This is a genomic window from Streptomyces sp. ISL-43 (genome assembly GCF_018614195.1).
Classification (GTDB): domain Bacteria; phylum Actinomycetota; class Actinomycetes; order Streptomycetales; family Streptomycetaceae; genus Streptomyces.
In genome coordinates this window covers 170,030-213,194 of sequence record NZ_JAGGOT010000028.1, presented here as the reverse complement: position 1 = coordinate 213,194, position 43,165 = coordinate 170,030, and the positions used below count along the sequence as shown (strand labels likewise).

Sequence of the window (43,165 nt, the reverse complement as noted above, 5' to 3'; positions counted from 1 at the left end):
CCCGAATTAACCAACAGCGTCACTTCGGTCTCCGGGGCCTTCCCGCGTTCAGGTGTCCCTGTCCGGGCTCCTACAGGTCCAGGACCAGCCGCTCCGACGCCGCGCGGGACACGCACAGGAGCATCGAGTCCTCGCGTTCGCCGTCCGTGAGCAGGGTGTCGCGGTGGTCGATCTCCCCCGAGACGACCCGGTGCTGGCAGGTTCCGCAGAAGCCCTGCTCACACGAGTACGGGGTGTTGGGCAGCTCCCGGCGCACCGCGGCCAGGGTGGATTCCGTGGCCGCGACCTCGACGACCCGGCCCGAGCGGTGGAGTTCCACCGTGAAGGGCTTCGCGTCACCCGTCCCGGCCGCCGGGGAGAACCTCTCCAGGTGGACCGGGACACCCTCCGGGGCCGCGGCCTGGACCGCCGCCATCAGCGGCGCCGGGCCGCAGCAGTAGATCAGGGTGCCCGGGCGGCTCCCGGAGAGCGGGGCCAGGTCGGGGAGGCCCGCCTCGTCCTCCGGGAGGATCGTGACCCGGTCCCCGTACGCCGCGAGCTCCGCCAGGAACGGCATCGAGGCGCGCGAGCGGCCGCCGTACAGCAGGGTCCAGTCCGCGCCCGCGGCGGTGGCCGCCCGCAGCATCGGCAGGATCGGCGTGATCCCGATGCCGCCCGCGACGAAGGCGTAGGACGGGGACGGCTGGAGGGGGAAGCGGTTGCGCGGAGGGCGGACCGTGAGCTCCGCGCCCTCCACCAGCTGCGCGTGCGCCTCGCGCGAGCCGCCGCGGCCGTCCTCGACGAGCCGGACCGCGATCGCGTAGCGGCCCTCGGCGGCCGGATCGCCGCACAGCGAGTACTGGCGTACCAGGCCCGAGGGGAGCGTCACGTCCACGTGGGCGCCGGGGGTCCAGGCGGGAAGCTCCGGGGATTCCAGCACCAGGGACAGCACGCCCTGCGCCGGCTCCGTACGGGAGGCGATCAGCGCGGGGATCCACCGGCGCGGCGAGTAGCCCGACACCGGGGTCTCCAGTGCGGGCAGCGGCCACAGGGGTGATCCGCCGTCGATGCGGCTGCCGATCGCCCGCTTCGCGAGCCACGCCGTGCCCGCCAGCGCCGCCACCGTCACCGCAGTGGTGCGCCTCATGCCCGGGCACCTCCGTTGGCGCCGGGGGAGGAGGCCAGGTAGGCGACGGCCTGGGCCGTCGAGCCCTCCTGTGAGGGGTGGTACGTACGGGAGAGGTACGTCGGGATCGACTTCAGCATCGCGCCCGTGGAGGGCAGGGTGCCCTTGCGTCCCGCGCGGTAGAACTGGCCGAGCGAGGCCTTGGATCCGGGCCGCTCGGGATCGTGCTCCATGAAGTAGCGCGATCCGCGCTGCCACAGGAAGACCAGTGCTGTGAATGCCGTGGCCCAAGTCCTGGCCCGGCGGCGGTAGTTGCCGTCCAGGTGCATGAAGAGGTCGAAGGCCACCGAGCGGTGCTCGACCTCCTCCGCGCCGTGCCAGCGCAGCAGGTCCAGCATCATCGGATCGGCGCCCCGCCGGTCCAGCTCGTCCGCGTTGAGGACCCAGTTGCCCAGGAACGCCGTGTAGTGCTCGATCGCCGCGATCATCGCCACCCGCTCCATCAGCCACCACTTGCGCGCCTTGCCCGGCGGCAGCGTCCGGTCGCCGAGCAGCTTCTCGAAGAGCCAGTCGACCTGCGCGGTGTAGGGGGTCGGGTCCAGGCCCAGCCGCTTGAGGTGGGGGAGTACGTCGTCGTGCGCCGTGGCGTGCATGGCCTCCTGGCCGATGAACCCGACGACGTCCGCCCGCAGTGCCTCGTCCGTGATGTACGGGAGCACCTGCTTGTAGACGTGCACGAACCAGCGCTCGCCCGCCGGGAGCAGGAGGTGCAGCACGTTGATGGTGTGGTTGGCGAAGGGGTCGCCGGGCAGCCAGTGGAGCGGGGTGTCCTCCCAGGAGAAGGACACGTTCCGGGCCTTGAGGTCTATGTGTTCCGACGCCACGAAGGCGGGCGCGGGCGGCGTATTAGACATGGCGTCAATGTACTGATGGGTACAAGGGAGGGAAACCCCTCTGCCGCCACTTCCTGCCGCCGCTCGCCGCCGCCCCGCCCGGCCAGGGCTACCGCAGTACCCCCGCCTTCGAGCCGTCCGTGAGCTTGCCCGACAGCTCGACCTGCGCGCCCGCCGGAGCCTTCACCGCCAGCCGGTTGCCGACCGCGACCCCGCTCACCTGGCCACCGCCCACCGTCAGCGAGGCGAACTGCGCGCTGCCCGCCGCCAGCACGTACCACTGGCCGGCCTTCGACTTCCACAGCACCCCGGCCAGCACCCGCGGTTCCCGCGGCCCGCACGCCGCAGTGCCCTCCGCCTTCGCCGCCTGCGCGGCCAGCGGCGCCCCCGGGGCCAGGAACTGCGCCTGCACCCGGTCGGCCGTGCCCTGCCAGGTCTCCGCCCGCGTGCACAGCCAGGTCGCCGTACCGTCGCCCTCGGGCAGCGGCTGCTTCGCGTACGTCCACGCGTTGACCGTCCGCACCCCGTGCGAGCGCACCGACGGCAGCAGGCAGGCGATCCGCGACCACTCGCCGAGCTCCGCGCCGTCCGTCACGTTCCGCTCGGCGCCCGGCGCGCCCGACGTCAGCCGCGCCGGGGTCAGCTCGCCCAGGTCGGTGATCAGCCGGGTCGCGCCGTCGCCGGCCAGGACCAGCGCGTTCCAACCGGCGCAGGTGCCGTCCGGGGCGGGGCTCGGCACCGGCGGGGTCATCCCCTCCGGCGTCAGCTTCAGATCCGCCGGGGCCTCGCCGGGCTTCAGCAGGTCCCGCACCGCCGCGCCCGTCACCCACGGAGCCGTCAGGTAGCGGACGTTGCCGTCGACCCGGCTGAGCACCAGGGCCATCGCCGTGTCCGCCGACGCGCCGTCGGTCCGGGCGAAGTCGAGGGCCGCGACCTCGGTGCCGGAGCGCGGTTCGGCGTACCGCGCCACGCGCAGGCCGTCGTAGAGCAGGACCACGACGGCCTGGTCGACTGTCCCGGCGAACAGCAGCTGCGGCGGCCCCATCGGCGGCCCGGACGGGGTGCCGGGGGTGGCCGAGACGACCACCGAGCGGCCGGGCCGGGCCCAGACGGCCAGCGCCCGCCGCAGCAGGGCGGTGTCGTCGACCCGGTCCCCGCGGGCGGGCCAGCCGGAGTAGTCGGTACGCGAGGACGTGCGCCAGACCGTGGGCGCGACCCGGACCAGCTGCCCGGGGTCCAGGGCCTGCTCGGCCGCCGCGTTCTTCGCGTACAGGGGGGCCGCCGCCCCGTCGGCTCCCCAGCCGCCACCGGGCAGTGCGAGGAGCGCCCCGCACACGGCGAGGGCGGCGCCGCCGGCGATCGCGGCCCGCGTCAGCCGGCGTCGGCGCAGCAGGTCGGTGGGCCGCGCCTGGAGCACGCACGGGTCGAACTCGGGGGAGTTGAAGAGCTCGTCGGTCGACGGATCCCCGGATTCCGCGACGGCCGCGGTCGGATTCACGACTCCGGCCTCGGTCAGCACCCGCAGCACCTCGGGCTCGGGCAGCCGCTCCAGCGCCCGCAGTACGCACGCGGCCCGGCCCGGCCCGTCGAGGGTGGCCAGCCATTGGTCGAGCGCCAGCTCCTCGGCGCCGCCGGAGCGCGGGAACAGTCGCAGCCCCCACACCTGGGGGAGCAGCGGCGGCAGTTGGGCCCGCCGGGGCAGGGCGCGGAAGCTCAGCGGGATCCCGGCTTCCAGGGCGGAGCGCAGCACGCGCAGGCGTACGTACGCGTAACCGGACTCGGCACCCGCCCCGCCCCGCTGGCCCGGGACCCCGCCCTGCGCTCCGGCCGCCTCCCGCCGGCCGCGCGGCAGGGCGCGCTGGGCCAGCGAATGGGCGGTGAGGACCCGCCGGTTGCGGCCGAGGGAGGGCGGCAGCACCAGGTAGGCGAGCCGCACCAGCCGCGGATAGTGCTCGACGATGGCGGCCTCGGCCTGCTCGACGTCGGGCGAGAGGAGGCGGGTGGCGGTATCCGGCGCAGTCACATTCAGCAGAACGAGCGAATGGTCGAATGGTCACCCGTGCGCGGTGCACACTCCCCGGCTACCGCCGGGAGGTACCCCCCGGGTCAACTACCCGTCGGCCGAGCGGCGTTCGTTTGCTCGGGTGTTCGGGTGTTCGGACCCCGGGGTACCGGGACGCGTGCGCGCTCAGGCGACGAGGCGGGCGCGCAGCGCCTCGACCGTCTCGTCGGGGACGCCGAGACCTTCGCGCACGTACTTCTCCATCGAGCCGTAGCGCGTGTTCACCTCGTCCAGCGCGGCCTCCAGGTACGAGGGGAAGACGCCGATCAGTGCCAGTGCGAGTTCCGGGTCCCCGCCGGCCGCCGTGAAGCCCTCGATCATCGACGCGAAGGCGATCCGCACCGCCGGGTTCACCGACAGGTACTCGCTCATCAGCGTCTCGTCGTCCGCGCCCAGCAGCGACAGGATCACGGTGGCTCCCCAGCCCGTGCGGTCCTTGCCCGCCGTGCAGTGGAAGAGCAGCGGACCCGCCTGCGGATCGGCGAGCTCCGTCAGCAGCAGCCGGTACGAGGACTGCGCGGAGCCGGAGCTCACCAGCGAGCGGTAGACGCTGGCGAACAAGGCCTGCGCCTTGCCGCCGCCCAAGTGCTGCTCGGCCACCACCGGGTCGGACAGCAGGTCCTTGAGCTGGGCGGCGGGTATCTTCCCGGGCCCCTCGCCGTCGCCGCTGTCCGCGTTCACCTTGTCGGCCAGGACGTCGGCTATGAGCAGCCGGGCGCCGTCCGGCATCCGGTCGGGGTGCTGGGCGCGCTCGACGTCGGTCCGGAAGTCGATGACCGTACGGAACCCCAGCGCGGCCACCGCCCGGTCGACGTCGAGGTCGAGCCGGTCGAGCTGGCCGGAGCGGAAGACCAGCCCGGAGCGGACCGTGCGGCCGCCGGAGAGAGGGGTGTCGCCGAGGTCGCGGAGGTTGGCGACGGTCGTGGCGGAAGTGACGGTCATCGTGGCGGCTCCAGCGGTGGCGGTGGCATGGGCGGTGACTTCGGCGGTGACATTCGACATTCGAATGATCGAAGAACCGAATGATCGAAGGACTAAGCGGCCAGGGGTGACATGCGCTGGGTTACGCGTGTCATCCCTATGATTTTCCGAGATTTCGCCCCGGAAAGGTAATCGGCGGCCAGCGAGACCCCCAGGCCCAGGCCCAGTGCGACCAGGTGCCCGGCATCCGTGAAGGTCCGCTCCCGCCGCAGCACGGGCCGTACGGCCAGGGCCAGCAGCCCCACCCGGGCGGCGGTGCGCACCGGCCCGCGCGGCAGCGCCGAGGTCAGGGCGCCGAGCACGGTGTTGAACCCGTAGCTGGCGCCGACGTCCACCGCCCGCCGGGTCCGCGTGTCGGCTGTGCGGCGCAGGACCCCGTACACCAGCAGGGTCGCCGCGGTGTGCCCGAACAGGAAGGACGCGGCCGTCCACCAGGCCCCGTACGCGTACTCCGCGTATCCGAGGACGGCCGTCAGCAGCAGGGCGTACGGCAGCGACATCGGCTCCTCGACGAGGAACGCGCTGACCGGCAGGGTCTCCCAGCGGCCGGCGTCGAGGTTGTCGGCATTGGTCGAGCACCTGCGCAGCAGGTGCTCCCGCGCCGCAGGATCCAGCCGCTCCAGGGCGTAGGCCCCCAGCTGGACCCCGCCCGCGTACACCGCGCTCAACGGCACTGTCAACGGCAGTGGGTTCATCGGAACATGATCGGCCACGGGGCGGCGTTGAGCGAGGCGGGGTCCCGTGGCAGCATGCCCAGGTCATGTCACACAGCCCCGCGCCGTTGCGCGCCACGCGGGCCGCGGTATTCGCGGCGGTGGCTGTCGCACTGGGTGCGGCGGGGCATTCGTACATGTCCGGTACGGACATTCCCGCGCTGGGGCTTCTGTCCGCTTTCGGGCTGACCGGAGGGCTCGCCTGGCTCGCCGCCGGGCGGCGGCGCGGCCCGCTTTCCATCACCGCGGCGGTGCTCGGCGTACAAGCGGCCCTGCACCTCGTCTTCTCGGCCTCCGCCGGCAGCCACCACGCGGCCGGCGCGGACATGGGGGCGGACGCCGCCCACACGGCCGGCCCCGGGTCGCCGTCCATGGCGGGTATGGCAGACATGGCAGACATGGCGGGCATGGCGGGCATGGCCGCGACGGCCGGCACGGACGCCATGAGCGGTATGGCGGGTATGGGCGCGGGCATGGGCGGCATGGCAGCCGGCCACGCCCACGACGGCCTCGGCATGATCGCCGCGCACGTCCTCGCCGGGCTGCTCTGCGCGCTCTGGCTGACCGGGGGCGAGGCCGCCGTCTTCCGGCTCGCCGCCGCTCTCGCGGCCGGGGTGCTGCTCGCCGCCCGGCCGCTCTCCCGCGTCCTCGCACTGCTGTGGACGCGCGGGACTCCCGTGGCACCGGCGCCGGCGGGGCGCCCCGCCGCCCACGAGCGGCCGCGCACCCTGCGCGGGGCCGTGCACGCGCACACCGCCGAGCGGCGCGGGCCGCCCGCGCGCGGACGGATCCGCATCACGGCCCCCGGCCGTCGCGCCCGCGCCTGACCGAACGGCGCACTCCTCGGTGAGGAGGCGGGACCTGGGGCCGGTCACCCATGTCTTCGCCAACACCTAGGAACACCCATGTCTCTCGACGACGTCCGGGAAGCCCGCCCAGCGGACCCCGAAGCACCGGAAACCGAAGCCGGAACCGAAGCCGCAACCGAAAACGAAGCCGCAACCGAAACCGAAGCCGGAACCGACGCGGGCTCCGCGGCGACCCCCGCCCGAAGCGGCGGCACCTGGGCCGCCGTACGCCCGCTGCTCCTGCGCCTGCACTTCTACGCCGGGGTGCTGATAGCCCCGCTGCTGTTCGTCGCCGCCACCACCGGGCTGCTCTACGCCGGCTCCTGGCAGGCCGAGAAGATCCTCTACTCCGACGAGCTGACGGTCGACCGCGTCGGCGCGAGCGCGCTGCCGCTCAGTGCCCAGGTGGACGCGGCCAAGAACGCCGCGCCCCAGGGCGAGGTGTCGTCCGTGTGGCCCGCGCCCGAGGCGGACGCCACCACTCGGGTGATCATGGAGAGCCCGGGACTCGCCGAGGGCGAAACCCTCACCGTGTTCGTCGATCCGTATACGGCCGAGGTCCGCGGGAAGCTCACCACCGTCGGTGACGCGCTGCCGCTGCGGGCGTGGCTGAGCGAGTTCCACTCCAGCCTCCAGCTGGGGGAGTCCGGCCGGAACTACAGCGAGCTCGCCGCGAGCTGGCTGTGGGTGGTCGTACTCGGCGGGCTCGCGCTGTGGATCGGCCGCCGGCGCACCCGCAGGGCCGCGCTCGTCGTACCCGACCGCAAGGCCTCCGGCCGGCGGGGGACCCTGTCCTGGCACGGCTCCGTCGGCGTCTGGATCGCCATCGGCCTCGTCGGCCTCTCCGCCACCGGCCTGACCTGGTCGAAGTACGCCGGCGAGAACATCGGGGAACTCAAGGACGGCCTCGGCGGTGCCACCCCGGCCGTCTCCGCCAAGGTCGGCGGCGCCCCGGCCGCCGACGCGGGCGGGGAGCACGCCGGGCACGGCGCGGCCGACGGTGCGCAGGCGGCGCCGCCCACCCCGGCCGACGCCATCGGCATCGACGGCGCGGTGGCGGCGGCGCGCGCCGCCGGGGTCACCGAGTACCTCCGGATCACCCTGCCCGCCAAGGGCAAGGGGTACGTGGTCAAGGAGCAGGACAAGCAGGTGCCGGTGCATCTGGACGCGGTCTCCGTCGACCCCGCCGACGGCCGGGTCATGGACGAACTCCGCTTCGCCGACCACCCGCTCCCCGCCAAGCTGACCCGCTACGGCATCGACCTGCACATGGGCCTGACCTTCGGGCTCGCCAACCAGCTGGCGCTGGCCGCGCTGGCGGTCCTGGTGATGTTCATGGTCGTCTGGGGCTACCGCATGTGGTGGCTGCGCCGCCCGACCAAGGACCGCCGGCTCTCGGTCGGCCGCCCCCAGCCGCGCGGGGCGTGGCGCAAGCTCCCGGTGACGGTGCTGCTCCCGCCGGCCGCCGTGACGGCCGTCGTGGGCTGGTTCCTGCCGCTGCTCGGGATCAGCCTGCTGGTGTTCCTGGCGGCGGACCTGGCGCTGGGCTTCGCCGCGTCGCGCCGCTCCAGGTCGCTCTAGGTCGGCCCGGGCCCGCCAGGTCACGTGAGAACGGGCCCGTACTCCCCCTCGTGAGTACGGGCCCGCCGTCATGTCATCACGTGTGCCGATCCGTCATAAGTGCGCTCAGGGGGCGTACTTGTACCCCACCCGGCGCACGGTCTGGATCGCACCGCGGTGGGAGGCGCCCAGCTTGCGGCGCAGCCGCGCGACGTGGACGTCGACGGTCCGGCCGTCGCCGACGTGCCCGTAGCCCCAGACCGTGGTCACCAGCTGGTCCCGGCTGTGCACCCGGTGCGGGTGTGCGACCAGGTGGGCCAGCAGCTCGAACTCCAGGTACGTCAGGTCCAGGACCTGCCCGTCCACCTCGGCGGTGCGCCGGGCGGGGTCGATGCGGACCAGGGAGTCACCGGTGAGGGCCGCCGCCTCGGGGGCCGGGGCGGCGGGAACGGACTGCGGGGAGAAGGCGATCGGCGGCTGCTGGTCGGCCGGTACGAGCACCAGGTAGCCGACCATCGGCGGCTGCCCGGGCAGGGTGGGCAGGGTGTGCGCGGGGGCGGGCAGCCAGGTGGCGCCGGGCGGGAGGAAGTCCACGACACGGGCCGCCTCGTCCCGGTCCACGGACCGCAGGCGGTGGCGCGGACTGGGCGGGAAGGTCGGGTAGGTCAGGGGAGCGGTCGCAGCGGAGGCGGAAACGAAGGAACGGGTGTTCGGCATGAGTGGTCAGCTCTTTCACGCGGAGTGGTCGGCAGGAGACGTACGTACAGGCGTCGTCTTGTGTCGTACCGCGCAGACCGAAGGCCTCGGGGAAGGTCGTTCGGGAGGTCCCGGAGGCTTTAGAGGGCCGGCGCGTTCTTCGCGCGGCAACACGCCCGGTCGAAATCGTGGTCCTGACGGGAAGGCCAGAACGGCTCGAGGTCGCTGCGACCTGTCGAGGTGTGCGAGTAGCCGGCCATGGCCCCATTCAAGCAGATGCGCGGGCGCCCGGGCAGACTCCGTCTCAGTCCATGGAGCGGAATCTCATATTCCGTGATCATGCCATGAACGGACCGTTGCAATCCCGACAAACCGTCACCCCGCCGGCCGCCTCCGCCCGTCCGGGCCGGCCACCCGTATCGCATCCTGGTCGGATCCGTCCCAAAGCCGCTCCAGCCCCACCGCCGGCGGCCCTTGCCGGGTGACGCGGCGACGCCCGCCGGGCCACGGGGGCTCGGCGGGCGTCGGGGCGTACTGGGGAGCGGCTGGTCTCAGACCAGGCCGTCCTTCTCCAGGGCGGCGCAGCAGGTGTCCGTGATCAGACGGGTCACCACGTACGGGTCCACGTTCGCGTTCGGGCGGCGGTCCTCGATGTAGCCCTTGCCGTCCTTCTCCACCTGCCACGGGATGCGGACGGAAGCGCCGCGGTCCGAGACGCCGTAGCTGAACTCGTTCCACGGGGCGGTCTCGTGCAGACCCGTCAGACGCTCGTCGATGCCCGCGCCGTAGTTCTTGACGTGGTCCAGCGGCTTGCTGCCCTCGCCCAGCGACTCGCACGCGGAGATGATCGCGCGGTAGTCCTCGCGCATCGCCTTCGTGGAGAAGTTGGTGTGCGCGCCCGCGCCGTTCCAGTCGCCCTTGACCGGCTTCGGGTTCAGCGTCGCGGAGACGTTGAAGTCCTCGGCGGTGCGGTAGAGCAGCCAGCGCGCGATCCACAGCTGGTCGGAGACCTCCAGGGGGCCGACCGGGCCGACCTGGAACTCCCACTGGCCGGGCATGACCTCGGCGTTGATGCCGGAGATCGCCAGGCCCGCCGTGAGGCAGTGGTCCAGGTGCTTCTCGACGATCTCGCGGCCGAAGATCTCGTCCGAGCCGACGCCGCAGTAGTAGCCGCCCTGCGCGGCCGGGAAGCCGTTGACCGGGAAGCCGAGCGGGCGGGTGCCGTCGAAGAAGGTGTACTCCTGCTCGATGCCGAAGATGGGGGCCTGCGCCCCGAACTTCTCGGCGATCGGACGCAGCAGTGCGCGGGTGTTCGACTCGTGCGGGGTCATGTCGATGTTCAGGACCTCGCACATGACGAGGACGTTGTCGCCGCCGCGGATCGGGTCCGGGCAGGAGAACACCGGCTGGAGCACGCGGTCGGAGGCGTGGCCCTCGGCCTGGTTGGTGCTCGATCCGTCGAAGCCCCAGATCGGCAGCGCGTCGCCGTCCGCCAGGATCCTCGTCTTGGAGCGCAGCTTCGCCGTCGGCTCGGTTCCGTCGATCCAGATGTACTCAGCCTTGTAGCTCACGGGCCCCATCCTTCGGTGCGTCGCTCCGGCGCAGACTCTGCGGGTGCTGCGGTCACGTGCTGCGCATTCGTTCTGCGGTGTAGACCGCAGCGTGCCCGCTCGCGATTTCTCTTCCGTTGCCCGTGTGTGAACCCCGTGTTACCGAGGTTTACGCCGCAGGTGGGAGCGGCTGTGCGGGTTGGCGTCCGGACACCCGTCCGGGTGGGGCAGACTGGGCAGGTGAGCATTTCGTACGATGTGAAGTCCGCCGGAGATGCCGCCGAAGAGGCCGCTCCCGGGCCCCGCCCCCGCGTCGGACTGCTGGGTACCGGCCCCTGGGCCCACCGCACCCACGCCCCCGCGCTCGCCGCGCACCCCGGCTCCGAATTCGCCGGCGTCTGGGGCCGGCGGCCCGATGCCGCGGCCGAGCTCGCCCGCGAGTACGGCGTGAAGGTGTACGAAGACCCCGACGCGCTGTTCGCCGACTGTGACGTCGTGGCCTTCGCCCTGCCGCCCGACGTGCAGGCCCCGCTCGCCGTGCGCGCGGCCGCCGCCGGATGCCATCTGCTGCTCGACAAGCCCGTCGCCACGACCCCCGCCGCCGCCCGCGCCATCGCCGACGCCGTCGTCGCGCACGAGGTCGCCTCCGTCGTCTTCCTCACCCTCCGCTTCGCCGAGCCGACCGCCGGCTGGGTCGCGGAGCAGGCGGAGCGCTCGGGCTGGTTCACCGCCGCCGCGCACTGGCTCGGCGCCGTCTTCCCGCCCGACGGAGAACCCAGCGCCTACGCGGACTCGCCCTGGCGCAAGGCCAAGGGCGGGCTGTGGGACGTCGGCCCGCACGCCCTGTCCGTACTCATCCCGGTCCTCGGCGACGTCACCTCGGTCAGCGCCACCCGCGGCCCGTCCGACATGGTCCAACTGGCCCTGCGTCACACCTCCGGTGCGGCCAGCACCGCCGTCCTCAGTCTGAGCTCCCCGCGTGCGGCCGCCGGAGTGGGCCTGGAGCTGCGCGGCGCCGCGGGCGTCTTCGGCCTGCCGGAGTGGAGCAACGTCCCGGCCGCCTACGGCCGCGCGCTGGACGCGCTGCTCACCGCGGCGCGTACGGGGGTCCCGGACGACCGGGGGGCGGAGTTCGGGGCCCGGCTGACGGAGATCCTGGCGGAGGCGGAGGGACAGCTCCCGGGCTGACGTGCGTTCGGGCCGGTGACCGCTGTGATCACGGCTACTTGATCAGGGCATTGGCCACGATGATCGCCAGCCCGATGGTGGCGTCCGCGACGCCGATCAGGACCGCGGAGCGGACCTTGTAGCCGACCCGGAGCGCCACGAAGGAGCCCCAGGCGAACAGCAGCGCGGTGTTCAGGCCGAGCCCGATGGCGGTGACTCCGTGCGAGTCCCAGTGGGCGAGCCCGGCGACGAGCAGCAGCAGGACGGTGGGAAGGGTGGCCGCGATCATCGGCCACTCGTTCCACAGCGCCCGCGCGAGCAGCCGCCACCGATGGCGGGCGGAGCCGTCGTGGTGGGTGCTCATGTGGTGGGAGTACCCGTGAGCGAGCCCGGCGGTGGCGGCGGTGACGAGCACCCAGCTGGCGTCGTAGAAGGGCGTGTACTCGCCGCCCTTCTGGTCGAGCGCGGCAAGCAGGCCGCTGGCAAGGACCGTCCCGTAGACGCCGCCGAACATCCAGTCGGCCCCCCGCCTGGGCGGGGGGAGCGGAGAGGCGGGCTGCGGGGGCTGTGGTGAGGCCTGCGGCGGCTGTTCGGTCACGGAGGCTGGTCCTTGGAGCTGGTTTGTACCCATTTGGGATGGCTCTGGCCAGCGTAGGGGGTGCGACGTGGGGTCCGGGTGAGCGGGCGGTGTCCGGAACGCCGCCCCCAGGCCCCCCGCACGCCAGGCCCCCCGCACCCCAGGCCCCCCGCACCCCCCGGCCCCTACCCCTTCCGCGACAGGGCGTCCCGCACCGCCTCCTCCGTGCGGGCCACGACCGCCGTGCCGTCCTGGGCCGTGATGATCGGGCGCTGGATCAGCTTCGGGTGGGCCGCCAGGTGGCTGATCCAGCGGTCGCGGGCCTCGTCGGTCTCCTCGCGCGGGAGGTCCCGTACACCGGTCTCCTTGGCGAGCGGGTCCGAGGTGCGGGTGATGTCCCACGGCGCCAGGCCCAGGCGGGCCAGGACCTCGCGGATCTCGGTCTCGGAAGGGACGTCCTCCAGGTAGCGGCGGACGGTGTACTCGGCACCCTCCGCGTCCAGCAGGGTCAGTGCGCCGCGGCACTTCGAGCAGGCGGGGTTGATCCAGATCTCCATGCCCGAAAGCCTAGCGAGGCGGCGCCTGGCCAGGTCCTTTGTCAGTGGTCGCCGGTAAAATCGAGGGAGAACGACAGGAAGCCAACTACCGTTTGGGAGGCTGTAGATGGCCACTGCCATGGCCCTTCACGCCGTCGAGCCCGTCAAGAAGAAGCCGCTGCCGGCGGGGCTGCCCCGCGAGTGGTACGAGAGCCACAACCGGCACCTGAAGGCGATGCGGCTCGCGATATCGCTGCTGGACTCGGGCACGTATGACGCTCAGCGCGCCACCAACCGCAAGATCCGCACGATGGCCGTCCGGACGGGGATCCGCCGGCCGTCCAACGTCACGTGCAAGCTCGTCCGTTCCTTCATCCGCGACGCCGAGTAGCCGGCCGCGGCCGGCCGCGGCCGGTCACGCCTCGGGAGCTTCGGGAAGCCGTAGCCGTAGCCGTGGCCCTGTTCCTCGGGCCGCGGCCGCGGCTTTCCGAAGCCCTTCCGAACCTTTCCGAAGCCTTCCGAGGGCCGAATGGGTGGCCGGCGTCCTCATCGTGCGCCGCCACCGTCCGGCTCCTCGTCCAGGGACAGGATCAGCAGCGCCACGTCGTCGCGCGGCCCGCCCCCGCTGAAGGACGCCAAGTCCCGCCACACCGCCCGGGCCAGCCCCGCCGGGTCCGTCGCCAGTACGGGCACCCGTGCGGCCAGCGGGTAGAAGTGCCCCGTCGCGTCGCGCGCCTCCGTCACCCCGTCCGTGTACAGCAGCACCCGGTCCCCGGGCCGCACCTGGAGCTCGGTCGGGGCCGCCGGGGGCGGGCCGGCCAGGCCCAGGCCGAGAGGGGGGCCCGGCTCCACGTCGAGTTCCGAGACCGCGAAGTCCCGTAGCAGCAGCGCCGGCGGGTGCCCGCACGACACGATCCGTACGAGGTCCAGCCCGGGCGGGAACTCCAGGAGCACCGCCGTCGCGAACAGCTCCGCGTGCGCCACCGACTCGGCCGCCGAGTCCGCCAGCAGCCGCCGGTCCAGCCGGGCCGCCACCGCCGTGAGCTCGGCGTCGTCCAGGACGCCCTCGCGGAAGGCGCCGAGCAGCGAGGCCACGGTGCCCACGGCGGCGAGGCCGTGGCCCTGGACGTCGCCGACCACCGCGCGCACGCCGAAGGGCCCGACCCGTACGTCGTACAGGTCGCCGCCGACCAGGGTGCCGCGCTGGGCCGCCCGGTACAGGCCTTCGCAGCGGACGTCCCCCACCAGCTCGGGGACGGGCGGCAGGACGGCGAGCTGCGCGGCCTCCGCGACGGTGCGGACGCTGACGAGCTGCGCGTCCCGGTGTTTTCGGACCCAGGCGACGACCACGCTGAGCAGGCAGATCGCCGCGACGGTGGCCAGGTCGGAGCCGCGGGCGTGCGCGATGCCGATCTCGGGGAGGCCGAGGAGGAGCAGGACCAAGCCGGCGAAGACGGCCGTCCCGGCGGCGCCGTACGCGAAGGCGGCCACCGGGGGGAGTCCGGCCAGGAAGTAGCCGAGCTCGACGTCGCCCGGGGTGGCGCGCTGCGCGCAGACCAGCACGACCAGGGCCACCGCGGGCGCGAACCGGGCCCAGCGCGGTGGCGGCGCCCCGCCCAGCCAGCCCGGGTCCTCGCGTCGGCGTCTCACCCCTCCACCCTGGTACCGGCGCCGGGGGTGCGCACGCCGGGTGGCCCCTCATGGCCCGGACCGCGACAGTGGGGGCGTGACGGAAGCGGAGAGCGGCACGCAGAGCGCGGCGATCAGCACACGGCTGAACTGGCTGCGCGCGGGCGTGCTCGGCGCGAACGACGGGATCATCTCGACGGCAGGCCTGGTCGTCGGTGTAGCCGGGGCGACGACCTCGCGCTCCTCGATCCTGGCGGCGGGCGTCGCCGGGCTGCTGGCGGGCGCGCTGTCGATGGCGGCGGGGGAGTACGTGTCGGTGAGCTCCCAGCGGGATTCCGAGAAAGCGGCGCTGGACATGGAGCGGCGGGAGCTGGCGGAGTCGCCGGTGGAGGAGCTGGAAGAGCTGACGGGGCTGCTCGTGCAGCGCGGGCTGAGTACGGACGTGGCCCGGGAGGCGGCGGAGCAGCTGACGGAGCGGGACGCCCTGCGGGCGCACGCACGGGTGGAGCTGGGGATCAACCCCGACGAGCTGGCGAATCCCTGGCACGCGGCGCTGGCGAGCCTGGTCGCCTTCACGGTGGGGGCGCTGCTGCCGCTGCTGGCGATCGTCCTGCCGGGGGCCTCGGGGCGGGTGCCGGTGACGGTGGTCGCGGTGCTGGTGGCCCTGACGCTGTGCGGGGTGCTCAGCGCGCGGCTGGGCGGGGCACCGGCGGGGCGGGCCGTGCTGCGCAATGTCGCCGGGGGCGCGCTGGCGATGGCCGTGACGTACGCGGTGGGTACGTGGCTGGGCGCGTCCTGACCTGACCGGTCGCGAGTGCGTTCCGCCCGCGGCTGCGAGGATGACGGCATGCGTATCGCAGTCACCGGCGCGACCGGGCTCATCGGCAGTGCCCTCGGGCGGTCCCTGAGGGCCGACGGACACGAGGTCGTCCGCTTCGTGCGGCGGGAGCCGGCCGCCGCCGACGAGGCGTCGTGGGATCCCGAGCGGGGGTACGTCGATCCGGCCGGGCTCGCCGGCTGCGACGCCGTCGTGCACCTCGCCGGGGCCGGGGTCGGAGACCACCGGTGGACGGCCGAGTACAAGCGGAAGATCCGCGACAGCCGGGTCAAGGGCACGGCCGCCATGGCGCGTGCCGTCGCCGCCATGGCCGAGCCGCCCGCGGCCTTCGTCTGTGGAACCGCCATCGGGTACTACGGCGACACGGGCGACCGCGCGGTGGACGAGGACGCCCCGGCGGGCGAGGGGTTCCTCCCCGAGGTGTGCGTCGACTGGGAGGCCGCCGCCGCACCCGCCCAGGAGGCCGGGGTCCGGACCGTGTTCGCCCGTACCGGGCTGGTGGTCGCGGCCGAGGGCGGTGCCTGGGGGCAGCTGTTCCCGATCTTCAAGGCCGGCATCGGCGGCCGGCTCGGCAACGGCCGCCAGTACTGGTCGCACATCTCGATGCACGACGAGATCGCCGCCCTGCGGTTCCTCGTCGACACGCCCTCGGTGAGCGGCCCGGTGAACCTCACCGCCCCCGAGCCGCTGACCAACCGCGAGGTCACGGCCGCGATGGGCCGGGTCCTTCGCCGCCCGGCGGTGTTCGCCGTGCCGGCTCCGGTCATGCGCGTGGTGCTCGGGGAGTTCTCCCAGGACGTGCTGGGCAGTCAGCGGGTGCGTCCCGCCCGGCTGCTGGAGTCCGGCTTCGTCTTCCGCCACCCGGGGATCGACGACTCGATCCGGGCGGCGCTGGAGGCCTGAGCGGGGAGTGCGCCCGAGCGGAGCAGCCGAGGGGGCGCACCCGGGGGGAGCGCACCGCCGTTTCGTGTGCGACCGTACGTGACCCGAATGCGACCGCCGTGCGACCGGAGTTGACCGCGCGGCCCGCAATAGTCCGCCCGACTCGGGTTCCGCCGGAGCGGGTTGGGGGAAGGAGGACCCCACACAGCCGGGCCGACCTCGGGGAGGGGCACGTGCTCAACAGCGCACACGCACACCATGCGGACGTGATCATCGTAGGAGCCGGAGTCTCGGGACTCACGGCCGCGCACCACCTGATCGCGGCGGGAGTCACGGTCATCGTCCTGGAGGGCGCCGACGACCCCGGCGGCCGGATGGCCACCGAGACCGTCGACGGCTTCCGCCTCGACCGGATCGGCCAGCTCCTCAACACCGCCTACACCGAGCCGGCCCGGACCCCCGGGCTGGCGGACCTGGTCCTGCGGCCCTTCGCGCCCGGCGCCCTCGTCCACACCGACGGCAGAACGCTGCGCGCCGGCGCGCTCACCCCCGCCCGCGCCCTGACCAGCGGCTCCCTCGACCAGGCCCGGATCGGCGCTGCCCTCGGGCGCCTCGCCGCCCTGCCGGAGGAACGCATCCTCGCCCGTCCCGAGCGCACCGCCCACGCCGCCCTGAGCTCCCGCGGCCTCGGTACGACGCTGCGCCCGCTCCTCGCGGCACTCCTGCGCGACCCCGCCCTGACCACCTCCAGCCGCGTCGCCGACCTGGCCCTGCGGACCTTCGCGCGCGGCCGGCTCGCCGTGCCCGAGGGTGGCGCCGCGACCCTGCCCGGTCTGCTCGCGGCCGGGCTGCCGCCCGGCACCGTACGCACCGGGGTCCGGGTCCGGTCGGTGGCCACCAACCTCGTCACCACCGAGGAACACGGCGACTTCAGCTGCCGCTCCGCCGTGCTCGCGACCGGGGCGAGGGCCGCCGCCGCACTGCTCCCGGGGCTGCGGGTGCCGCAGTTCCACCAGGTCACCGTCATCCACCACGCCACCCCCGCCCCGCTGCCCTGGGACGGCTCGCTGCTCCTGGACGGCGACCCCAAGTGGCCCGTCGCCCACACCGCAGTGATGAGCTCCGTCGACCCGACGCGCGCCCCCGCCGGCCGCAGCCTGGTCACCACCACCGTGCTCGGCCCGCCGCCGCCCGCCCGCACCGTCGCCGCGCGCCTGGCCCGGCTCTACGAGACCTCCACCCGCGAGTGGGAGCTCCTCGCCGTCCACCACACCCCCGAAGCCGTCCCCGCCATGCCCCCGCCGCTGGACACCCGGCGCACGGTCAGGGTCCTGGCCGGGCTGTACGTGTGCGGGGACCACCGCGACACCAATACCGTCGAGGGCGCGCTGCGCTCCGCCCGCCGCGCCGCCGGAGCCGTCCTGCGCGACTTCGGCATCCCGCTCCCGGCCGCCCCGGAGGCGGCGCTTCCGGTGGCGGCCTGAGCCACACCCCACGCAGGCCGGCGGGGCTGGGCGCTTCCAGCCCCGCCGGCGCTCGGGGCGCGGCTTCCAGAGCCCCGGATGCGCCGGCCCGCGGGGTCACGACAGCGCTGCCACCCGGTCCCGGTAGCTCCGCACGGCCGAGGCGTCCCGGTAGGGCTCCAGTCGCCGCTCGAAGTCCCGTACGTACTCCACCGCGCGCACCGACCGCATCTCCATCGCCTGCTGCGCCGCCTCCGCGCCCAGCGCGCACGCCTGGTCCAGCTCGCCCAGCCCCAGCCGGGCCGTGGCCAGCACCACCCGGCAGAACAGCCGCGAGCGCGCGTACCCGGGCGCCCGCAGCTGGAGCGAGCGCTCCGCGTGCTGCGCCGAGGCCCGGTACTGCTGCAGGTCCCGGTGGCAGTGCCCGAACTCGTCGGCGAGCTGCCCCTCGTCGTAGCACCGCGCCCAGTGCGGTACGTCGTCACCGGGCCGCGCCGCGCCCAGCGCACGCTCGGCCCGCACCAGGGACGCCGTCGCCGCCCTGACCTCGCCGAGCACCGCGTGCCCGCGCGCCTCCGCCGAGTGCAGCAGCGCCTGCACCACCGGCGGCGGGCCCGAGCCGACGCCCTGCTGGGCGACGCGGGCCAGCTGCACCGCTTCCCGGCCGTGGCCGAGGTAGACCGCCTGCCGGCTCATGGTGACCAGCACGTACGCCCCGTACGGCCGGTCCCCGGCGGCCTGGGCGAGGCGCAGCGCCTGCACGAAGTACCGCTGGGCGAGCCCGTGCGCGGCGATGTCGTACGAGGTCCAGCCCGCGAGCCGGGTCAGATCGGCGGCGGCGGAGAACAGCCGGCGCCCGGTCGTCTCCCCGTACGTGCCGCGCAGCATCGGCTCCGCCTCGTGCTCCAGGTAGCGCACCAGGGCCTGGCGGGCATGGCCGCCGCCGTAGGCGTGGTCCAGCGTGCGGAACAGCTCGCTCACCGATCTGAGCGCCGCGATGTCACCGCCCGTCACCCGCTGCCCGGGCCCGCGGTCGATCTGCCGCTGCCGGGGCACCGAGGACCGGCCCTGTACGGGACGGCTCTGTTCGGGGACGCGCGGGGCGGCCTGTTCCGCCCCCCGGCCGACCCGCTCGTCGGCCCGCCCGATCAGCCAGTCCCGGCTGGGCACCACCAGCCCGGCCGGGGTGAAGGCGATCTTGCGCAGCTCGGCGTGCGAGCCGGAGTCCTTGCGCCACAGCCCGCCGGCGATGTCGACGGCCTCCTCGGGGGTGGCCGCGAACTCCAGCCCGGCGTACACGGGGGCGCAGGCGTCCAGGCCCAGGTCCTGGGCCGACAGGCGCCGCCCGAGGCGCCGGGTGAACACCTCGGCGATCAGCGCCGGGGTGGTCCCGCGCGGCTGCTGCCCGCGCAGCCAGCGGGTCACGGAGGTCTTGTCGTACCGCAGATCGAGACCGTGCTCCAGACCGAGCTGGTCGACGCGGCGGGCGAGCCCGGCGTTGGAGAACCCGGCCTCGGCGATCAGTGCCGCGAGCTGCCGGTTGGGGACGCGCTGGGCAGGTCGTTCCGTCATCGGCTCCACGGTTTCCTGACGTGACGGACCGGAGTCCCGGCCCTGTGAACGGCGTGAATGTAGCGGCGAACTTCGCCAACACCGCCCCCTCTGTCCCACATTCATCCGATCGTGTGGAGAACCGGTAGGGCTCTTTACGGACCGACCCCCTCCACCCGCGTACGCTGCGGCCCATGAGCCGCCGGACCACCGGGGAACAGCCCCCCGAGCACTGCGAGGACCGCGCGGAGTCCGCCACGGCCCCGCTCCCCGCGCCCGAGCTGACGGAGGCTGAGTGCCGGCGCTGCGGGACGTACATCGCCGGTCTCGACGGGCGGTACGCGTGCGGGGTATGCGGCTGGGTGAACGACCACTCCGAGGGGCACCGCAGGCTGCCCCGGGCGGACGAGGACCCGGACCGGCCGGCGAAGGGGCGCCGGCGCCGCCCGCGACAACTGCCGGGACCCGCTGAAGGACCGTCTGGAGGGCTTTCTCCGGGACCTCCCGCGGGACCGCCGCCGGGGCCTCCGGACGCGGGTCCGCCGCGGACTTCTCCACAGGTCCCGACGGGCGGCTGACGGGCCGCGAGCGGGTCGCCGTACCCTTGCTTGGTGCGATACGTGCACACAGCAAGTTCGACGGCAGGTTCGACGAGGAGGCGCCGCGGTGGCTGATCTTGGGTTTGTCCATCTGGGCTTCGGACCGGATGCCGTGGAGTACACGGCGGCCTGGGAAGAGCAGCGCCGGGTGCACGCGGCCCGCTTCGCGGACGAGATCGAGGACACCTGCCTGCTGCTGGAGCACCTGCCGGTCTACACCGCCGGCCGGCGCACCGCCGACAGCGAGCGCCCGCTCGACGGCACGCCCGTCGTGGACGTCGACCGGGGCGGCAAGATCACCTGGCACGGCCCCGGCCAGCTGGTCGGCTACCCGATCATGAAGCTGCCCCGCCCGGTGGACGTGGTCGCCCACGTGCGCCGTCTGGAGGACGCGCTGATCCGCACGGCGGCCGATTTCGGCCTGGAGACCACCCGCGTCGAGGGGCGCAGCGGGGTCTGGGTGCTCGGCGACCCGGTGGAGGAGCGCCCGAAGATCGGCGGCCTCTCCCTCGACTTCGACCCGCGGCTGGCGGACGAGGAGTTCGACCCGCGCCTGAACGGCCCCGAGTACGCGCCGTCCAATGCCGGCCAGCGCCGCGAGGACCGCAAGCTCGCCGCCATCGGCATCCGGGTCGCCAAGGGCGTCACGATGCACGGGTTCGCGATCAACGTGAACCCCGACAACACCTGGTTCGACCGGATCGTCCCCTGCGGTATCCGCGACGCCGGTGTGACCTCGCTCTCCTACGAGCTCGGCCGCGAGATCACCATCGCCGAGGTGCTGCCGGTGATCGAGGGGCACCTGAAGGACGTACTGGAGCAGGCGGAGCTGCGGCCCCGCGAGATAGAGCCCGCGGTGGGCTCGTAGCGGCTGGGAATGGGACCGGCGGCCCGCAGGTTGGCCGACGTAAGAGCGTATGAAATTACGGGCGTACCCTGGTGGGCGCCGAAGAATCGAAGTCACAGGGAGCCGGTCGTGTCCGCAGTCGCACCCGACGGGCGCAAGATGTTGCGCCTGGAGGTCCGGAACAGCCAGACCCCCATCGAACGCAAGCCCGAGTGGATCAAGACCCGGGCGAAGATGGGTCCCGAGTACACCAAGATGCAGGCCCTGGTGAAGGGCGAAGGACTGCACACGGTGTGCCAGGAAGCCGGTTGTCCGAACATCTACGAATGCTGGGAAGACCGCGAGGCCACCTTCCTCATCGGTGGCGACCAGTGCACCCGGCGCTGTGACTTCTGCCAGATCGACACGGGCAAGCCCGAGGCGCTGGACCGGGACGAGCCCCGCCGCGTCGGCGAGTCCGTGGTCACGATGGACCTGAACTACGCCACCATCACGGGCGTCGCGCGCGACGACCTGGCGGACGGCGGCGCCTGGCTGTACGCGGAGACCGTGCGCCAGATCCACCAGCAGACGGCGGGCCGCGAGAGCGGCCACACCAAGGTCGAGCTGCTCGCTCCCGACTTCAACGCGGTCCCGGAGCTGCTGGAGGAGGTCTTCGCCTCCCGCCCCGAGGTCTTCGCGCACAACGTCGAGACGGTGCCGCGCATCTTCAAGCGGATCCGCCCCGGCTTCCGCTACGAGCGCTCGCTCGACGTGATCACCCGGGCGCGGGCCTACGGCCTGGTCACCAAGTCCAACCTGATCCTGGGCATGGGCGAGGAGCGCGAGGAGGTCAGCCAGGCGCTGAAGGACCTCCATGAGGCGGGCTGCGAGCTCATCACCATCACCCAGTACCTGCGGCCCTCGTCGCGGCACCACCCCGTCGAGCGCTGGGTGAAGCCGGCCGAGTTCGTGGAGCTGGCGCAGGAGGCCGAGGAGATCGGCTTCTCCGGTGTCATGTCCGGCCCGCTGGTCCGGTCCTCGTACCGGGCGGGTCGTCTGTACAAGCAGGCGATGGAGAAGCGCGCCACGGTCTGAGCACGTGGTCCGAGCACGGACCGAGCCACGGTCCGAGCGGACTGTGTGAATTCACGCACAAAGTCTTACCGATAGGTAACACCGCATCGACGCGGCCCCTAGGCTCTTCTCCGGAAGCGCCCGGCGGGTCGCGTCGGCGTTTGCAACGTGTCCATCACATTTGACCGACCGGTCATGCCCTGGTAACACCAGTGAGTGACGATTGGTCGACGCACAGCACGCACCTCTGGTCACACCCCGACGTGAGCTCCGTGAAAGGGATCGACATCATGCAGGCCGCGCCCGTACGCGCCATCGCCATCCCGTCCTTCACCGACGCCTTCCGGGGCATCGAGTCGCTGCTCATGAGCGGCGCCCGCCGCAACGCCTGGACGGCCGTCCTCGAAGACCGCCGCAGGGCCAAGGACCGCGTCGAAACCGAGCACGTACTCGAGGCCGCGGCGACCCGGACCGAGAAGGCCACGTAAACTTCCCTGCATGGCGAGGAAGTCAAACGCAGAGACTGCTGCGAACCCCGGGCGACTGAAGCAGATCGCCCTGACGTACAAGATGACGCGCAAGGCCGACCCGAAGGTCGGTCTGATCGTCGCGGGCGTGGGAATCGTCACCTTCGGTGTCTTTCTTGCGATCGGCTTCCTGATCGACCACCCGGTCTACCTGGGCATCCTGGGCTTCCTGGTGGCGTTCCTTGCGATGGCGGTCGTCTTCGGACGGCGGGCCGAGCAGGCTGCCTTCGGGCAGATGGAGGGCCAGCCGGGCGCGGCCGCGGCCGTACTGGACAACGTGGGACGGGGCTGGACCACCACCCCCGCCGTCGCGATGAGCAAGCAGCAGGACATCGTGCACCGGGCCGTGGGCAAGGCCGGTGTGGTCCTGATCGCCGAGGGCAACCCGAACCGGGTGAAGCCGATGCTCGCGAACGAGAAGAAGAAGCTGGCCCGGATCATGCCCGACATCCCGGTCCACGACTTCATCGTGGGCACGGGCGAGGGCGAGGTGCCGCTCAAGAAGGTCCGTACGACCCTGCTGAAGCTGCCCCGCGTGCTCTCCGGCCCTCAGATCACCCAGGTCAACGACAAGCTTCGGGCCATGGGCGACTTGCTGAGCAACATGCCGATCCCGAAGGGCCCGATGCCCAAGGGGATGCGCATGCCGCGCGGCGGAAAGATGCGCTGACCAGTTTTTCGTATACAACGCACGGGCGCCCCGAGCCGGATGGCTCGGGGCGCCCGTGCGTATGCGGTTGTCCGGCTCGGATCCGGCGCTTCGGATCCGACGCCTCAGATACGAACCTGGACGGCGTGGCTGATGCGGTCGTGCAGGCCGCGGCCGTCCCGGTCCCAGACCAGGGCCGGGATGACCAGGGCGAGCAGTAGGGTGCGCAGGATCACGCGCCCGACGCCGAGCCGGCTGCCGTCCTGGTCGATGACCCGGATTCCCAGGATCCGCTTCCCGGGGGTAAAGCCCACGGTGCCGACGGTCAGGATGCTCAGGACCACGAAGAGCCCCAGCGTCCAGTTGCCCGCGCCGGTCCAGTCGCGGCCCGTGATCAGCCCGTATGCGATCAGCTGGCAGGCCAGCCAGTCGATGAGCAGGGCCCCGAAGCGCCGGCCGAAACGCGCGACCGAGCCGGGCCCCTGCTGCGGCAGGCCGAGCTGCTTGCCGGGATACCCGAAGTCGACGCCCATCTGCTCGGCGGTCTCGCGGGGGCCGGAGAGCCAGGATCCGATTGCTTGCCTCTTGTCCACCCGAACACGGTACCTGTGCTGCTTCCCGCCGTTCCGGCCGGACCCTGGTTAACTTGTGCGAAACAAATGGGTCATGCTTGAGAAACCCCGTCTGCTTATGGTCGGGTCAGCGTGCGGCACCGCACTGACGCACCACTAGCTATAAAGCCCGCCCCTGCCCCGGGGTCGGGAGTAGGAGGAGTTGGATGTTCAAGAACGCCGACGAAGTGAAGCCGTACATCGAGGAGAACGACGTCAAGTTCGTCGACGTCCGCTTCTGCGACCTGCCTGGTGTCATGCAGCACTTCACCATCCCGGGGCGGGCGTTCGACCCGAACGAGGAGCTGGCCTTCGACGGCTCCTCGATCCGCGGCTTCCAGGCGATCCACGAGTCCGACATGGCGCTGCGTGCCGACATCACCACCGCGCGTCTGGACCCGTTCCGCAAGGACAAGACGCTCAACATCAACTTCTTCATCCACGACCCGATCACGGGTGAGGCCTACAGCCGCGACCCGCGCAACATCGCGAAGAAGGCCGAGGCGTACCTCGCCTCCACCGGCATCGCCGACACCGCGTACTTCGGCCCCGAGGCCGAGTTCTACGTGTTCGACAGCGTGCGCTTCGCGACCACCGCGAACGAGAGCTTCTACCACATCGACTCCGAGGCCGGCGCCTGGAACACCGGCTCCGAGGAGAACAACCGCGGCTACAAGGTCCGCTACAAGGGTGGTTACTTCCCGGTCGCCCCGGTCGACCACTTCGCCGACCTGCGCGCCGAGATCTCCCTCGAGCTGGACGCCCAGGGCCTCCAGGTCGAGCGCCAGCACCACGAGGTCGGCACCGGTGGCCAGGCCGAGATCAACTACAAGTTCAACACGCTGCTCGCCGCGGCCGACGACCTGATGCTCTTCAAGTACATCGTGAAGAACGTCGCCTGGCGCAACGGCAAGACCGCGACCTTCATGCCGAAGCCGATCTTCGGCGACAACGGCTCGGGCATGCACGTGCACCAGTCGCTGTGGGCGAACGGTGACCCGCTGTTCTACGACGAGGCCGGCTACGCGGGCCTCTCGGACACCGCCCGCTACTACATCGGCGGCATCCTCAAGCACGCCCCGTCGCTGCTGGCGTTCACCAACCCCACGGTGAACTCCTACCACCGCCTGGTCCCGGGCTTCGAGGCGCCGGTCAACATGGTGTACTCGCAGCGCAACCGCTCCGCCGCCATGCGCATCCCGATCACGGGCTCGAACCCGAAGGCCAAGCGCGTCGAGTTCCGCGCCCCGGACCCGTCCTCGAACCCGTACCTGGCGTTCGCGGCCCTCCTGCTGGCCGGCCTCGACGGCGTCAAGAACAAGATCGAGCCGATGGAGCCGATCGACAAGGACCTCTACGAGCTCTCCCCGGACGAGCACGCGAGCGTCCCGCAGGTCCCGACCAGCCTCGAGGACGTCCTCAAGGCCCTGGAGGAGGACCACGAGTACCTCCTGGCCGGCGGTGTCTTCACCCCCGACCTCATCGAGACCTGGATCGACTACAAGCGCACCCACGAGATCGCCCCGATCGCCCTGCGCCCGCACCCGCACGAGTTCGAGCTCTACTTCGACCTCTAAGCCGTGCCGTGCTGACGCACTGATCGCCCGGAGCCCCGCCCCTTCCTTCGGAGGGGGCGGGGCTCCGTCGTTTTGGCGCTAGTTTCGGGGGATGGACGACGTGTGGAAGACCATCGGGGCGCTCGCGGCGCGGTTCGACGAGCACGACAGGGAGCGCGGGGTGGCGCCGGAGGAGAGCGTGACGCTGCAGATCTTGAAGATCGGCGAGGAGTTCGGGGAGGCCGCGCAGGCCGTCATCGGGGCCAAGGGCACGAATCCCCGTAAAGGCGACTCGCACACGTGGAGCGACGTGGAGGCGGAGGTCGCCGACGTCGTCATCACCGCGATGGTGGCGCTGGCGCGCATGCGGCCCGACGCTCCGGCCTTCCTCGCGGAGCATCTGCGGGCGAAGTCCGAGCGGTTCCTCTGAGGCCCCGTTCTGTCCGGGTCAGCGCAGGAGGGGCATCGCGCCCGTCAGGTCGCGCAGGCAGCGGATCGCCAGTTCCGAGGGGGAGCCGGGGCCCGAGGGCGGGGTTTCCGCGGCCGACCAGAGTTCCAGGGCGATGCGGATCGCGTCCGTGGCCGCCGCCGCGAGGAGGCGGATGGCGAGGAGTTCGGCCTCCGGGCCGGCGAGCCGGGCGATGACCGGGACCAGGCGTTCCTCGGACTCCTGGTTGACCCGGTACCAGACCGCCCGCAGGGCCTCGTCGGTCGCGGCGGCGCGCAGCAGGCCGCGGGTGACCTCCAGGCCCTCGTCGAGCGCCTGGGGGTCGGTGAGGGAGCGGGTGACGGCGCGCTCCAGGGCCTCGGCGAGCGGGGTCCCCGGATCCTCCTCGGCGAGCAGCGCGCGCCAGGCGTCGCCGCCGCCCGCGAGCAGGGGGGCGACGGCCTCCTGCTTGTTGCGGAAGTAGCGGTAGAACGTACGCAGCGCCACCCCCGCGCGCAGGGCGATGTCCTCGGCGGTGGTGCCGTCGGGGCCGTGCTCGGCGAAGAGTTCGCAGGCCGCGCGGGCGATGTCGAGCTGGGTGGCGGCCTTGCGGCGCTCGTTCAGCGACTGGGCTCCGGGGCCGGCCTGGGGAGAGTACGGACGAGGGGATCTCACGGTGGGAAGGATACCCTGGCCGGAAGGACGCGAATGCATGTTTTGACAGGCTGGCAAAACGTGTCATGGCGGGAGTACGCTCCCTCCCATGAACCGTTATGAAGGACGTCGCGTCCTCATCACCGGCGGCGGCTCCGGCATCGGCCAGGCCACCGTCCACCGCATCCTCTCCGAGGGCGGCCGCGTCCACACCGTGGACGTCGACGAAGCCGGCCTGAAGGCGACCGCCGGGCAGGCCGCCGCCGACGGGCACGCCGACCGCCTCACCACGGCCGTCCTCGACATATCCGACGAGGCAGCCGTCAAGGCCGGCGTCGCCGCCGCCGTGGACGCCCTCACCGGCATCGACGTGCTGGTCAACGCGGCGGGCATCCTGCGCTCCGCGCACACCCACCAGACGACGCTCGAATTCTGGAACAAGGTCATCGCGGTCAACCTGACCGGCACCTTCCTGATGATCCGCGAGTCGCTCCCGGCACTGCTGGCCGGCGACCAGCCGGTCGTCGTCAACTTCAGCTCCACCTCGGCGACCTTCGCCCACCCCTACATGTCCGCCTACGCGGCCAGCAAGGGCGGCATCCAGTCCATGACCCACTCGCTGGCCGCCGAGTACAGCAAGCAGGGCCTGCGCTTCGTCTCCGTGGCCCCCGGCTCCATCGAGTCCGGCATGACCACCGGCAACGGCCCCGGCCTGCCCGAGGACACCGACTGGAGCCTGTTCGCCAAGCTCGCCCCGGCCCTCGGCCAGGGCTTCGCCGGCCCGCAGACGGTCGCCGGCGTCGTCGCCATGCTGGGCTCCGAGGACGGCGCGTTCATCACCGGCACGGAGATCCGCATCGACGGCGGTACGCACTACTAGGCGGCGCGGCGTCAGCCCCTGAAGCGGTCCCACAGCCGGGGGAAGCGCTCCGCGAGCACGGCTTCGTTCTCGAAGTCCAGCGGAGCGCCCTCCGGCTCCGCCGCCTGCAGCGGGACGCCCAGCTCCGGCGCGACCGACCCGGTCAGCTGCTCGTAGGCCTCGTCGGCCGCGTACCCGAGCTCCTCGCCGTCCCCGTCGATCTCCTCGTCGAACTCGCCGAGGAGCTCCGCCAAGTGGTCCGGGTCGTGCACCCCGCCCTCGAAGACCTCCCGGCCCTGGCCGATCAGCCAGCACCGGAAGTAGTCGAACGCGTCGTCGCTCGCCCCGTCGAGCAGCACCCAGGCCGCGCCCCACAGGTCCCACGTGTACGCCCGGTTGTACCGGGACTCGAAGTGCCGGGCGAAGTCCAGGACGGAGTCCGGGTCGAGCTGCGCCAGCCGCTCCACGAGCAGCTCGGCGTGTTCCTCGGGGTCGCCGTCGGCGGCCTCGCGGGTACGGTCGACGATCTCCCAGAATTCCGTCTCGTCCATCACCGCTCCAGCATCACGGGTCGACCCCCGCGCCGCCACCGCGCATACGGCCAAAGGCCGGTGTCCGACCCCCTGGAGGGTGGACACCGGCCTTCGGCGCGTCAGTCGCGTACGGCTGGGCTCAGAGCCCGTAGCGCTCCCGGGCCTCCTTGATGGAGGACGCCGGTACCTCGCCGCGGCGGGCGAGCTGGGCCAGCGCGGCCACCACGATCGACTGGGCGTCGACACCGAAGTGGCGGCGGGCGCCCTCACGGGTGTCGGACAGGCCGAAGCCGTCCGTGCCCAGCGAGGTGTAGTCCTGCTCGACCCACTGGCTGATCTGGTCCGGGACCTGACGCATCCAGTCGGAGACGGCGAGCACCGGGCTGGTGACGCCCTCCAGCGCGCGGGTGACGAACGGGGTGCGCATCTCGCCGCGCAGCAGCGCCTCGTCGCACTCCAGCGCGTCGCGGCGCAGCTCGCCCCAGGAGGTGGCGGACCAGACGTCGGCGGCCACGTTCCAGTCGGCGGCGAGCAGCTTCTGCGCGTCGAGCACCCAGTGGATCGCCGTACCGGAGGCCATCAGCTGGATCTTCGGGGCGTCGGCGGCCGGGGCCGCCTCCGCCAGGTCCGCCGCCGTGTTGAAGCGGTAGAGGCCGCGCAGGATGCCCTCTTCCACGCCCTCCGGCATGGCGGGCTGCGGCTTCGGCTCGTTGTAGACCGTCAGGTAGTAGAAGACGTCTTCGGGCTTCTCGCCGTACATCCGGCGCAGACCGTCCTTGACGATCACCGCGATCTCGTACGCGAAGGCCGGGTCGTAGTTGAGCGACGCCGGGTTCGTGGACGCGATCAGGTGCGAGTGGCCGTCCGCGTGCTGCAGGCCCTCACCCGTCAGGGTGGTGCGGCCGGCGGTGGCGCCGACGATGAAGCCCTTGCCGAGCTGGTCGGCGAGCTGCCACATCTGGTCGGCGGTGCGCTGCCAGCCGAACATCGAGTAGAAGATGTAGAAGGGGATCATCGGCTCGCCGTGCGTCGCGTACGACGTGCAGGCGGCGATGAAGTCGGCCATGGCGCCGGCCTCGGTGATCCCCTCGTTGAGGATCTGGCCGTCCTTGGCTTCCTTGTAGTACATGAGCTGGTCGCGGTCGACCGGCTCGTACGTCTGGCCCAGCGGCGAGTAGATGCCGGCCGACGGGAAGAGGGACTCCATACCGAAGGTGCGGGCCTCGTCGGGGACGATCGGCACCCAGCGCTTGCCGGTCTCCTTGTCCCGCATCAGGTCCTTGACGAGCCGGACGAAGGCCATGGTGGTGGCCATCTCCTGCTTGCCGGAACCCTTGAGCAGCGGGGCGAAGGAACGGTCCGCCGGAGCCGGCAGGGCCACGTGCTTGACCTTGCGGGCCGGGGCCGGGCCGCCGAGCGCCGCGCGGCGCTCGTTGAGGTACCGGACCTCCGGGCTGTTCACGCCCGGGTGGCCGTACGGGACCTGGCCGTCGGCGAAGGCGCTGTCCGGGATCGGGAGGCCAAGGAGGTCGCGCATGTCCTTGAACTCGTCGATCGTCAGCTTCTTCATCTGGTGGTTCGCGTTCTTCGACTCGAACCCGGCACCCAGCGTGTAGCCCTTGACGGTCTGCGCGAGGATGACCGTCGGCGCGCCCTTGTGCTCCAGGGCGGCCTTGTACGCGGCGTAGACCTTGCGGGGCTCGTGGCCGCCGCGCGAGGTGTGGAAGCACTCGGCGATCTTCGCGTCGGAGAGCACGCCGGCCAGCTGCACGAGCTCGGCGTTGGCGCCGAAGAAGTGCTGGCGGATGTAGGCCACGTCGCGGGTCGCGTACGTCTGGAACTGCGCGTCGGGTACCTCGCGCAGGCGGCGTACCAGGGCGCCCGTGGTGTCGAGCTGGAACAGCTCGTCCCAGGCGGAGCCCCACAGCGACTTGATGACGTTCCAGCCGGCGCCGCGGAACTGGGCTTCCAGCTCCTGGACCACGCGGAAGTTGGCGCGGACCGGACCGTCGAGGCGCTGCAGGTTGCAGTTGATGACGAAGGTCAGGTTGTCGAGCTGCTCGCGGGAGGCGAGGGCCAGGGCGGCGGTCGACTCGGGCTCGTCCATCTCGCCGTCGCCCAGGAAGGCCCAGACGTGCGAGTTGGCGGTGTCCTTGATGCTCCGGTTCTGCAGGTAGCGGTTGAAGCGCGCCTGGTAGATCGCGGAGAGCGGGCCGAGGCCCATGGACACCGTCGGGAACTCCCACAGCCACGGCAGGCGCCGCGGGTGGGGGTAGGACGGCAGGCCGTTGCCGCCGGACTCCTGGCGGAAGTTGTCGAGCTGCTGCTCGGACACGCGTCCGTCGAGGAACGCGCGGGCGTAGATGCCGGGGGAGGCGTGGCCCTGGATGTAGAGCTGGTCGCCCGATCCGTCGGCCTCCTTCCCGCGGAAGAAGTGCTGGAAGCCGGTCTCGTAGAGCCAGGCCGCCGAGGCGAAGGTGGCGATGTGCCCGCCGACGCCGTACTTGGAGCCGCGGGTCACCATGGCGGCCGCGTTCCAGCGGTTCCACGCGGTGATCTTGGCTTCCATCTCCTCGTCACCGGGGAACTCGGGCTCCGCGGCGGTGGGGATGGTGTTGACGTAGTCCGTCTCGAGCAGCTTCGGCAGCGCGAGGCCGGCGGCCTCGGCGTGCTGGAGGGTGCGACGGAGCAGGTATTCGGCGCGGCGCGTACCGGCGGCCTTGGCGACTGCGTCGAGGGAGGCCGCCCATTCGGCGGTCTCCTCGGTGTCGCGGTCCGGGAGCTGGTCGAGCTCGCTCGGAAGCTTTCCTACGGGGTCGGACATCGGTGTGCGCCGCCTTCCGGACAAGGAGAGGTGGTGAAGAAATCCCTGACGGGCAGGACAGGGTCGATGGACCTGGTTGAGGTCCGTGACGACTGTAAATCGCTGATCGATGATCGATCAAATAAAAGTGACGAAGAAACGTCCATACGACAAAAGTCGGCACCGGGTGCCAGGGAAATAGGCACCCGGTGCCGGGCAAATGGGGGCAATGTGACCGTCAGGTTGCCATCAGGCTGCCGTCAGGCGCGCGGGGCGCACCCCAGAACATGCCGCTTCACGAGCAGACCGATGTCCGGATCCTGATTGCGGAACGCCTCCACGAGGGCCTCGTGCTCCTCCGCGTAGGACTTCTGGACGGTTCCCAGCCACCGGATGGACAGGGCCGTGAAGACCTCGATGCCCAGGGACTCCCAGGTGTGCAGCAGCACGCTGTTCCCGGCGGCCCGCACCATCTCCCGGTGGAAGCCCACGGTGTGCCGGACCTGCGCCGTGCCGTCCTCGGTGCGGTCGGCCTCCCACAGCGCCGCCACGTGAGGCTCCAGCGCCGAGCAGTCGGCCGCCAGCCGGGGCGCCGCCAACTCGGCGGCGATCTGCTCCAGGCCCGCCCGGACCGGGTAGATCTCCTCCAGGTCCGCCGCCGAGAGGTTCCGTACGCGTACGCCCTTGTTCGGCGCCGACTCGATCAGCCGCAGCGTCTCCAGCTCGCGCAGGGCCTCGCGCACGGGCGTCTGGCTGACCTCCAGCTCGACGGCGATGCGGCGCTCCACGATCCGCTCACCGGGCTTCCAGCGCCCGCTGACGATCCCCTCCACGATGTGCTCGCGGATCTGCTCGCGCAGCGAGTGCACGACGGGTGGGGTGATCATCGGGGCTTCATCTCCTGGTGGGTGTGCAGGGTCATGCGGGGCCTGATGCGTAGACAATACGGCCGCTCCGGTCGTCGCGATGCGTTCCGGGTCGGGGGCGCAGGGTGAGGCTGGTTACAGGGCCCCCACCAGGGCCGCCCAGCGTACGACGACGGCGCCCCCGCCCGGGACTTGTGTCCGGGCGGGGGCGCCGTACGCGACGGAGTCCGTCGCGCTGTCGCGCAGAGCCTTACAGGCCGAGCTCGACCTCGAACTCGCCGGCCTCGAGGATCGCCTTGACGGCCGAGAGGTACCGGGCCGCGTCCGCGCCGTCCACCAGGCGGTGGTCGTAGGACAGGGTCAGGTACGTCATGTCGCGGATGCCGATGTTCGTGCCCTCGGCGGTCTCGATGACCACCGGGCGCTTGACCGTCGCGCCGATGCCCAGGATGGCGACCTGGTTCGGGGGCACGATGACCGTGTCGAACAGCGCACCGCGCGAGCCGGTGTTGCTGATGGTGAAGGTCGCGCCCGACAGCTCGTCCGGCGTGATCTTGTTGCCGCGGACCTTGGAGGCCAGGTCGGCGGTGGCCTTGGAGATGCCCGCCAGGTTGAGGTCGCCCGCACCCTTGATGACCGGGGTCATCAGGCCCTTCTCGGAGTCCACGGCGATGCCGATGTTCTCCGAGCCGAAGTAGGTGATGGTGCCCTCGTCCTCGTTGATCCGGGCGTTGACGACCGCGTGGGCCTTCAGCGCCTGGGCCGCGGCCTTGACGAAGAACGGCATCGGGGACAGCTTGACGCCCTCACGGGCGAGGAAGCCGGCCTTGGCCTTCTCGCGCAGCTTCATGATCTTGGTGATGTCCACCTCGACCACGGAGCTGAGCTGCGCCTGCGAGTGCAGGGCCTTCATCATGTTGTCGCCGATGACCTTGCGCATGCGGGTCATCTTGACCGTCTGACCGCGCAGCTCGGAGACCGCGGCGGCCGGAGCCTTCGCGGCCGGAGCGGCGGACGGGGCCGGAGCGGCAGCGGCGGCCTTGGCGGCCTCGGCGGCGGCCAGGACGTCCTGCTTGCGGATGCGGCCACCGACACCGGTGCCCGAGACCGCGGACAGGTCGACGCCGGACTCCGAGGCGAGCTTGCGCACCAGCGGGGTCACGTACGCGCCCTCGTCACCGGCGGAAACCGGGGCGGCGGGGGCGGCCGGGGCCACGGGGGCGACCGGAGCCGGAGCGGCCACGGGAGCCGGGGCGGCGACCGGGGCCGGAGCGGCGACCGCGGGGGCGGCCACGACCGGAGCCGGAGCGGCGACGGGGGCGGCAGCGGCGACCGGAGCCGGCGCGGCGGCGGCCGGGGCGGCAGCGGGGGCCGCGCCGATGACGGCCAGACGGGCGCCGACCTCGGCGTTCTCGTCCTCGGCGACCAGGATCTCCAGCAGAACGCCGGCGACCGGGGCGGGGATCTCGGTGTCGACCTTGTCGGTCGAGACCTCGAGCAGCGGCTCGTCGGCCTCGACGGACTCGCCGACCTGCTTCAGCCAGCGGGTGACGGTGCCCTCGGTGACGGACTCGCCCAGGGCGGGGAGCACGACATCGGTACCGGCGGCAGCCGGGGTCGCGGCAGCCGGGGCCGCGGGGGCCTCGGCGACCGGAGCCGGCGCGGCCGGCGCGGCCGGAGCCTCGGCGACGACCGTCGCGGCGGCGGCCGGAGCGGCGGCCGCGGCCGGCGCGCCCGAGCCGTCGTCGATGACGGCCAGCTCGGCGCCGACCTCGACGGTCTCGTCCTCGGCGACCTTGATCGAGGCCAGGATGCCCGACACGGGGGACGGGATCTCGGTGTCGACCTTGTCGGTCGAGACCTCGAGCAGCGGCTCGTCGGCCTCGACGCGCTCGCCCTCGGCCTTCAGCCAGCGGGTGACAGTGCCCTCAGTGACGCTCTCACCGAGCGCCGGAAGGGTTACGGAAACCGACATGGTTTCTGTTGCTCCTAACGAAAGTGCGGAAGTGGTCGTCGCGCCCAGTGACGATTAGTCGTGTGCGTGCAGGGGCTTGCCGGCGAGCGCCAGGTGCGCCTCGCCCATCGCCTCGTTCTGCGTCGGGTGCGCGTGGATGAGCTGCGCGACCTCGGCCGGCAGGGCTTCCCAGTTGTAGATCAGCTGGGCCTCGCCGACCTGCTCGCCCATCCGGTCACCGACCATGTGGACGCCGACCACGGCACCGTCCTTGACCTGGACGAGCTTGATCTCGCCCGCGGTCTTCAGGATCTTGCTCTTGCCGTTGCCCGCCAGGTTGTACTTGAGGGCCACGACCTTGTCCGCGCCGTAGATCTCCTTGGCCTTGGCCTCGGTGATGCCGACGGACGCGACCTCGGGGTGGCAGTACGTGACGCGCGGGACGCCGTCGTAGTCGATCGGGACGGTCTTGAGACCGGCCAGACGCTCCGCCACCAGGATGCCCTCGGCGAAGCCGACGTGCGCGAGCTGGAGGGTCGGGGCGAGGTCGCCGACGGCCGAGATGGTCGGCACGTTGGTCTGCATGTACTCGTCGACCAGGACGTAGCCGCGGTCCATCGCGACGCCCTGCTCCTCGTAGCCCAGCCCCTGCGAGACCGGGCCGCGGCCGATCGCGACCAGCAGCACTTCCGCCTCGAAGGTCTTGCCGTCGGCCAGCGTGACGCGCACGCCGTTCTCGGTGTACTCGGCCTTGTCGAAGAAGGTGCCGAGGTTGAACTTGATGCCCCGCTTGCGGAACGCCCGCTCCAGCAGCTTCGAGCTGTTCTCGTCCTCGACCGGCACGAGGTGCTTGAGGCCCTCGACGATGGTGACGTCGGTGCCGAAGGACTTCCACGCCGAGGCGAACTCGACGCCGATGACGCCGCCGCCCAGGACGATGGCGGACTCGGGCACGCGGTCCAGGACCAGCGCGTGGTCCGAGGAGATGATGCGGTTGCCGTCGATGTTCAGGCCCGGCAGCGAGCGCGGCACGGAGCCGGTCGCCAGCAGCACGTGGCGGCCCTCGATGCGCTGGCCGTTCACGTCGACGGAAGTCGGGGAGGAGAGGCGTCCCTCACCCTCGATGTAGGTCAGCTTGCGGGAGGCGACCAGACCCTGCAGACCCTTGTACAGGCCCGCGATGATGTCGTCCTTGTACTTGTGCACACCCGCGATGTCGATGCCCTCGAAGGTGGCCTTCACACCGAACTGGGCGGCCTCGCGAGCCTGGTCCGCGATCTCGCCCGCGTGCAGCAGAGCCTTCGTGGGGATGCAGCCGTTGTGCAGGCAGGTGCCGCCGAGCTTGTTCTTCTCGATCAGGGCAACGTCCAGACCCAGCTGGGATGCGCGCAGCGCCGCGGCGTAACCGCCACTGCCACCGCCGAGGATCACTAGGTCGAAAACGGTGCTGGCGTCGTTCGCCACGTCACGTCCTCCATGCATGTGCGCCGAGCACCGGTCCTCTGTGACCGGGCGGCGGCTGGTAATCGGCCGCTTGTTTCTTCGGCCCTGTGGTGGGGGCCCTGTCCTGCCGAGAACCCATCTTCGCATTTGTCGGCGGAACGCGGGACGGCGGGCCCGCCCTGTGACAGGTCGATCTGCCTGAACCGGGGGTTACCGCAGCGTAGAAACCTACGGATTTCGTTGACAGTGAACAGGCCCCGACCCCGATCAGAAAATCTGATCAAGGTCGGGGCCCGCGGGCCGCCGCTGTGCCGCGGCCCCACGCCGGACGCGTCAGCCCAGGTCGCCCGTGGCCGTGCGCTCGGCCAGCCGCACCAGGGTGCGCACGGCCGAGCCGGTGCCGCCCTTGGGGGTGTAGCCGTACGGGGCGCCCTCGTGGAAGGCGGGACCCGCGATGTCGAGGTGGGCCCAGGTGATGCCCTCGCCGACGAACTCCTGCAGGAAGAGGCCGGCCACCAGGCCGCCGCCCATCCGGACACCCATGTTGGCGATGTCGGCGGTGGGGGAGTCCATGGACTTGCGCAGGTCCGCGGGGAGCGGCATCGGCCAGGAGGCCTCGCCGACCTCCTCGGCGATCTCGTGGACCGAGGTGCGGAAGGCGTCGTCGTTGGCCATGATGCCGAAGGTGCGGTCACCCAGGGCCATCATCATGGCGCCGGTCAGGGTCGCGACGTCGACGATCGCGTCCGGGTTGTCCTCGGAGGCCTTGGTCAGCGCGTCGCCCAGGACCAGGCGGCCCTCCGCGTCCGTGTTGAGGACCTCGACGGTCTTGCCGCTGTACATGCGCAGCACGTCGCCGGGCTTGGTGGCGGAGCCGGACGGCATGTTCTCGGCGAGCGCGAGCCAGCCGGTGACGTTGACCTGGAGGCCGAGCTTGGAGGCCGCGACGACGGAGGCGAAGACGGCGGCGGCGCCGGCCATGTCGCACTTCATCGTCTCGTTGTGGCCGGCCGGCTTGAGGGAGATGCCGCCGGAGTCGTAGGTGATGCCCTTGCCGACGAAGGCGAGGGTCTTCTCCGCCTTGGGGTGGGTGTAGGAGAGCTTCACCAGGCGCGGCGGGTTCTCGGAGCCCTTGCCGACGCCCATGATGCCGCCGTAGCCGCCCTTGACCAGGGCCTTCTCGTCCAGGACCTGGACCTTGATGCCGTTCTCCTTCGCGGTCGCGGAGGCGACGGCGGCGAAGGCCTCGGGGGTGAGGTCGTTCGGCGGGGTGTTGACCAGGTCGCGGGCGATGTTGACCTCGGTCGCGACGACGATGGCGCGCTCGGCGGCGGCCTTGTGGTCCTTGTCGCGCGGCTTGGCGCCGAGCAGGGCCACCTCGGTGAGCGGCAGCTTCGGGCCGCCGTTCTTGGCGCCCTTCTTCTCGCCGCCCTGGTAGGCGGTGAAGGCGTACGCGCCCAGCAGCGCGCCCTCGGCGACGGCGGTGACGGCGGAGGCGTCGTCCAGGGGGAGCGCGAAGGCGGCCTTCTTGGAGCCGTGCAGGGCGCGGGCGGCGGCGCCGGCGGCGCGGCGCAGCGCCTCCTCGTCGTACGACTCGTCGGTCTCGGGGACGGGGCCCAGCCCGACCGCCAGCACGACCGGGACCTTGAGGCCGTCCGGGGCCGGCAGCTTGGTGATCTCGCCTTCGGCGCCCGTGGCACCGAGCGCGTCGAGCACGGCGGCGAGCTTTCCGTCGTACGCCTTGTCCACGGCCTCGGCGCCCGCGGCCACGACGAGGCCCTTGGGGCCCTTCGCTACGCCGACGACGAGGGCGTCGGCGCGCAGCGTCGCCGGTCCGGCAGTGCTGAGAGTCAGAGCAGTCACGGTGGTGAAGTCTCGCTTCCGTTTTGGTGGTGTGGGCCGAGTGGGTGGCCGGCCGTCCGTAGCGATCGTATTCGGGCCCGATGGCCGCCGGAAATGAGCCTACGCGCACGATGTCGTCCGCACGCCACTCGAAGGTTTGGCAAGTTGTTCGATCAAGAGACTGCCAGGTTCACCCATCTGTGGCCTCTGTTCCAGGTTTGCCCCTTAGACCTGACGAGGTCCGTGAGACTCGGGCCACTCTCGCAAGGGGACGCGGGGTTCCTTTGCATCATTTCCACAGAGCCTCCCCGGCCCGGCCTCACGCCACGGGCCGAAGTCGAGGACGCCTGCGGGGGGAAAGGCCGAAATGGTCACGAAGAAAGACCGGATGAACAGGATCGCCGCCGTATGCTTCGCGGCTGCCATAGCATCCGTCGCGGTACCCGGAGCGACGGCTCAGGCGGCCGTTGCTCCGCGCATCGACCTGAGGGTGCTCGTCGTCGACGACGGCGGCAGCTCGGTCGAGGCGATCACGGCGGAACTCCGCGACACCGGGGTTCCGTTCACCCGCGTCGACCTGGGCAGCGGAAGCCGCCCGGTGGTCAACGCGGCGTTCCTCGCCGACACGGTCGACGGGCGGCCGCGCGCCAAGTTCCAGGGCGTGGTGCTGCCGAACGAGAACCCGTTCGGCGCGGGCTCGGCCGAGATGGCCGCGCTCGCCGCGTACGAGACGACGTACGGAATCCGTCAGGTGGACGCGTACACCTGGGCGCACCCGGGTGTGGGCCTGGAGTACACCGACAACGGCGGCTACAGCGGCACGCTCGACGGCACCCAGGCCGCCGTCACCGCGGCCGGCAAGGCGGGCCCCTTCGCCTACCTCGGCGGCCAGGTCGCCTTCGAGGACAACTCGGCGCTGATCCCGGAGAGCTACGGGTTCATGGCCAAGCCGAGGCCCGGCTACACCAGCTACGTCGACGCACCGGTCGGCTCCGGACGGGCCTCGCTCGTCGGCGAGTACACCCACGACGGGCGCAGCGAACTGGTCGTCACCTTCGGCTACAACCAGCACCAGCAGCAGTTCCGGCTGCTGGCGCGCGGCATCGTCGAATGGGTCACCCAGGGCGTCCACCTCGGCCAGGAGCGCAACTACTTCGCGGTCCACGTCGACGACGTCTTCGCCCCGGACGCCCGCTGGAGCAAGGAGCTGAACTGCACCCCCGGCGACTACGCCTGCGCGGGCGGCGAGGGCCAGGAGTCCACCATCCGGATGACGGCCGCCGACGCCCAGTACCTGGCGCAGTGGCAGACGTCGAAGAACTTCAAGCTCGACCTGCTCTTCAACGCGGGCGCGGGGGAGGAGTGGAAGACGGAGCACGGCAACACCGACGCCCTGACCGCCCAGCTGATCGCCGACAAGGCGAAGTACCGGTGGATGAACCACACCTACACCCACCCGTTCCTCGGCTGTGTCCAGGACACCACCACCAGCCCGTGGACCTGCACGAAGAACGCCCAGGGCGCCGTCAACTGGATGAGCCGCGCCGAGATCTCGGCGCAGATCCGGGACAACAACAACTGGGCCGCCTCCAAGGGCATCACCACGGACCGCTCCGAGCTGGTCACCGGTGAGCACTCCGGCCTCAAGACCTTTCCGCAGCAGGGCCAGGACAACCCCAATCTGGCCGGCGCGCTCGCCGACAACGGCGTGAAATGGGCGGGCAGCGACAACTCCCGCGAGCCCGTTCAGCGGCCGGTGGGTGCCGCGCTGACCGTCCCCCGGTACCCGATGAACGTGTACTACAACACGGGCACGAACGCCGAGATGGCCGACGAGTACAACTGGATCTACACGAGCCGGGCCCACGGCGGCAGCGGCATCTGCGAGGACAACCCCGGCACCTCCACCTGCCTCCCGGCCCCGCTCGACGCCAACACCGGCTACCTGGGCTACATCGTCCCGGCCGAGGCCAGGACCGCCATGCGGCACGTCCTGAACAACGACCCGCGCCCGCACTACGTCCACCAGAGCAACCTCGCCGAGGACCGCACCCTCTACCCGGTCCTCAACCAGGTCCTCGACTCCTATCGCACGCTCTACGCGCCCAGCGCGCCGATCGTGAACCAGAGCATGAAGGAGACCGGCGTCGAGCTCCAGCGCCGTGCGGCCTGGAACGCCGCGGTAGCCGCCAACCAGGTCACGGCCTACCGCATCGGCAAGGACGTCACCGTCAAGGCGCCCTCCGGAGTCGTCGCCCCGGTCACCGCGCCCGCCGGCACGAAGAAGCAGCTCCTGCTCGGAACCGCCGACTTCGGCACCGCCTACGCCGGGTCCCGGTCCACTTGGACGGCCCCCGAGCTGCTTCAGAGCGCCGTCACGCTCCACATGCCCTGACCGTCGGGCAGCACGTCCGAGCCAGCCACACGTACCACCTAGCGCCGGCGCTCCGCGAACCACGGGCGCCGGCCCCTTTTCCGTCCTTGGGGGGACACACCGCATGAGCCATGGGCGCCATGTCACCATGCTCACCGAAGGCACCTATCCGCACGTCCACGGGGGCGTCAGCACCTGGTGCGACCAACTGGTCCGCGGTATGCCGGAGATCGACTTCAACGTCATAGCCCTGACCGGCTCCGGACGCGAGCCGGTCACCTGGGAACTGCCGCGCAACGTCTACCGCCACACCGCCGTTCCGCTCTGGGGGCCTCCGCCGGCCAGGAGGATGCGCTCCGGCCTGCGAGGCAAGGCGCGGCGCCGCTTCACCGAGACCTACGAGACCTTCCTGCTCTCCCTGCTCGACCCCGCCCCCGGCGGTTCGGCGCGCGGCTTCTCCGAGGCCCTGCGCGAACTGGCCCTGCTGGCCCGCTGCGGCCGGCTCGCCCCGGCCATGCGCTCCGAATCGGTCCTGCGCCTGCTGATGACCGTCTGGACCCGCCCGGGCCTCGCGACCGCCGACGCCGAGCCCACCATCCACGACGCGCTCACCGCCACCGACCTGCTGGAACACGCGCTGCGTCCGCTGTCCGTGCGGATCCCGCCCGACAGCGTCGCGCACGCCGTGAGCAGCGGACTGGCCACCCTCCCGGCGCTCGCCGCCAAGTACCACGACGAGGTCCCCTTCCTCCTCACCGAGCACGGGATCTACCTGCGCGAGCGCTACCTCGGCTACCGCAGCGCCGAACAGCGCTGGCCCGTCAAGGCCCTGATGCTCGGCTTCTACCGCGAGCTCAACACCGAGGGCTACCGGCAGGCCGACCTGATCACCCCGTGCAACCAGTACAACCGCCGCTGGGAGGAGCGCGGGGGTGCCGACTCCGAGCGGATCCGCACCGTCTACAACGGCGTCGACCCGCACGCCTTCCCCGAGGCCGGCCCCGAACCGGAGGTCCCCACCCTCAGCTGGTGCGGCCGGATCGACCCGATCAAGGACCTCGAAACCCTGATCCGGGCCTACGCGTTCATGCGCGAGGAGCTGCCCGCCCTGCGGCTGCGTCTCTTCGGCCCGGTCCCGGCCGGCTGCGAGGAGTACAAGCTCAAGCTGGAGAAGCTCGCCGCCGAGCTGGGGGTGACCGACGGGATCTCGTACGAGGGCCGCATCGAGCAGGTCGCCCAGGCCTACGCGGCCGGCTCCATCGTGATGCTCTCCTCCATCAGCGAGGGCTTCCCCTTCTCTATCATCGAGGCCATGTCCTGCGGCCGCACCACCGTCTCCACCGACGTCGGCGGGGTCCGCGAGGCCGTCGGCGACACGGGCCTCGTCGTTCCGCCGCGCGAGCCCGAGACGATGGCCCGTGCCACCCTCGCCCTGCTCCGCGACGACGAACGCCGCGCCGAGCTGGGACGGATGTCGCGCAAGCGGGTGGTCGAGAAGTTCACCCTCCACCAGTCCGTCGACGGCTTCCGGCACATCTACCGGGAACTCTCCGGCCAGCCCGTCCTGCCCGTCCACGTGGGCGACGAATGGACCCAGCGGCTCGCCGACCCCTGGTACAAGGAACTGGCCGCCGACGGGAGCCTGTGGTGAGCGGATCACTTTGGCTGAAGGTCCCCGGTGGGGACACCCTTCCGGCCATCCCGCGGCCGCGGCGGGGCGCCGCGCCCGCCGCGGACCCGATGGACGAACTCGCCCAGCGCCTCGACGTCTTCATCGCCGCCGCCGTCCACCCCGACGAGATCGCGGCGATCCTCGAATCCGACGGGATGACCGACGAGCACATCCGGCTCACCTACGGGCGCCAGGACTCCTTCGGCCTCGCCGAGGAGCTCTACGCCCGGGTCCCACGCTCCTTCCCGGAGCCCGACCGCGTGCCCGACCCCTGGAAGGTCTCCCTCACCGCCTGCCTCCTGCGCGGGGTGATCTTCGCCCTGCCCGGCCTCGCCTATCTGCTGGGCGCGCCACTCCTGGACGGCCCCAAGGACCGGCTGGGGCTGCCCGCGGGGACGCTGACCCTGCTCGCCGGGGCGCTCATCGGCTGGGTCTGGGACCAGACCCTGTCCCACCGGGCCTACTCCTGGCTCGGCCTCGGCGACCGGGCCGCCGCCGGGCGGACCCTGCTGCTCGGCGCCCCCGCCGGGGCCCTGCTCGGCATGGCCGCCGCGCTGTCGGTGCCCGGCGGGCCCCCGTTCTCCTATGCCTTCGCCGCCGGCCAGGCCCTGTACGTCGGGGCCGCCACCGTGCTGCTCGTGCTCGGGCGGGAGCGGGTGCTGCTCGCCGCGCTCGCGCCGATGGCCTGCGGGGCGGTGCTCACGCTCCTGGTGGAACTGCCCGTTCCGCTGCGGGTCTGCCTCCTGGCGCTCTCCCTGCTGGCCGCCTGCGCGCTGGCCCTGCGCGAACTCCCGGTGGCCGACGGCGTACGGGCCCTCGTGCTCCGGATCCGCCGCTGGAGCGAGCGCCGGCCGGGCGAACGGGGCCCGGTCCGCTGGCAGATGCTGCGCGGCGCCGAGGAGGAGTACGCGCCGCGCGGCCCCCGGCTCGCGGACTCCGTCCCCTACGGGGTCTTCGGCCTGGGCACCGGCCTGCTCGTGCTGTACGCCGCCCTGGGAGAGGTACTCGCGGGAGGCCCCGCCGAGGCGGTCGCGGCCCCCTCGGCGGTGGCCCTCACCCTCAGCATGGGCCCCGCCGAATGGCTGCTTTACCGCTTCCGCAGCGGCAGCCTCGCCGGACTGCGCGCGGCCCGCTCGCCCCGGCAGTTCAGGCTGCGGATGGTCGCCACCCTGGCCCAGTGCCTCGCCGCCTACCTGGCGGTGCTCCTCGCCCTCGGCCTCACCGGAACCCTGCTCTGGCCCGGCGCGCCCAGCCTGACCGGGATGCGCACCGCCACCCTGCTGCTGCTCGGCGCCGTGATGTGGACCGGGCTGCTCCTGCAGTCCTTCGGAGCGGTGCGGCCCGCCGCGGTGGTCGTCGCCTCGGCCGCCGTCGGGCAGAGCCTGGCCCTGCTCCTCGGGGTGGGGCAGCCGCGCACCGTACAGCTGGCCGTCGCCGGGGCCGCGGCCCTCGCGCTGGGCACGCTCGTCTGCCTGCTGCTCGGCCGCGCGACGGCCCACCGCTGATGCACGTGACCCCGTACGAGAAGAAGGACCCCATGCTGCTGGTGCCCCTCTACGAGCACCCCGCCGACCGGCCCGAGGACTGGGAGCTGCTCATCCGCGCCGCCCCCCGGCTGCACTCGGTGGTGCTCAACCCCGACAGCGGGCCGGGCGACGCCCCCGACGAGCGGTTCGCCGTCGTCGCCGAGCGGCTGCGCGAGGCCGGGGTGCCCGTCCTGGGGTACGCCGACACCGACTACGGGCGCCGCCCGCACGCCGCCGTCGTCCAGGACCTGCTGCGCCACCGGGACTGGTACGCCACCGACGGGGCCTTCCTCGACCAGGCGGCCGCCGGCCCGGAGTTCCTGGCGCACTACGGGCGGCTCGGCGTCGCCGCGCGGGCCGCCGGGGCCCGTACGGTGGTCCTCAACCACGGAGTGCACCCGCACCCCGGCTACGCCGAACTCGCCGACCTGCTCGTCACCTTCGAGGGCCCCTGGGACGCCTACCGGGACGCGGCCGCCGTACCGCCGTGGACGGCCGACCACCCCGCCCAGCGCTTCTGCCACCTCGTGTACGCCGTCCCGCCGGGCGCCCCGGCCTCACTCGCCGAGCAACTGGCGTCCCAGCGGGGGGCGGGGGTGCACTGCGCGGTCCCCGGGACCGGCGCGCACCCGTGGGGGACCCTCCCGTACGCCCTGGAGGCCGCGGGATGAGACGCCCGTTCGCAGCAGCACGCCGGCGCCTGCTGCTGCTCGTACCGCTGCTGCTGCTCGCGGCCTGCACCTCCGCGCCGGACGAGGAGGAGCGGGCGGACGACCTCTCGCCCGCCCCGGCGCCGGGGGAGCGCTGGCAGCCCGCGCCCGGCGTCAGCTGGCAGTGGCAGCTCACCGGGAAGCTCGACACCTCCGTGAAGGCGGCCGTCTACGACGTCGACGGGTTCACCACCACCAAGGAGCAGGTCGCCGGGCTCAAGGCGGCCGGCCGGCGGACCGTCTGCTACCTCTCCACCGGCGCCTGGGAGGACTTCCGGCCGGACGCCGACGCCTTCCCACCGGCACTGCGGGGCGAGGGCAACGGCTGGGAGGGCGAGCGCTGGCTCGACATCCGGCGGCTCGCGGAGCTGGAGCCGCTGATCGCCGCGCGGTTCGACATGTGCCGGGACAAGGGCTTCGACGCGGTGGAGCCGGACAACATGGACGCCTACCGCAACACATCCGGCTTCCCGCTCACCGCCGACGACCAGCTGAGGTACAACCGGCTGATCGCGAAGCTCGCGCACGACCGGGGGCTGGCGGTGGGCCTGAAGAACGACCTGGACCAGATCCCGCAGCTGCTGGGCGAGTTCGACTTCGCGGTCA

At 72.1% G+C, this 43,165-nt stretch carries 38 protein-coding genes (1 of these 38 only partly in view); 19 read left to right on the top strand and 19 right to left on the bottom strand.

Annotated elements, in window-relative coordinates; all coding sequences use genetic code 11:
- Window positions 1–70: 70 nt before the first annotated feature.
- The 5 genes from J7F03_RS16170 to J7F03_RS16150 all read right to left on the bottom strand — a co-directional run bounded on the left by J7F03_RS16170 (window position 71) and on the right by J7F03_RS16150 (window position 5,736).
- Window positions 71–1,126 (bottom strand): PDR/VanB family oxidoreductase, encoded by a 1,056-nt coding sequence (locus tag J7F03_RS16170; protein WP_214950001.1) that lies wholly within the window; start codon window positions 1,124–1,126, stop codon window positions 71–73.
- On the bottom strand, window positions 1,123–2,019 hold the full coding sequence (locus J7F03_RS16165; RefSeq protein ID WP_214950000.1) for a metal-dependent hydrolase: 897 nt from the start codon (window positions 2,017–2,019) through the stop codon (window positions 1,123–1,125). Before J7F03_RS16165 ends, J7F03_RS16170 begins: the two co-directional genes overlap by 4 nt.
- 88 nt (window positions 2,020–2,107) lie before the next feature.
- Window positions 2,108–4,030: a hypothetical protein gene (locus J7F03_RS16160; protein ID WP_214950046.1), complete on the bottom strand. Its 1,923-nt coding sequence runs from the start codon at window positions 4,028–4,030 to the stop codon at window positions 2,108–2,110.
- A 156-nt stretch (window positions 4,031–4,186) separates the two neighbouring features.
- The gene (locus J7F03_RS16155) at window positions 4,187–5,002 is read right to left on the bottom strand and encodes a tyrosine-protein phosphatase (RefSeq protein WP_214950045.1); all 816 of its coding nucleotides are present in this window, start codon (window positions 5,000–5,002) and stop codon (window positions 4,187–4,189) included.
- Between the two features lie 92 nt (window positions 5,003–5,094).
- Window positions 5,095–5,736, bottom strand: a complete 642-nt coding sequence (locus J7F03_RS16150) for a rhomboid-like protein (protein ID WP_214949999.1) — start codon at window positions 5,734–5,736, stop codon at window positions 5,095–5,097.
- A 65-nt stretch (window positions 5,737–5,801) separates the two neighbouring features.
- Here J7F03_RS16150 and J7F03_RS16145 point away from each other — a divergent pair, with 65 nt between their 5' ends.
- On the top strand, window positions 5,802–6,581 hold the full coding sequence (locus tag J7F03_RS16145) for a hypothetical protein (RefSeq protein ID WP_214949997.1): 780 nt from the start codon (window positions 5,802–5,804) through the stop codon (window positions 6,579–6,581).
- A 78-nt stretch (window positions 6,582–6,659) separates the two neighbouring features.
- On the top strand, window positions 6,660–8,183 hold the full coding sequence (locus J7F03_RS16140; RefSeq protein WP_214949996.1) for a PepSY domain-containing protein: 1,524 nt from the start codon (window positions 6,660–6,662) through the stop codon (window positions 8,181–8,183).
- Window positions 8,184–8,288: 105 nt separating this feature from the next.
- On the opposite strand, the gene J7F03_RS16135 is transcribed toward J7F03_RS16140, so the two are convergent.
- Window positions 8,289–8,879, bottom strand: coding sequence for a winged helix-turn-helix domain-containing protein (locus J7F03_RS16135; protein ID WP_214949993.1), 591 nt, complete (start codon window positions 8,877–8,879; stop codon window positions 8,289–8,291).
- Window positions 8,880–9,409: 530 nt separating this feature from the next.
- Complete coding sequence (gene glnII / locus J7F03_RS16130) at window positions 9,410–10,429, bottom strand: glutamine synthetase (RefSeq protein ID WP_214949991.1); 1,020 nt, start codon at window positions 10,427–10,429, stop codon at window positions 9,410–9,412.
- Window positions 10,430–10,666: 237 nt separating this feature from the next.
- On the opposite strand from glnII, the gene J7F03_RS16125 reads away from it, so the two are divergent.
- On the top strand, window positions 10,667–11,596 hold the full coding sequence (locus tag J7F03_RS16125) for a Gfo/Idh/MocA family oxidoreductase (protein ID WP_214950044.1): 930 nt from the start codon (window positions 10,667–10,669) through the stop codon (window positions 11,594–11,596).
- A gap of 34 nt (window positions 11,597–11,630) precedes the next feature.
- On the opposite strand, the gene J7F03_RS16120 is transcribed toward J7F03_RS16125, so the two are convergent.
- Together J7F03_RS16120 and J7F03_RS16115 are read right to left on the bottom strand one after the other, a co-directional pair.
- A complete protein-coding gene (locus J7F03_RS16120; RefSeq protein WP_308379590.1) occupies window positions 11,631–12,173 on the bottom strand; it encodes a hypothetical protein in 543 nt (180 codons plus the stop codon).
- Window positions 12,174–12,337: 164 nt separating this feature from the next.
- Window positions 12,338–12,709, bottom strand: coding sequence for an ArsC/Spx/MgsR family protein (locus J7F03_RS16115; RefSeq protein WP_214949990.1), 372 nt, complete (start codon window positions 12,707–12,709; stop codon window positions 12,338–12,340).
- A gap of 106 nt (window positions 12,710–12,815) precedes the next feature.
- Here J7F03_RS16115 and J7F03_RS16110 point away from each other — a divergent pair, with 106 nt between their 5' ends.
- Window positions 12,816–13,079 (top strand): hypothetical protein, encoded by a 264-nt coding sequence (locus J7F03_RS16110; RefSeq protein WP_251071977.1) that lies wholly within the window; start codon window positions 12,816–12,818, stop codon window positions 13,077–13,079.
- Window positions 13,080–13,234: 155 nt separating this feature from the next.
- On the opposite strand, the gene J7F03_RS16105 is transcribed toward J7F03_RS16110, so the two are convergent.
- On the bottom strand, window positions 13,235–14,338 hold the full coding sequence (locus tag J7F03_RS16105; protein WP_214949988.1) for a PP2C family protein-serine/threonine phosphatase: 1,104 nt from the start codon (window positions 14,336–14,338) through the stop codon (window positions 13,235–13,237).
- Between the two features lie 76 nt (window positions 14,339–14,414).
- Between J7F03_RS16105 and J7F03_RS16100 the strand changes: the two genes are divergently transcribed.
- From J7F03_RS16100 to J7F03_RS16090, 3 genes are all read left to right on the top strand, one after another.
- Window positions 14,415–15,116 carry a VIT family protein gene (locus tag J7F03_RS16100; protein WP_308379587.1) on the top strand — a complete coding sequence of 234 codons (702 nt, stop codon included), beginning with the start codon at window positions 14,415–14,417 and terminating at the stop codon, window positions 15,114–15,116.
- A 48-nt stretch (window positions 15,117–15,164) separates the two neighbouring features.
- A complete protein-coding gene (locus J7F03_RS16095; RefSeq protein ID WP_214949986.1) occupies window positions 15,165–16,058 on the top strand; it encodes a TIGR01777 family oxidoreductase in 894 nt (297 codons plus the stop codon).
- Between the two features lie 212 nt (window positions 16,059–16,270).
- Window positions 16,271–17,521, top strand: a complete 1,251-nt coding sequence (locus tag J7F03_RS16090) for an NAD(P)/FAD-dependent oxidoreductase (protein ID WP_214949984.1) — start codon at window positions 16,271–16,273, stop codon at window positions 17,519–17,521.
- Window positions 17,522–17,617: 96 nt separating this feature from the next.
- Here the strand turns inward: J7F03_RS16090 and J7F03_RS16085 are convergent, their stop codons facing one another.
- Entirely contained in the window at window positions 17,618–19,072 is a 1,455-nt protein-coding gene (locus tag J7F03_RS16085) for a regulator (protein ID WP_214949982.1), read from the bottom strand.
- A 645-nt stretch (window positions 19,073–19,717) separates the two neighbouring features.
- Between J7F03_RS16085 and lipB the strand changes: the two genes are divergently transcribed.
- The 4 genes from lipB (at window position 19,718) to J7F03_RS16065 (ending at window position 22,750) form a co-directional block, all read left to right on the top strand.
- Window positions 19,718–20,518, top strand: coding sequence for a lipoyl(octanoyl) transferase LipB (lipB, locus tag J7F03_RS16080; protein WP_214949980.1), 801 nt, complete (start codon window positions 19,718–19,720; stop codon window positions 20,516–20,518).
- A 108-nt stretch (window positions 20,519–20,626) separates the two neighbouring features.
- The gene (lipA, locus tag J7F03_RS16075; RefSeq protein ID WP_214949979.1) at window positions 20,627–21,574 is read left to right on the top strand and encodes a lipoyl synthase; all 948 of its coding nucleotides are present in this window, start codon (window positions 20,627–20,629) and stop codon (window positions 21,572–21,574) included.
- A gap of 269 nt (window positions 21,575–21,843) precedes the next feature.
- Entirely contained in the window at window positions 21,844–22,041 is a 198-nt protein-coding gene (locus tag J7F03_RS16070) for a hypothetical protein (RefSeq protein WP_214950030.1), read from the top strand.
- A 10-nt stretch (window positions 22,042–22,051) separates the two neighbouring features.
- Entirely contained in the window at window positions 22,052–22,750 is a 699-nt protein-coding gene (locus J7F03_RS16065) for a DUF4191 domain-containing protein (RefSeq protein ID WP_214949978.1), read from the top strand.
- 104 nt (window positions 22,751–22,854) lie between these two features.
- Here the strand turns inward: J7F03_RS16065 and J7F03_RS16060 are convergent, their stop codons facing one another.
- Complete coding sequence (locus J7F03_RS16060; RefSeq protein ID WP_214949977.1) at window positions 22,855–23,322, bottom strand: RDD family protein; 468 nt, start codon at window positions 23,320–23,322, stop codon at window positions 22,855–22,857.
- Between the two features lie 185 nt (window positions 23,323–23,507).
- On the opposite strand from J7F03_RS16060, the gene glnA reads away from it, so the two are divergent.
- Together glnA and J7F03_RS16050 are read left to right on the top strand one after the other, a co-directional pair.
- Window positions 23,508–24,917 (top strand): type I glutamate--ammonia ligase, encoded by a 1,410-nt coding sequence (glnA, locus tag J7F03_RS16055; RefSeq protein ID WP_214949976.1) that lies wholly within the window; start codon window positions 23,508–23,510, stop codon window positions 24,915–24,917.
- Window positions 24,918–25,008: 91 nt separating this feature from the next.
- A complete protein-coding gene (locus J7F03_RS16050) occupies window positions 25,009–25,326 on the top strand; it encodes a MazG-like family protein (protein ID WP_214949975.1) in 318 nt (105 codons plus the stop codon).
- Window positions 25,327–25,344: 18 nt separating this feature from the next.
- Here J7F03_RS16050 and J7F03_RS16045 read toward each other — a convergent pair whose 3' ends face one another.
- Window positions 25,345–25,998, bottom strand: coding sequence for a TetR family transcriptional regulator (locus J7F03_RS16045; protein ID WP_308379584.1), 654 nt, complete (start codon window positions 25,996–25,998; stop codon window positions 25,345–25,347).
- Between the two features lie 88 nt (window positions 25,999–26,086).
- Here J7F03_RS16045 and J7F03_RS16040 point away from each other — a divergent pair, with 88 nt between their 5' ends.
- Complete coding sequence (locus tag J7F03_RS16040; RefSeq protein WP_214949972.1) at window positions 26,087–26,857, top strand: SDR family NAD(P)-dependent oxidoreductase; 771 nt, start codon at window positions 26,087–26,089, stop codon at window positions 26,855–26,857.
- 11 nt (window positions 26,858–26,868) lie between these two features.
- On the opposite strand, the gene J7F03_RS16035 is transcribed toward J7F03_RS16040, so the two are convergent.
- The 6 genes from J7F03_RS16035 to J7F03_RS16010 all read right to left on the bottom strand — a co-directional run bounded on the left by J7F03_RS16035 (window position 26,869) and on the right by J7F03_RS16010 (window position 36,298).
- Entirely contained in the window at window positions 26,869–27,387 is a 519-nt protein-coding gene (locus tag J7F03_RS16035; RefSeq protein WP_214949970.1) for a DUF4240 domain-containing protein, read from the bottom strand.
- Between the two features lie 121 nt (window positions 27,388–27,508).
- Entirely contained in the window at window positions 27,509–30,193 is a 2,685-nt protein-coding gene (gene aceE, locus J7F03_RS16030; RefSeq protein WP_214949968.1) for a pyruvate dehydrogenase (acetyl-transferring), homodimeric type, read from the bottom strand.
- A gap of 239 nt (window positions 30,194–30,432) precedes the next feature.
- The gene (locus J7F03_RS16025) at window positions 30,433–31,056 is read right to left on the bottom strand and encodes a GntR family transcriptional regulator (RefSeq protein WP_214950028.1); all 624 of its coding nucleotides are present in this window, start codon (window positions 31,054–31,056) and stop codon (window positions 30,433–30,435) included.
- Between the two features lie 232 nt (window positions 31,057–31,288).
- Window positions 31,289–33,013, bottom strand: a complete 1,725-nt coding sequence (gene sucB, locus J7F03_RS16020) for a 2-oxoglutarate dehydrogenase, E2 component, dihydrolipoamide succinyltransferase (protein WP_214949967.1) — start codon at window positions 33,011–33,013, stop codon at window positions 31,289–31,291.
- A 54-nt stretch (window positions 33,014–33,067) separates the two neighbouring features.
- Entirely contained in the window at window positions 33,068–34,456 is a 1,389-nt protein-coding gene (gene lpdA, locus J7F03_RS16015; RefSeq protein ID WP_214949966.1) for a dihydrolipoyl dehydrogenase, read from the bottom strand.
- A 312-nt stretch (window positions 34,457–34,768) separates the two neighbouring features.
- Window positions 34,769–36,298 carry a leucyl aminopeptidase gene (locus J7F03_RS16010; RefSeq protein WP_214949965.1) on the bottom strand — a complete coding sequence of 510 codons (1,530 nt, stop codon included), beginning with the start codon at window positions 36,296–36,298 and terminating at the stop codon, window positions 34,769–34,771.
- 346 nt (window positions 36,299–36,644) lie between these two features.
- On the opposite strand from J7F03_RS16010, the gene J7F03_RS16005 reads away from it, so the two are divergent.
- From J7F03_RS16005 to J7F03_RS15985, 5 genes are all read left to right on the top strand, one after another.
- A complete protein-coding gene (locus J7F03_RS16005) occupies window positions 36,645–38,672 on the top strand; it encodes a hypothetical protein (protein WP_251071974.1) in 2,028 nt (675 codons plus the stop codon).
- 103 nt (window positions 38,673–38,775) lie between these two features.
- Window positions 38,776–40,302 (top strand): GT4 family glycosyltransferase PelF, encoded by a 1,527-nt coding sequence (gene pelF, locus J7F03_RS16000; protein ID WP_214949964.1) that lies wholly within the window; start codon window positions 38,776–38,778, stop codon window positions 40,300–40,302.
- Window positions 40,299–41,828 carry a hypothetical protein gene (locus tag J7F03_RS15995; protein WP_214949962.1) on the top strand — a complete coding sequence of 510 codons (1,530 nt, stop codon included), beginning with the start codon at window positions 40,299–40,301 and terminating at the stop codon, window positions 41,826–41,828. Before pelF ends, J7F03_RS15995 begins: the two co-directional genes overlap by 4 nt.
- A 32-nt stretch (window positions 41,829–41,860) precedes the next feature.
- Window positions 41,861–42,520, top strand: a complete 660-nt coding sequence (locus J7F03_RS15990) for a spherulation-specific family 4 protein (RefSeq protein ID WP_214950026.1) — start codon at window positions 41,861–41,863, stop codon at window positions 42,518–42,520.
- A protein-coding gene (locus tag J7F03_RS15985) for an endo alpha-1,4 polygalactosaminidase (protein ID WP_214949961.1) crosses the window boundary here: on the top strand, window positions 42,517–43,165 show its 5' portion. It continues 185 nt past the right edge of the window; 649 of the gene's 834 nt are visible here — the first part of the coding sequence; the start codon lies at window positions 42,517–42,519; the stop codon falls past the right edge of the window. Before J7F03_RS15990 ends, J7F03_RS15985 begins: the two co-directional genes overlap by 4 nt.

Coding starts and splice junctions, on each gene's coding strand:
- J7F03_RS16170 (WP_214950001.1), bottom strand. CDS start 1,126: ATGAGGCGCACCACTGCGGTGACGGTGGCGGCGCTGGCGGGCACGGCG.
- J7F03_RS16165 (WP_214950000.1), bottom strand. CDS start 2,019: ATGTCTAATACGCCGCCCGCGCCCGCCTTCGTGGCGTCGGAACACATA.
- J7F03_RS16155 (WP_214950045.1), bottom strand. CDS start 5,002: ATGACCGTCACTTCCGCCACGACCGTCGCCAACCTCCGCGACCTCGGC.
- J7F03_RS16150 (WP_214949999.1), bottom strand. CDS start 5,736: ATGAACCCACTGCCGTTGACAGTGCCGTTGAGCGCGGTGTACGCGGGC.
- J7F03_RS16145 (WP_214949997.1), top strand. CDS start 5,802: ATGTCACACAGCCCCGCGCCGTTGCGCGCCACGCGGGCCGCGGTATTC.
- J7F03_RS16140 (WP_214949996.1), top strand. CDS start 6,660: ATGTCTCTCGACGACGTCCGGGAAGCCCGCCCAGCGGACCCCGAAGCA.
- J7F03_RS16135 (WP_214949993.1), bottom strand. CDS start 8,879: ATGCCGAACACCCGTTCCTTCGTTTCCGCCTCCGCTGCGACCGCTCCC.
- J7F03_RS16115 (WP_214949990.1), bottom strand. CDS start 12,709: ATGGAGATCTGGATCAACCCCGCCTGCTCGAAGTGCCGCGGCGCACTG.
- J7F03_RS16110 (WP_251071977.1), top strand. CDS start 12,816: ATGGCCACTGCCATGGCCCTTCACGCCGTCGAGCCCGTCAAGAAGAAG.
- J7F03_RS16095 (WP_214949986.1), top strand. CDS start 15,165: ATGCGTATCGCAGTCACCGGCGCGACCGGGCTCATCGGCAGTGCCCTC.
- J7F03_RS16085 (WP_214949982.1), bottom strand. CDS start 19,072: ATGACGGAACGACCTGCCCAGCGCGTCCCCAACCGGCAGCTCGCGGCA.
- J7F03_RS16070 (WP_214950030.1), top strand. CDS start 21,844: ATGCAGGCCGCGCCCGTACGCGCCATCGCCATCCCGTCCTTCACCGAC.
- J7F03_RS16065 (WP_214949978.1), top strand. CDS start 22,052: ATGGCGAGGAAGTCAAACGCAGAGACTGCTGCGAACCCCGGGCGACTG.
- glnA (WP_214949976.1), top strand. CDS start 23,508: ATGTTCAAGAACGCCGACGAAGTGAAGCCGTACATCGAGGAGAACGAC.
- J7F03_RS16050 (WP_214949975.1), top strand. CDS start 25,009: ATGGACGACGTGTGGAAGACCATCGGGGCGCTCGCGGCGCGGTTCGAC.
- J7F03_RS16040 (WP_214949972.1), top strand. CDS start 26,087: ATGAACCGTTATGAAGGACGTCGCGTCCTCATCACCGGCGGCGGCTCC.
- J7F03_RS16035 (WP_214949970.1), bottom strand. CDS start 27,387: ATGGACGAGACGGAATTCTGGGAGATCGTCGACCGTACCCGCGAGGCC.
- aceE (WP_214949968.1), bottom strand. CDS start 30,193: ATGTCCGACCCCGTAGGAAAGCTTCCGAGCGAGCTCGACCAGCTCCCG.
- sucB (WP_214949967.1), bottom strand. CDS start 33,013: ATGTCGGTTTCCGTAACCCTTCCGGCGCTCGGTGAGAGCGTCACTGAG.
- J7F03_RS16005 (WP_251071974.1), top strand. CDS start 36,645: ATGGTCACGAAGAAAGACCGGATGAACAGGATCGCCGCCGTATGCTTC.
- pelF (WP_214949964.1), top strand. CDS start 38,776: ATGAGCCATGGGCGCCATGTCACCATGCTCACCGAAGGCACCTATCCG.
- J7F03_RS15990 (WP_214950026.1), top strand. CDS start 41,861: ATGCTGCTGGTGCCCCTCTACGAGCACCCCGCCGACCGGCCCGAGGAC.